The sequence below is a fragment of the Pseudoalteromonas sp. MBR-15 genome, assembly GCF_053628915.1.
In genome coordinates this window covers 1-57,502 of the sequence record NZ_JBRJHH010000019.1, presented here as the reverse complement: position 1 = coordinate 57,502, position 57,502 = coordinate 1, and the positions used below count along the sequence as shown (strand labels likewise).

Here is a 57,502-nt window from a genome sequence, read left to right as displayed (position 1 = left end):
GCAACTATCGTTGAGTAATCAACTATAGTGATGCATTAAGCATTCAAGAAAAACCCGAGCTTAGTCTCGGGTTTTTTTATGGATGAGAAAATAGAGATTAGAAGTTAGATATTAGAAGTTAGATATTAGAAGTTAGATATTAGAAGTCAGTTACCGAGCGGGGGTTACTTACTGGTGTGATTAAACATCAAAAAGTTTGCTTGAGGTTAACGTGGCTTTATTTTGTTCTCGCTACTCGCTACTCGCTACTCGCTACTCGCTACTCGCTTCTCGCTACTCGCTACTCGCTTCTCGCTTCTCGCTACTCGCTACTCGCTACTCGCTTCTCGCTACTCGCTACTCGCTTCTCGCTTCTCGCTTCTCGCTTCTCGCTTCTCGCTACTCGCTTCTCGCCTCTCGCTTCTCGCTTTTCGCTTTTCGCTTTTCGCTACTCGCTACTCGCTACTCGCCATTATTAACCACCTTAAAACAGTGCTTCTTTCTTTTGGCTATTAATCAGTTGTTTAATATTTTCGTCATTAAAAGTCACTTATTCAGTCATAAATACTTCCTACCATAAGCTCGCTAATTATCCATGTGCAGCTTAATTAGTCGCATACAATTCTTAAAATAACGTACTAACGGAACGTAACGATGAAAATTAATAAAATTGCCTCAGCAATTGGCTTTACGTTGGCATTGTCAGCGACGGCGAATGCCGGTGTGTTACCAGATAGTCAAAAACAAAATGAGTGGTACAGTGCCGCTGAAGCTAAATTAATCAAGAAAGAACAGGTAGCTCAGTCAGAACAGGCATTTAAAGCGAAGAATGTGATCTTATTTGTGGGTGATGGTATGGGGGTGTCGACACTTACTGCATCACGTATCATGGCAGGTCAAATGAGCGGTAAGTCTGGCGAAGAAGGTTTTTTAAGTTTTGAAGAGTTCCCTTACTCTGCGCAAATTAAGACTTACAACGTGGATGCACAAACTCCTGATTCAGCGGGGACGATGACGGCGATTATCTCAGGAGTTAAGACAGACGTTGGCGTGATTGGTGTTAATGAAAATATTGAGCGTGGCAAGTGTGCGACAGTTGCTGGCAATGAATTAATCACCGCGACTGAACTGGCTGAAATTAAAGGCCTAGCAACGGGGGTAATATCAACGGCACGAATCACACACGCGACACCTGCTGCAACTTATGCAAAATCGGCGGATCGTAACTGGGAAGACATTTCTGATATGCCGGCTGATGCCGTTGAAGCTGGTTGTGAAGATATTGCATCTCAACTTGTTAACTTTGAGAAGAATTTAGAAGCACGTTTTGTCGGTACTGACGTGGATGGTTTAGAGGTTGTGATGGGCGGTGGTCGTCGTCACTTTTTACCGAAAGATGCGGCATTCAATTCAGCTGATGCTATTAGTGAAGTCGAAGGGGACCGCACAGACAAGCGAGACCTAACTGCAGAATGGAAAACACTCTACCCAGAGGGTCAGTATGTCACGGATCAAGCTGGTTTCGATTCACTAAATGCAGATACAAAACGCGTGTTTGCACTATTTAATGAGTCACACATGCAGTATGAAGCAGACCGTAGTAACGATATTGCGGGCGAGCCTTCATTATCACAAATGACCTCTAAAGCTATCGACATTCTTAAAAATAATGATAAAGGATTTTTCTTAACGGTTGAGTCAGGACGTATTGACCATGCTCACCATGCGGGAAATGCTTACAACGCATTAAACGACACCGTTGAATTTGCAAAAGCAGTGCAAGCGGCTGTTGAAAACACTAACCCAGAAGAAACGCTTATTTTAGTCACCGCAGATCACAGTCATGTGTTTACCATTGCGGGTTACCCAAAACGCGGTAATCCAATACTGGGTCAAGTGGTTGCCGTTGGTAAAGAAGCGCCGACTCTAGCTGCAGACGGTATGCCGTATACAACAGTCGGGTATGCAAATGGTTTAGGCTTTCGTGATTTAGGCGATGAGACTGATGCTGATGCGTCATATAACGACGCTGCATTTGCTGGCCGTGTTGACTTAACGGGTGTTGATACAACGACCCCAGGTTACCACCAAGAAGCCACTGTGCCATTAAGTTCTGAGACGCATGCGGGCGAAGACATTTCATTGCATGCAAAAGGTCCAGGTGCGCAGTTAGCGCAAGGCGTTGTGGAGCAAAATGTAATTTTCCACATCATAAATCAAGCTCTAGAACTAATTGAAGAATAATGGCGATGACAATGAAAAAACTAAATTTAATTTCTCTTGCTGTAGTAGTGGCATTAGCGGGTTGTTCTGATGATGATGACAAAGGCCCAATTGAAACAATCACAGTTGAAAACACCTTAGCTGTCGGGTCTGAGCAGTGTGTAAATGGTGGTACAGAAACCGTATTGGGTGAAGATACAAACCGCAATGGTGAGCTAGACTCAGCAGAAATCACAGAGACAACGGTTGCGTGTAATGACCCAGCCACATCACTGACCGCACAGCAGCTTGCGCCACTGACGAGCAATGATTGGTTTAAGGCCGCAAAAGTTAAGATGGCGGCAAGCGAAGAGAGCATCGCTGCGGTTGCTAAAGAGTCAGGGAAAGCGAAAAACGTCATTCTATTTGTGGGTGATGGTATGGGGATTTCTACCGTGACAGCGGCACGCATTATGGCGGGTCAGCTTGAAGGCAAGCTGGGCGAAGAGCATCAACTGAGTTTTGAAGCGATGCCGTTTTCTGGTTTTGCAAAAACATACAACGTTGACGCACAAACGCCGGATTCTGCGGGTACGATGACAGCAATGGCATCTGGTGTTAAAACAGATGCAGGTGTTATCGGCGTTGATGAAGATATCGAACGTGGTAACTGTGCGACGGTTGCGGGTAATGAGCTGGTAACAGCAACAGAGCTTGCTGAAATGGCAGGCAAATCGACCGGGATTGTATCAACAGCGCGAATTACACACGCCACACCTGCCGCCACCTATGCAAAATCGGCTGACCGTAACTGGGAAGATGTATCTGATATGCCAGAAGTGGCTGTCGCTGCGGGATGTGAAGATATCGCCTCGCAACTCGTTAACTTCGAAGCAAACCTTGAAGCACGTTATGCGGGATTAGATGTTGATGGCTTAGAAGTCGTGTTGGGCGGTGGTCGTCGTCACTTCTTACCTAAAGATGCCGCGTTTAACTCTGCGGACGCTGTAAGCAGTGTTGAAGGTGACCGTACAGATGGTCGCGACCTAACTGCTGAGTGGAAAGCGAAATACCCAGCGGGTCAATATGTTATGGACCAAGCAAGTTTTAATGCTGTGAATGCAGACACAACTGAGCGTTTATTTGGTTTATTCAATGAATCACATATGCAGTATGAAGCCGATCGCGCTAACGATATTGCTGGTGAGCCTTCATTATCTGAAATGACCGCAAAAGCAATTGACGTGCTTGATAACAATGACAAAGGTTTCTTCTTAACCGTTGAAGCGGGTCGTATTGACCATGCTCACCATGCGGGCAATGCGTACAACGCATTAAGTGATACGGTTGAGCTTTCAAAGGCTGTTCAAGTTGCATTGGATAAAACCAGCATTGAAGATACTTTGATCATTGTTACGGCTGACCACAGCCATGTGTTCACGATTGCTGGTTATCCAAAACGTGGTAACCCAATTTTAGGTAAAGTCGTGCCTGTGGGGAGTGATGAGCCATCACTCGCAGCGGATAATATGCCATACACTACTGTAGGATACACTAATGGCGGTGGCTTTCGTGACTTAGGTGATGAAACCGATGCGGATGCGGGCTATAACTTTGCACCCGTGACTGGGCGTGTTGATCTCACCGATGTTGATACAACTACACCGGGTTTCCATCAAGAAGCGGTGGTACCGCTTAGCTCTGAAACACACGCAGCAGAAGATGTTGGTGTGTATGCAGTAGGCCCAGGAGCCCATTTAGTTACTGGTACGAATGAGCAAAGCCTTATTTTCCATGTGATGGATTATGCGGCTGACCTTGTGAAACAAGCTGATGCTAAATTAGCCCAATAAATGTTAGCAGAGAGCCCTTAGGGGCTCTCCTTACCTCGAATACAACACCTTTAAAAGAAAAGAGACTCCCGTGAAAGCTGCGATATTAATTGCTTCATTACTTAGCCCACTTGCTGTTGCAGGTCAGTGCGATACAAACACCGGTTATGCGAAAGCAAACTATACAGTCACAACCGATGCTGTTGCTAACAAACAGCACACAGACAACGCCTTTACGCTTTGGCGTACGCCTCATCAAGTGGCTAAGCAAAACCCACAATTTATCGAGTTGTGGCAACAGTTACGTAATCAGCAAATGCGACCAATCCGTTACTTTCAACACGCACAGCGTGGTATTGAATATCAGCCTTCTGAGGTTCAGGGCGAACAGGATTGGAGTGCCAAATATCAGTTGGTAAGTAATGCACTGCTCGAAAAAATGACTTTAAAAAACAGTGCAGGCGAAGGTTGTGAGCTGACTGAACATTATCAATACCAGCAAGCAGAGACAAAAATAGAGTTAACGTGGCTTGCTAATCAGCAGCTGGTTAAAGAAATGCGTATTTCATCGCCTTCTTATAGTCGCACAGTTGCTTTAACTATGGTTGAGCACAATAAAGACGCGGTAACAGCACAATTTGCCAAGTGGGATAACTTTCAAACGACAGATTATGCCGACATTGGTGACAATGAAAGCGACCCCTTTTTAGCCAAGATGATTAATTTAGGGTTTGTAGAGCATGGCGCGACTGGTTTTTATGATGCGCAAGGTAATCAATTGCAAAGTGAGCATCAGCACCATCATTAACATGCCTTGCTAAACGTTGCCGCTGAATGTATTAAAGCGGCACACCCTTACAGCACGTCTTTGGCTGTGCGATTTATCATTTAAAGTACACAGTTCAATAAGCACCAGCCCTTGGTTTTTTGTTATCAGTCCCAAGGTATAGGGTATACGCTAACGAAGGAGCAGACGAATGACAAAACATGTGGTTGTAACGGGTGCCAATAAAGGTATTGGTCTTAATTTCTGTAAGCACTATTTAGCACTAGGAAACCGTGTTACGGCGGTTGTTCGCACGCCAAGTGAAGAGCTCAAAGCGCTCGATGTGAAAATAATCAGTGATATTGATGTCGCAAATCCAGACGATGTAACAACACTTGCCAATCATCTTCATGGCGACAAAATAGATATTTTGATCAACAACGCGGGTATTTTTCATAACGAAACCCTCGATGAGATGGATTTTGCTGCAATTGAAAAGCAAATAAGTGTGAATGCCATCGCGCCTGTTCGTATTACTCACGCGTTATTACAAAACTTAGGGATTGATGCCAAAGTAGCGATGATTACATCACGAATGGGCTCAATCGCTGATAACGGCTCGGGAGGCTATATAGGCTATCGTATGTCAAAAGCCGCACTCAATGCTGCGGGAGTGAGTTTGGCTCATGAGCTTAAAGATAAGCAGATAGCCGTTGGGCTATTTCATCCCGGGTTTGTACAAACAGAGATGGTAAATTTTGCAGGTGATATCAGTCCAGAGACAGCCGCTGAACGTTTAATAAAGCGCATCGATGAGCTAAACCTTGATAATAGTGGTGGTTTTTGGCACTCAAATGGTGAAACTTTACCTTGGTAAAGAGTGAGAAAATAAGTCATTAACAGTAAAGCAGTTAGCAATAAAAAAGCGGTTAACTGCTGATAACTTTCGCTAATTTTTGCTCTTTTTGTTTGCTATACTTCTACAATGACAGCCATATTGATGTAGAGAACAGCACATGGAACTAGAGCAAAATAGCGATTTAACCCTTCCCCTTTTTTATTTCGATGAGCATCTCAATAGTCGTGACATTGAGTCGCCTGATTTACTTTTACACGTCACGTTAGATGAAAATCTCCTTACCCAGCTTTGCCAGAATCCTGCTGTTGATAGTAGTGTGGCTATTGCCTTAACGGATTATCGACTCGAAGCATTGGCTGAACAATATCAGTCACTGATAAAGGGTGAGCACCATGCTCAGCTAACCCTTGTTCGTGGGCCACTATTAAGTGCAATGCTCAGCGCTGAGGGCGACAGCAGTTTTGTATCGCCTCAAGTCGATATGATGCCAACCTTTGACTTAGGTGATGACCTAGAGGATAGCGAGGAAGAAGGATGAGAAAAACCTTCACGACACTATTTGGCTTAATCTTATTAAGTGGTTGCGCTTATTTAGGGGCAGCGCACTATGATGAGCTATTTGGTAAAGAGCAGCCTCAACAGCGTGTTGTTGCAGCATCAACCCCACAAGGTGCTGAGTTTTTGGCAGATGTAAAGCCAGTGCTTGATAGTCGCTGTGTGGTGTGTCATGGCTGTTATGATGCGCCGTGCCAATTGAAGTTATCCTCGGTTGAGGGCATCGACAGAGGCCTCAGTAAAGAACGTGTTTACGATGGAACGCGCTTACTGGCCCAAGAGCCTAGCCGATTGCTGTTTGACGCACTCGATACCACTGAGTGGCGAGAAAAAGGTTTTACACCGGTGCTTAATGAGCGTGTGCAAACTGAAGAGGCGAATCTGGCTGCCAGTGTCCTTTACAATGCGTTAGTGCTTAAACAAAGTAGCCCGCTTCCGACACAAGCGATCTTAGGTGATGAATTTGATTTTAGTCTCGATCGTGAGCAAACATGTACAACCATGAATGAGTTCGATGCGTTTGCAAAGGACAACCCGCACAGTGGGATGCCATATGGTTTGCCGGGTATTTCAAGTGAAGAATTTCAGCGTTTAGCAAAATGGTTAAAGCAAGGGGGCTATCTGGCACATATTGAGCCGCCAGAAAAAAACGTACTTAAACAAGTTGAGCGCTGGGAAGCGTTTTTAAACCAAGAGGGTTTAAAGCATCAACTTGCAGCTCGGTATATTTATGAGCACTGGTATTTAGCCCATATTTATTTCCCCGAACAGGGAGATAAACACAGCTACTTTAAACTCGTTCGCTCATCAACCCCACCGGGCCAAGACGTTAAAGTGATTAGTACGCGTCGTCCTTACGAAGATCCCAAGGTATCTCGGGTTTATTATCGTTTGATGCATGACCGTTCAACTATTTTGTCAAAAACACACCTGCCGCTTGCTCTTAATGATGAAAAACTTGCGCGTTTGCACGCTCAATTCATCGAAACAGAGTATCAGGTTGATAAGCTGCCAAGCTATAAACCGGATGTTGCTTCAAATCCATTTAAAGCATTTGCGGCCATCCCGGTAAATTCTCGTTATCAGTTTATGCTTGATGAAGCTGAACTGATCATTATGGGGTTTATTAAAGGCCCTGTATGTCGTGGTCAAATAGCCCTTAATGTTATTAACGATCAATTTTGGGTTGCCTTTGCAAAACCTGAAATGGCAGCAACCCCTAAGGTGGGTGAACTGTTATTACAGCATGAAGATGCACTGGCATTGCCCGCTGAAGAAGAAAGTAACGCACTGCCTATTTCAAGCTGGGTGAAATACTCAAAGAGTCAAAATAAGTATCTCTCTGCTAAAGTGGCTTTGGCCAACAAAATGTTCGCCAATGGCCAGCACTTAACCACCGATTTACTGTGGCGTGGCGATGGTCATAATCAAAATGCGGCACTCACCGTTTTTCGTCATTTTGATAGTGCAACCGTGGTTAAAGGCTGGATAGGCCAACAGCCTAAAACAGCATGGGTGCTTGATTATGCTTTGTTTGAGCGCATTCACTACTTGCTGGTGGCTGGCTTTGATGTGTATGGCAATATAGGCCATCAATTATTAACGCGTTTATACATGGACTTTTTACGCTTAGAGGGTGAGGGCAATTACTTAGCGTTACTACCAGAGAACAAACGAAAAGAAATCAAAGCCCAATGGTATCGTAAATCACCGCCAAGTCTCACGAGCTTTTTTGAAGATGAACTGTCCTTTAGTCAGCCATCGGGCATTGAATATAAAACCACAGACCCACAGGCGGAATTATTCAACATCCTTAAAGCAAAGTTAAAGCCTATATTGAGTACGCGTTATGATTACACGCAAGTACCAGAGCCTCTCTCGAAGATTAATGAGTTACCGGTAAAAGCGATTAACTTATTGCCACAAATTTCATTTGTGTTAGTGAAAGAGGGGGCGGATGCGCATAAGGCATACACCATTATTCACCATAATGCTCATTATAATATTTCGAGCTTATTGAACGAAGAAGGTCAGCGTGCCTATGATGAAGATACCGTGACGATTGTGCCTGGTTTTATTGGTGACTACCCCGAAGCGATTTGGTACTTACACAATACTGAGCAAGTTAATGCGTTCGCATCAGGCCTTGCTAAAGTCACTGATGAAGCAGCGTACAGAGACTTGAAAAGTGAGTTTTCCATTCGTCGAACGCACCCACAGTTTTGGCAATACAGTGATATTTTGCACCACGTTGCCAAGCAATATCGCGGTGTTGAGTTTGGGCTATTTGATTATAATCGGCTCGAAAATAGATAAAGTAATTGATAGTGTTAACCGATAGTTTAAAGCCCACCGAGAGTGGGCTTTATTGTGAAATGTGAACTACAATTATGCTTAAAAATAAATGAGTAATACATGTTGAAGCTAGTTAAGGATATCCGACAACGATATCGGTGGGGGTTATCAGCCATTGCTATTTTGATAACCATCTCTGCTGCCCTAATGCAGACTCTTTTTTATGTGCAAAAAGGGGATGCGAAGGTGATCAACATTGCCGGTAAGCAGCGGATGCTTTCACAAAAAATAGCGCTGCATGGAAATGCCTTGATCTATCAGGATTCAGAGCGTCTAAAAGAGCAACATCGTAGGTTGTTACAGCAGGCTGTAGAACAATTTGTGTCAGGACATCAGTTTTTACTTGAACAAGAAAATGGCGAATTTATTCATTTAAACTCTGCACTCGAAGCGCATTACTTTTCTCCTCCAAACCAACTTGATGCGCATGTTAAGCGCTACGTAAGTCAGGCTCAGCAGTTATTAAATAGTCGCACTAACTCCAGCAATATAGACAGTTCTATTTTTGTGAGCGAACAATTAGAGGCGCTGCTAACTAAGTTAGATCAAGCGGTAAAATTACTCGAGCAAGAATCGGTGTATAAAGTCACGATTATCTCGATACTTGAGGTGGTGTTTTGGCTTGCTGCTATTGTGCTGTTAATCATAGAGCTTATTTTTATTTTTAAACCAATGGAAAAGCTGATTGCAAATACTATTCAGAAATACCAACAACAAAAAGAGTATGCAGAGCGGGTTAATAAAAATAAAGAGCGGTTTATTGCGCGAACAAGTCATGAGTTCAGAACCCCCTTGCAAGGTCTTACCTCGTCGATAGAAGCGCTTGATATTAGCGATAATCAACAACTGACGAAGCAACAAGCCATATACTGCGTTAACCGTTTGGTTGCTATGCTCGATGAGCTACTCGATTTACAACAGCTATCATCAGGTGATTGGCAGCTAAAGCCACATTCAAGCAACTTACTAACCACCTTGAATCAAGCTATTGCGCCTTATAAGTACGCGTGTAACGATAAAAATATTACGCTCAGTGTGAATATGTCTGAGGCATTAGACAAAGACGTGGTGACCGATCACGCAAGGCTACAACAAGTGCTTTCTGAGCTTATCAATAATGCGGTTAAGTTCACCCCTAAACAAGGTCGAATTGCCGTGAATGCGATTTGCAAAGGTCACAAACAGGTAATTCTGGAAGTGCAAGATAATGGCACCGGTTTTGAGCATCCTCCTGCTGAGCTACTTGACTTTGAGCATGATAGCGAACAGCATTTTCAGGGCTTAAAAACAGGCCTTTTACGGGTTATGCATATTGTAAAAGCACTGAATGGCAAGATTGAGTTTCAAAACGTTCAGCCTCATGGGGTTAAAGTCGTTATTCATTTGGATCTCGAAAATGCCCCCAAATCTGAAATGCCAATGCAGTTACCAACAAACCTGCATTGCTTAATAGTTGAAGATAATCCTCTCAATGCCACAATTTTAGGGCGTATTATTAGTCAGTTTGACTTTAGTTATGACATTGCGAGTAATGGCTTAATTGCGACAAGTATGACAGCTGAAAAAAAATACGATGTGATATTTATGGATTTAAACATGCCAGTTATGGATGGTTTTAAGGCAACAGATATTATCCGCAATGAACAATCACTATTAACGCCGATACTTGCCGTAACAGCCAACACCTCGAATGAGGACTTGCAACGAATTTATGACTTAGGCGCCAATATGCATGTGTATAAGCCGATTTCAGTCGAGTCAGTGCAAAAAGCCCTCGGCGCATTATTCACAGAGGGCAAACAGGGATAAGTTGTTTAAAATGAAGAGTTAGTGTCTAACTTTTATGTCACCAACGCCGACTTCTACGTCAATGTTGTACTGACCGTTGCCTTGGTAACTTGACTGTGAGCTCACCACTTTACGGTGCGTGTTAGCCTCATTTTTTAAGCCACGAATTTTGGTATCACCAACACCTGACTCTAATTCAATGCGTTTGTAGTCATCAAGTGCACTATCGATCCGCACTGCACCGACACCCAGTTCAATCTCAACCGAATTGCTCAGTTCATTAATTTCAATGTCACCCACACCTAATTCAACATCAATCGCCATTGATTTTGGCATTTTAACTAACCAATTTTGTTGAATGTCATCGTTATCTAATTTCAAACTTAATAGATTAGCGCGTTGAGAGTGGTTCAGTTCGATGTCTGACAAGTCAATCTCTGAGCCAAACCAGCCTTTGTCATTTTTTGGCTCAATACGAATGGTGACGTGTACTTCGCTGCCGTCATAGCTTTGTACTTCTAAGCTGCCCACCGGAAAATCGATATCAAGCTGACTGGCATTATTAATCGCAAACGTGTGATTGAGTTCACGTGAATCTTTTGCCATTGCTTGTGAGGTTGTCAGTATTAAGCCCACTGCTGCTACACCCAGTAATTTTTTCATTGTATGTTCCTGTTAATGACCTTTTATACCTTAGTCGCAGCGGTGATTAAAAAAGGTTTAAACGGTTTTTAATTTTTTATTGAATGCGGTAACGTCGAACTAAACATAACGTGGAATGAGGGTTCAAAGTGCAACAAACGCAGTTGGTTAATGTTAAAGCCAGCCTAAAAGGGCAGGGCAATGATGTATATTGTGTAGACAATTTAAGCATGACAGTATCAGCATCGCAGCACTGGGTGTTACTAGGTGCAAATGGTGCTGGAAAGTCGGCAATAGCCGCTGTTATCGCTGGGTTTGCTACTATCGAACAAGGCCAGTACACAAATAGTTTTGAGCGCGTCGCGCTGGTATCGCCAGATAGACAAAAGCAATTACTTGCAGAAGAATTAAACAAAGATCAGGACGATATTATTGAAGGGGTGTCTTCATTCAGTCGTGTCAGCGATCTCATTTTAGCAGGTCGAAGTCCTCAACAAATCGACAATCAGCTGCTCAATCAGCTATTAGAGACCTTTGATTTTGAAAGTAAACTAAATAAAGCGTTTCGTGATTTATCGACCGGTGAAACACGTAAATTAATGCTGATCCAAGCGTTAATAGGTCAGCCTGAGCTATTGGTACTTGATGAGCCCTTTGATGGCTTAGATGTAGCAGCGATGACTGAATTGAACCATCAGTTAGCAAAGTTAAGTGAAACAACAACGATGGTTTTTGTGCTTAATCGCTTATCTGAGATTCCAGACTGTGTTGATCATTATGCGTTTATAAAAGGCGGTAAAGTTACTCATCAATTAGCGCAGCCAAGTGCTGAACAGCGAGATGATTTACTTAAACTATTGCATCTAACACACACCGATTTAGAGATACCAGAGGCTGATAGTGACCATCAAGCGCCACCGCTCATTGACCCTATCCTGGTTAAACTCACGAATGCGTCGGTCAGCTTTGGCGGAAAAGCTATTTTTGAAAAGCTTAATTGGCAAATTAATCAAGGCGAGCATTGGCAATTAACCGGCAAAAACGGTTCTGGTAAAACCTGCCTATTAAACCTCATTACTGGCGATAACCCACAGTGTTATAACAACGACATCAAGGTATTTGGTTATCAGCGGGGGAGTGGCGAAAGTATTTGGCAAATAAAGCAGCATATTGGTTATATTTCTAATGCGTTACACATGGACTACCGTGTGGGTACTTCGGCGTTGAATACGATTATTTCTGGTTTTTATGACAGTATTGGCCTTTATCAAAAAGCGAGTGATAAACAGCTGGCTATAGCTAAAAATTGGCTAGCACTACTTGGCTTAAGTGATAAACAAAACAGTTCATTTACTCAGTTGTCATTTGGTGATCAACGCTTGTTGTTGATTGCCCGCGCGATGGTTAAGCATCCTAACTTACTCATTCTCGATGAGCCATGTTTAGGGCTTGATGAGGCAAACAGACAGCGGGTTTTATTATTAATCGAAAAAATTTGCAGCGCAAAAACCAGTACCGTGATTTATGTTAATCACCATGCAAGCGATCACATTGCTGGAATAGCGCATTATTTAGAGATGGAAAATGACATAAAAAAAGCGCCTTAGGCGCTTTTTTGGACATGCAATTAATTTAAATGCGTGTCACCGTAAAGCCTTTATCGGCTAGCTGTTTAAGTAAACCGTGCTGCTCAGGCAAATGCAGTGCCCCGACTGCTATAAATAGCTTTTCTTTACCGATACGCTTAGATAATTGCTCAACCCAGTTGTTGTTGCGATCAATTAGCATCACTTGTTCACTGAGTTCACCATACTGTGAGTCATCAAAACTTTCGTTATAAAACTGAGTGAGTGTTTCCATATCACCCGACTTCCACGCGTTTATTAAACCAAAGAAATAGGTGTCGGCATCGGCGAGTTGCGCGAAAGTTTCTTCAATCATTTTATCATTCATGATTGCCAAGTGTTCAAACATTTCCATTTGTCGTTCTAGCGTTTCAAGCTCACCCACTGAAATTTCATGCTCTTTAGCGTAAGCAAGGACTTGCTTGTCAATTCCGTATTGGTCAGAAAACCCCACTTTTTGAAACTCCATTTGCATCATGGTTATCATGACGGCCCACGGTGCTAAGTTTTTAAACATAGCAATATCTATGGACTTATCTGCAAAGTATTTTTGCAGTTTGGCATAGTTAGCTTCAGAGAGTTCTGACTGTAATGTTTTGCCGTCTTTTAGCATCATAAAAGGCAATGAGCGACGTTGCATATCGACAGGAGATATCGCACTGATATCGACTTCAACGATGACTTTATCGGTCTTATCAAGTGCATTGGTTACTTTGCTTGGCAGTCCTTGCATACTTTTATCACCGACATGCACCGTGCCGAATAAATATGAGGCAATGCCGTTTTTCTCTACTTTCCAAAGTCCTGGTTCAGCAAATACTTGCTGACTAAAGCCCAGTAGTAGTAGAACAAAAAACAGGGCATTAATACGCTGTATGAATTTCATAACTTTCCTTTTCATGCTGTTGTTGTTTTCAATACTAAACTAATTTTCACAGAGAGGTTTAATAAAATGAGAACAACCCGAAAAAAATTACCTATGAAAGCTAAAAATTAATCAATCATTTAATTGGTTATAACGAGGTATGAAATTTCAATAGCTAGCTATATGTGAATTTTTAATCTTAAATATAGTTAATGTTAGATATTTATTTCTTTAATTTCGTTTTTTGTGATGTTTTTTGAATTGATTTTTATGTTGACTTGAAGGGCTGGGCGCGGTACTAATAGAAAAAGGCAGCGGGATGGCTAGATTTCCGCAACAAATGACACGAATTTGGTATCAGTAAATGCTTACAAATAAACTATCTCTAATCCTAATTAACGTCGTGGTGATTATTATTACCGCGGGGGCTACTTAGTGCTTAGAGAAAAGTGAAGCATTAAAAAAGCCCCCCGCACTTAACAGTCCGGGGGGCTTTTTGTTTTAACCGCAAAAAATACACAATGTCACTGAGGAATGAGGATTTAAGATGACAGGCGCAGAGTTAACAATCGATTTATTAGCCAAACATGGCGTAAAGGATGTCTTTGGTTACCCGGGTGGTGCCATCATGCCTATTTACGACGCTTTGTATGGCGCGCCAGTCAAACATTATTTGACCCGTCATGAACAAGGCGCTGGCTTTGCCGCTGTAGGTTTTGCACGTAGTACGGGTAAGTTGGGAGTGTGTTTTGCAACGTCAGGCCCGGGTGCGACCAACCTTATCACGGCATTGGCTGACGCGATGATGGATTCGGTGCCATTACTGGCGATAACGGGGCAAGTGCCTACCGCAGCGATTGGCTCAGATGCATTCCAAGAGATTGATGTACTCGGTATGTCGTTGTCTTGTACAAAGCACAGCTACATGGTTGAACACCCTGAAGATTTAGCTGAAATACTGCAAGAAGCCATCCACCTAGCGCAAACAGGGCGTCCGGGTCCTGTGTTAGTCGATATTCCTAAAGACATTCAAATGGCACAGGTGCCATTCCATCCTTGGTTAGCGGCAGAAGATACGTTGCCAAAACTTGACCCCAACCAAGTTGCCATTGCGAATCAAATATTAAGTGAAGCACAACGACCCGTTGCCTATGTGGGGGGCGGTGTACAAGCCGCAGATGCACAAAACGAGCTTATGCAGTTTTTAGAAAAAACCCACATGCCAGCGGTAACAACGTTAAAAGCGTTGGGGAGTGTGTTACCTGATTACGAGTACGACCTTGGCATGCTAGGTATGCACGGTGGCAAAGCGGCTAATTTAGCAGTACAAGAATGCGATGTTTTAGTGTGTATTGGTGCGCGCTTTGATGACCGAGTTACGGGCAACCTAAGTAAGTTTGCCGCAAAAGCTAAAGTTATTCATTTGGATATCGATGCAGCAGAAATCGGTAAACGAAAGCCTGTAAAAGCGTCTCTCGTCGCTGACTTAAAAACGTCTCTACCGCAACTCGATTGCTTTGTAACCCCAGATGAGTGGCTTTTACATATTGAAAGTATGATGAAAGAGCATGCGTGGCGTTATGACTACCCGGGTGAAAAAGTATTTGCGCCTTACCTGCTAAATCAACTGAGCCAAAAAATGCCGAAGACCGGTGTGGTGTGCTGTGATGTGGGCCAGCATCAAATGTGGGTTGCACAGCATATGAAGTTTTCGCACCCCAGCAATCATTTAAGCAGTGGCGGGGCGGGTACGATGGGCTTTGGTTTGCCTGCGGCAATAGGTGCACAAGTGGCACGCCCAAACGATTTTGTTATCACGGTCTCGGGTGATGGCTCAATCATGATGAACATTCAAGAGCTGGCGACAATTCGCCGTAATAATTTACCAGTAAAAATACTTATCTTAGATAACCAGCGTTTAGGCATGGTACGTCAATGGCAGCAGTTATTTTTCGAGGGGCGTTATTCTGAGACCAATCTTTCAGATAACCCTGATTTTGTTCAACTCGCTGCAGTGTTTGGTATCCCAGGTCAAACTGTGACAAGAGCGGATGAAGTTGACACGGCGATTGATGCACTTGTGAATAGTCAAGGTCCTTACATTTTACATGTCTGTATCGATGACAAAGAAAATGTATGGCCGCTTGTACCACCCGGTGCAGCCAATGATGAGATGATGACGGAGACAGTAAAATGAAACACACCCTAACGATTGCACTCAAAAATCAAAGTGTCGCTGTTGAGCGCTTTTTACGCGTTGCCCGTCATCGCGGTTTTGACCTAACAAAAATGAACTTAGAAATGGCAGAAGATGCATTCAGAGTGACTATGACTGTGGTTAGCGATAAACCCATTCATTTATTAACGTCGCAGTTAAATAAATTGGTCGATGTAAAGCATGTGACGCTTGAGAGTCAGCTGCAACAGCAAGCAATTTAATCACAGACAAATTCAACAGGTAACTAGAGCAGCACAGACTATGCTTTAGTAAGAAATAAATTAGGAATGAGGAAGTCAGTGGCACGCCACTGCAACAACAGAGGTAACTATGGCTAAATTACGAAGTGCAACAACAACAGAAGGTCGTAAACGCGCAGGCGCACGTGCATTGTGGCGTGCAACAGGAATGACAGATAAGGACTTCGGTAAGCCAATTATCGCTGTTGTGAATTCATACACGCAGTTTGTTCCAGGGCATGTTCATTTAAACCAACTCAGTGAGTTAATGGCCGAAACGATTACTGAAGCGGGTGGTGTGCCAAAAGAATTTAATACCATTGCGATTGATGATGGGATTGCGATGGGCCACGGCGGTATGCTGTATTCGCTACCTTCTCGCGATCTGATTGCTGACTCAGTAGAGTACATGGTTAACGCGCATTGTGCCGATGCGATGATCTGTATTTCTAACTGCGACAAAATCACCCCAGGTATGATGCTGGCTGCATTACGCTTAAATATTCCGGTTATCTTTGTGTCAGGTGGACCGATGGAAGCAGGTAAAACCCGCCTTGCTGATATCGACATTAAACTCGACTTAGTTGATGCCATGGTGAAAGGTGCCGATAGCTCAGTCAGCGACGAAGACTCAGACAAAGTAGAGCGCTCAGCGTGCCCAACGTGTGGTTCATGTTCGGGGATGTTTACGGCTAACTCAATGAACTGCTTATTAGAAGCAATTGGTCTGGCATTGCCTGGTAACGGCACAACACTTGCCACTCATAAAGACCGTAAACAGTTATATGTTGAAGCAGGCGCACGCATCGTTGATTTATGCCGTGAGTATTATCAAAAAGATAATGCCGACGTATTGCCACGTGCCATCGCCAATCGCACCGCTTTTATGAATGCAATGGTGGTGGATATTGCAATGGGTGGCTCATCAAACACGGTGTTACATTTATTAGCCGCAGCCCAAGAAGCGGGTGTCGATTTTGATATGTCGCATATTGATGAGCTTTCACGCAAAACGCCTTTTTTATGTAAAGTTGCACCTGCCACAAGCAAATATCACATTGAAGACGTGCACCGCGCTGGTGGCATGATGGCAATTATCCGTGAGCTAGGTAAAGCGGGTTTAGTTGATTTGTCTGTGGATCACGTTGCAGGGATGACGATGGCGGAGTTAGTTGAGAAGTGGAATGCCACAGATCCAAACAATGCCGTTGCACAAAAGTTCTATAAAGCAGGCCCAGCGGGTATCCGCACCACGAAGGCGATGAGCCAAGAATGTCGTTGGCCTGAACTGGATAACGATCGTGAAAATGGCTGTATTCGCAGTGTTGAAAATGCGTTTCGTCAAGATGGTGGCTTAGCGGTGCTGTCGGGAAATTTAGCGCTGGATGGTTGTATTGTTAAAAGTGCCGGTGTTGTTGAAGAAATGCTGCATTTTGAAGGCCCAGCAGTGGTTTACGAATCACAGGATGATTCAGTTGAAGGTATATTAAATGGTGAAGTAAAAGCGGGTGATGTTGTGGTGATCCGCTATGAAGGGCCAAAAGGGGGCCCAGGTATGCAAGAGATGTTGTACCCGACCAGCTACTTAAAATCGGTAGGTTTAGGTGAAAAATGTGCATTGATCACTGATGGCCGTTTTTCGGGTGGTACCTCTGGTTTATCGATTGGTCATGTCTCGCCTGAGGCTGCCAGCGGGGGAGCAATTGCGTATGTAGAGAACGGCGATAAAATTATTATTGATATCGCCACCCGCGAAATCACCTTAGCCCTGAGCGATGAAGAGCTTGAAGCACGTAAGCAAAAGCAATTAGCACGTGGTAAAGAGGCCTTTAAACCACGCGATCGTGAGCGTTATGTATCATCGGCACTAAAAGCGTATGCATTATTGGCAACCAGTGCAGACAAAGGGGCGGTCCGTGATTTAGCTAAGCTTGAGGAGTTAAGTTAATCATGGTTTCACAGGAGCTCGATTATTTTCGCGCTATCATCCAAGCAAATATGGAGCCGCTTGCAAAGGTTACTGAGGTCAGTGAAATGGCCGAACTTAGCGCAAGGCTCGGTAATCATGTGTGGTTGAAGCGTGAAGACCAACAACCCGTTTATTCGTTTAAATTGCGCGGTGCATTCCATAAGTTGAGTAAGTTGCCAAAGGGCTCTGATGTGGTCACTGCATCGGCTGGCAACCATGCTCAAGGCGTCGCGTTAAGTGCATCGTTTTTAGGGCACAAAGCGACAATTGTTATGCCGGTAACCACACCCGAAATTAAAGTGAGTGCAGTGCGCGCGCTAGGTGGTGAGGTTGTATTACATGGTCATCACTTTGATGCAGCAAAAGCCCACGCGTTAGCGCTAACAGAGCAGCGCAATGGCGTATTTGTGCCTCCTTTTGATGACCCCGATGTCATTATTGGTCAAGGCACAGTTGCGCGAGAACTGATGCAGCAGCTAAACGACCTTGATGCCGTTTTTATTCCTGTTGGCGGTGGTGGCTTGTTGGCGGGAATGGCTGTGTACATAAAATCATTGCGACCTGATATCAAAGTAATTGGTGTTGAAGCGGATGAAAGTGCGTGTTTAAAAGCAGCATTAGAGGCGGGGAAACCTGTGGAGCTTGACCGCGTTGGTAGTTTTGCTGATGGCGTAGCGGTAAAAATAATCGGCACCGAAACGTTCCGCTTAGCACAAAAGTTTTGTGATGAAGTTGTGACCGTGAGTGGCGATGAGATTTGTGCTGCTATGCAGGATATCTTTGTTTCTACCCGTGCAATTGCTGAGCCTTCAGGGGCCTTATCAACAGCGGGTTTGAAAAAATGGTGTCAGCAAAGCGGTGTAAAAGGCTTAAATGTTGCTGCTATTTTATCGGGCGCGAATTTAAATTTTGACCGTTTACGCTACGTTGCTGAGCGCACTGCGTTGGGTGAAAAGAACGAAGCATTACTCGCCGTCACCATCAAAGAAGAAAAAGGCAGCTTTAAGCAATTTTGTGCTTCGTTAGGTGGCCGAGCTATTACAGAGTTTAATTACCGTTATGCAGGACCGGGTGAAGCACAAATATTTGTGGGTATTGCACTTCGCCAAGGTCAGCAAGAGCTAGATGAATTAAAAGCGGTACTCACTGAAAATGGCTATATATTTTGTGACCTGTCAGATAACGAATTGGCTAAATTACACATTCGTTATATGGTGGGTGGAAAAGCCCCAGCGCAATTACATGAGCGATTATTACGTTTTGAATTTCCTGAATACCCAGGTGCATTAGCGCGATTTTTAGATACGTTAGGCAGTAACTGGAATATTACGTTATTCCATTATCGCAATCATGGTGGCTCTGTAGGTAATGTACTTGCTGCATTTGCTATCGAACCGAGTGATTACGACGTATTTAACGAGCATTTAAATCGTCTTGGTTATAATGTTCAGGATGAAACCAATAATCCATGTTTCACACAATTTTTAACGACTCAAGGTCAAAAGTTGAGTGAAGCTAAAGCTGCCAATCAATAAACTGGGCTCCATCGAGGAGCCTTGATTTTTTGCATATTTTTCCTATAGTTATTGCACGATTGTAAAGCAAGGATGATGCGTGCGAGGAATGCGTTATTACTTAGGGTTACTCTGTTTAATGCTAAGCATAAGTGCCAATGGCTCTGACAAGGTGACCTTGCAACTAAAATGGACTCATCAATTCCAGTTCGCTGGCTATTACATGGCAGCAAAAAAAGGCTTTTATAAAGACGCTGGACTTGATGTCACTATTTTACCCGCAGATCCTAACAACCCTAACACGTTTGATCAGGTGTTAAATGGTCAAGCCGACTTTGCTATTACGCATTCTGGTATTTTGCAACAACGTGTGCAAGGTGCCCCCGTTGTTGCCTTAGCGGCTATGCTGCAGTTCTCCCCCTATTGTTGGATGGTCAAAAATAACTCTGATATTTTCCAGCCGCGTGATTTTGCGGGTAAAAAACTCAGTAAAATTAGCTCACTTGAAAACGCAGAGTTGTTAGTCATGCTGCAAAGGGCGGGGCTTGATTATCAAAGTTTAATGGCTGCAAGCCAAAAAGGCGGAATAGAGCAGTGGTTAGCTGGCGAACTTGATGCCGTGCAAGTGTATGTAACTAATGAGCCGTATACTTTAACACTGCGTGGTGTTGGGCACCGATTAATTTGTCCACAAAAATTTGGCCTGAATGTGTATGGCGATATTTTATATACCTCGCAGGCTATGCTTAAAAATAAACCGGATATAGTTGAGCGTTTTTATCAAGCAAGTTTAAAGGGATGGCGTTATGCACTGCATAATATGAATGAGAGTATTAATGTCACTCAGCGTGATTATGCCCCGCACAAAAGTATGCAGGAACTTGCTTATGAAGCCGATGTACTCGCTAACTATATTCAGCCACCGGGCAGCAAGTTGGGGGGCATGTCGATGGCTAAATGGCGACTTATCGCTGACCTTTACAACATCGATCAAGACGAATTTGATCATGCATTTTCAGGGTTTATGTATGATCAACAGCAAAGCGAGGGCATAGAGTTATCTTGGATGCTTATTTTAGCGATAATATTGAGCATTGCATGTGTTCCTTTGTACATTGGTCTAATAAGCAATGGAAGGCGTTAAAGCTCTTAAAAACTGTTATACTCACTTTTATTTTTTGTCGTTTTTGTAGTTATGACACTTGCCCAGCACTTTGCTGCTTTAGATACACTGCTTTATTCAACTCGCCAATACTGGCAATGCACGGCATTTGACTTTGATGATATTCCATGGCCTGAATTAACGTCTTTATTATGGGCGATTGATGACAGCCAAGTGAGTGAACTTGATGCCGACCAGCATGCTTTATATCAATACTTTTGCGATGCTATAGACGGTGTTGATGAACTTAATGCCTTATGCGAACTGCCCACAACAAAGTTGCCAAGGAATGAGTTTCCATTTTGGATCAGTAATGGCATCAAAGGACGCAAGTTTGAGCAGTTACAAGATTTTGTTGCAGCGATCAGCCAAAATTCACAGCAACACCCTGTTTTAGAGTGGTGTGCAGGCAAAGGACACTTAGGGCGGATGCTGGCATTTAGTGGCGCACCCTCGGTACACAGTATTGAACTACAAGAGCACCTGTGTGAGCAGGGAGCTCATAGTGCTAAGCAGCAACAATTAGCCATGCAGTTTTCACAAGCGAATGTATTAACGGATAACACCGATGCATTTTTTAAAACAGAGCAACATGCCGTCGCTTTACATGCATGTGGTCGTTTACACCAAACATTTATGCAGCAGGCAAGTCGGGCCAAAACCCAGCAGATAAGCTTTTCACCCTGTTGTTATCACTTATTTACCGACGATGCCTACCAAGCAATGAGTGAGCACGCACAGCACAGTCAATTGACGCTAACCCATCGCGATTTAAAGCTGGCCTTGCAAGAAACCGTGACCGCACCAAGTCGGGTTGATAAAGTGAGAAAAACAGAAGTCGAGTGGCGACTTGGTTTTGATGCATTACGTAAATCAATTACCGGTGTTCAGCACTATGTGAGTGTGCCTTCCGTGAATAAAGCGGTATTTTCTGATTCTTTTAGGTCATTTTGTTTGTGGGCAGCTGATAAAAAGTCACTACATATACCAGATGATATTGATTACAATGCATTTTTAGAGATAGGTAAGCAGCGTAAAAGGGTCACAGAACGCATTGAACTCATCCGACATGTGTTCAGAAGAGCAATTGAAGTTTGGCTCGTGCTCGATCGTGCTTTATATTTGCAACAACAAGGCTATCAGGTATCAGTAAGTACGTTTTGTGAAAAACAGCTCACACCAAGGAATATCTTGATCCAAGCTAATTATTAAAAATCGTAAAGAGGCGCAATGAGAAAGTTAAAAAATTTATTCGAAAATAATAGACGTTGGGCTGCGCGTACGAGTGAAAGTGATCCTGAGTTTTTTAAAATTCTATCAATGCAACAAAATCCAGAGTACTTGTGGATTGGCTGTTCGGACTCACGTGTACCCGCTAATGAGATAGTTGATTTATTACCGGGTGAGTTATTTGTACACCGTAACGTTGCAAATGTGGTTGTGCATACTGACCATAACTGTTTATCAGTCATGCAGTACGCGGTTGAAGTACTTAAAGTTAAGCACATTATGGTCGTTGGACACTATGGCTGTGGGGGTGTTCAAGCGGTTTTAAATGAAGCACGCTTTGGCTTAATTGATAACTGGCTACGTCATGTTGGTGATGTAAAAGAAAAACACATCGAACAGTTAAACGCATTACCAGAAAAAGAACGTTTAAACAGCCTGATTGAACTCAATGTAATTGAGCAAGTACGTAACGTGTGTCGTACTAATATCGTGCAAGATGCGTGGGCGAAAGGCCAAGAACTTACGATTCATGGTTGGGTGTATGGTTTAGCAAATGGTCATTTAAATGATCTTGAATCCGTGGTGACCTGTGCTGAAGAAGCCACAGAGACATACGGTACTGCGGTAAAACGTGTTTTCGAACGTATTGCAGAGAAAAGTTAAGACTTAACTGGATAGAAAAAAGGTGAGCTAAGTAGCTCACCTTTTTTTATTGTTCGTCTTGTTTGCTAGCAAGTTGCTGTTCAAGTAAGGCAACCTTTTCTTCTAGCTCCGTGAGTTTTTCACGAGTTCGAATAAGTACTTGGCTTTGAATATCAAACTCATCACGGCTTACAAAGTCCATCTCAGCAAGTTTGTTTTGAATAGCTTGCTTCGTTTTACCTTCAATGGTGTCGGCAAGGTTTTTCACGCCTTGTGGCATGTTATCAGTGATTTGCTTTGCGATTTCTTCAAGTTTTGCTGGGTTGATCATCTTCGTCCCTTGAGTCACGTAAAAAAACAATCTTACCTTATTGGCTAGGCGTAGTGTAGTGATTACGGTAAAATTGCCGGTTCTGTCTTTGGATAATTTCTTAGGGGCTTATGAAACTCAACCCAAAACAAGATGAAGCGGTAAAGTATATCAGTGGACCGTGTTTGGTATTAGCCGGCGCAGGCTCAGGTAAAACGCGTGTAATTACCAACAAAATCGCTTACTTGGTGCAAAAGTGTGAGTATCAAGCACGTAACATAGCAGCCGTTACCTTTACTAATAAAGCGGCAAAAGAGATGCGCGAGCGTGTTGCACAAACGCTTGGTAAGCAAGAGTCTAAAGGGTTATGGGTTTCGACATTTCATACCTTAGGTCTTGAGATCATCAAAAAAGAATTAACCACATTAGGCTTTAAGCCAGGATTCTCATTGTTTGATGATCAAGATACCAACCAATTATTAACCGAGCTTACAGAAGACGAACTAAAAAAAGACAAAGACTTATTAAACCTGTTAAAAATGCAAATAGGCAGTTGGAAGAACGAGCTTATTTTACCCGAACGGGCGATTCGTGAAGCGCGTGAGCCACAAAAAGCACTGTTTGCCCAGTTGTATGCCCGCTATCAAAATCAATTACGTGCTTATAATGCCCTCGATTTTGATGATCTGATCATGATCCCCACCTTGCTACTGGGACAAAATGCGACGGCACGTGAGCGTTGGCAACAGCGTTTTCGTTATTTGCTGGTGGATGAGTATCAAGATACGAATACGAGCCAGTATCAATTGGTTAAGTTATTAGTGGGTGAACGTGCTCGCTTTACGGTGGTGGGAGATGATGACCAATCAATTTATTCGTGGCGTGGTGCTAAACCACAAAATCTGGTGTTATTGAGTAAAGACTTTCCGGGTTTGCGTTTAATTAAACTTGAACAAAACTACCGAAGTGCAGGGCGTATTCTTAAAGCAGCCAATATTCTTATTGCTAATAATCCGCATGAGTTTGATAAAAAACTGTTCAGTGAACTAGGTTATGGTGAACCGATTAAAGTCATTGGCTGTCGTGACGAAGAGCATGAATCTGAACGCGTTGTTGCAGAGATCATTTCGCATAAGTTCATGAAGCGGACCAGCTATAAAGATTACGCCATTTTATATCGGGGGAATCACCAAGCGCGCGTATTCGAAAAAGCGCTGATGAGTAACCGTATTCCATATAAAATTAGTGGCGGAATGTCGTTTTTCTCACGTTCAGAAATTAAAGATATCATGGCGTATTTACGCTTGTTGGTTAATCAAGACGACGACAATGCATTTTTACGTATCGTGAATACCCCACGACGAGAAATAGGTACCGTCACTCTCGAAAAATTAGGCACACTTGCCAACGAAAAGCACATTAGTTTATTTGCTGCCTGCTTTGAACCTGAACTTGCGCATCGTTTAAAAGGGCGGGGCTTTAATGCGTTAGCAGGGTTTGCTCGTTGGGTGGTTGAACTGTCTGATAATGCAGTGCGGGGTGACACGCTCGAAGCGGTAAAAGAGCTGGTCAGGCAAATTAATTACGAAGCGTATCTTTACGAGTCATCGCCTAGCGCAAAAGCCGCAGAAATGCGTATGAAGAATGTGTCGGAGTTATATCGTTGGATCACCGATATGCTGACCGGTGATGCCGATAACCCCCCGTTGAATTTAGCAGAAGTGGTGAGCAAGTTAACGCTGCGCGATATGCTTGAGCGCAATGAAGAAGAAGATGAATCTGATGCGGTACAGCTTTTGACTTTGCATGCCTCAAAAGGCTTGGAATACCCGTATGTATTTATGGTGGGAATGGAAGAAGGGTTATTACCTCATCAAGTGAGCATCGACGAAGATAACGTTGAAGAAGAACGTCGTCTTGCTTACGTAGGTATCACACGAGCCCAGCAAGAGTTGGTTATGACATACGCTAAGCTGCGCCGTCAGTTTGGTGAAACATCGGATACAGAGCTGAGTCGTTTTGTGCAGGAGTTACCACAGGATGATTTGGCCTTTGAAGCAAAGAAACCGCCTTCTTCTCAAGCAGAGCGAATGGAAAAAGGTCAAGCACGTGTTGCTAACTTGCGTGCCATGCTTAAAAAGTAACGCCGTTATGCTCAATGCACATGTTTAAATATTTAAATCAAGCGGTATTGTCGAGTGTGTGCTTGTCGTCTCTTTATTGAAGGGCGCAAGTGCATGCTGTTTGCCAATAAACAGCGATAAGCCGTGTTTATCTAACAGGGTACGGTAATTAAAAATCGATGGGCCTTTGGCTATGACTTGAATGTTTTGAATATGGGTAATAGCCAGTACACCTTGAAGCTGTAAATGATAGTTTTCTTGTTGTAGCACACGCTTACTGAAAGTTGAGCTTAATAATAAGTAATCGAACTTAAATTCGGTCAGTAAGTTCAATTCACAGCGATCTTTTGCAAACTCATTCAAACCTATCGAGAATCCTTGTGCCACAAGACTTTTTAGGTTTTCTATTTGTACAGCCGATGCATAACGAATTTCTTGTTCATTAAATAATAAACATATCTTTTTAGCATCATGCGCTTTGAGAAGGTGACATAGCGCTTTAAAGTTGATGCGTTCAAGCACTAATCCTGAGCATGGAAATAACACCTTTTGTAACTTTGTTTGGGCGGCTAATGAAAAAGCTTGTTTGAGTAAACTCAGCTCAACTTCGAAATGCTGAATACGATCAGTGGCAAACTTCTTGAGTACTTCAAAGCTGGTACTGCCAAGTACAGGGTGTTCTCCAAACGCCTCTAATAGCGACTCAGCATGTGCTGACTCGTCAAGCGTAATGATTTCTGAGCTTCTAAAATGCATTGGTAAATCATCAAGGTGATGCATATTTTCAGCTTCATGCTGTGAGGTCGTCGCATTGAGTAAAGGATGAAAACACTCAAAGCGGTTGCGCCCTGCGTTTTTAGCATAATACATGGCCGCATCAGCATCACGAATAATCTCATCGGTGTGCTTGTAACTCGTTTTTGAGTAGGTAATCCCTATACTTGCACCGCTTTGAATACATTGACCTTTCATGCAGAAAGGTTTCTTCATGATTTCAATAATGCGTTTTGCAACATCTTCTGCTTGCTGCGGCTCTGTTAAATGGGTGAGCAAAACAACAAACTCATCGCCGCCTAATCGTGCAAGTAAATCATGTTCTCGAATACAGTGAGAAAATGATTCTGCAACACTAATTAAAAACTGATCCCCAGCTTGGTGACCTAATTGATCGTTAATATCTTTAAATTTATCTAAGTCGATAAACAGCACTGCAAATTGTTGCTCTGGATAGCGTTGATAATGCTGCAGCGTTTTTTCAAGCTGTGTTAAAAACAAGCTTCGATTCGGTAAGCTGGTGAGCGAGTCATGATGTGCATCGTGATATAACTGTTGTTCAATTTTTTTACGCTCTTCCATTTGCATTTGTAAGTGCATATTGGCTTGGCGCAATTCTTTGGTCTTTTCAGCAACGCGATGTTCAAGCTTTTGGTGGCTTTGCTTAAGTTCTTGGTTAGCTAAATGGGCTTGGATTACATTGGCGATTTGGTGTGAAACGAAGGTGATGAGTTCACAATCATCTTGGCTAAATTCATGTTTATTGTTATATGCTTGGCAAACAATTAAGCCAATTACCCCTTGTGATGTCTTTAGTGGCGCTCCTAACCAGCTGGTGGCAGATTCTTCGGGCGGAATATCTCTAGGCCTCTCAATGACACCCAGTTTTATGAGACTTTTCGCGCGCTTTGCATCAATCACTTGGCATTTTTCGGTACTCAGTACCAACTCACTGTAGCCTTTAGCAAATGGCCGAGGTTCGGCATTATCGCTGTATTCATCAACGCAGTAAGGAAAGCTTAGCCAGTGAGATTGTTGGTCATACAGCGCAATATATAAGTTATCTGCGTACGTTATAGTTTTTATTATTTTGTGTACATGCTGATATACGTCTTCTAAGTTTTCACTCAGTGTTGCAAGCTCAGAGATCTTAAACAGTATTTGCTGTCGTTCTAATGCTTTTTTTCGGTGTAATATTTCTTCATTAAGTGCCTGGTTACTTTGCGTCAGTGCGCGGGTGCGAATTTTGACTTCGGACTCAAGAAGTTCGCGCTTTTTAACGCGTTCTATAGCAGTTGCAAGGTAAAGTGACATCACTTCTAACAGTTCAATTTGCTGCTCAGAATAGCTTTGCGCTTTATCGTAGCTCTGCGCCACCATCACGCCAATGATGGTTTTATCACGATAGACCGGTACGCCAACCCAGTGCTCTGCGGGGGTCCCTAAAGCTTTAAATTGACCCTTTTCAACAGCTTGTTGGGTTTGTTCTTTAGTAAAGTAGCTGGTTTTACCATGTTTGAATACATGACCAGTTAACCCCTCTTTGAAGTGTTGATCGTATTTTAAGGGCACAGAAAGCCCATCTTTTTCGTCTGCAAAATACGACAGTTCTAAAAGATCGTTCACAGGGTTGTGCAGCACAACGTAAAAGCTTTTACTTGGGATAAAGCTTTGCAATATATCGTGAATAGCGGGGTAAAGGAGGGTTAATTCGGCAACAGTGCTTGCTTGCTCTGATAACTGTAATAGAGCATGTTGCAAGTGATGAGATTGCTTATATTTTTGTATAAGCGATTTTAAGCGAGCATTTCTACGGACTAGCTTATCAATGTGTGTTGCTGAATCTTCCAATGATTTAGAACCAGTTTTTATTATTGTTTAAATATTGTTCTTTATAGTTCCACTTTTTTCGTAGATCGTCAAGTAGCAGATAGGCTAATTAAGGGGTTATACAGACAATGTTATTAGTACTAAATTATTATTTTTGTGCGTGTTTCAGGCATAAAAAAAGGGCCTAATAAATTAAGCCCTTCGTATTATGTGTTTATAACTGTTATTTGCTTGTCATAAAGTCGATAGCAGCACTGATTTCTTCATCAGAACAGTCCATACACGTACCTTTAGGAGGCATTGCATTGAAACCATTTAAGGCGTGATCAAGTAAAGTGTCTTTGCCTTTAGCGATACGAGGAGCCCAATCATCAGCTGATTTAGGTGCGCCTAATGCGCCAGTACCGTGACAAGCGAAACATGATGCTTGATACACCTGCTCGCCAGAACGAGGACCAGTAGGTTCAGCAGCCGCAGCAGCTTTATCACCTTCTAGATATACAGAACCAATTGGCGCTAGACGCTTCTTAATTGCGTCTTCAGTCAAAGAGTTGTCATACGCTTGTGCGTATGCCGTTGTTGCTAGCAGTAATAATGCAGCTGATAGTTTTTTCATTTTGCCTTGCTCACTTCGATTTGAACGTGATCAATCACGATATCTGACGGAAATTAGAACGATTATAACGCTAAGCCACAATTTATAAAATGATCTGAAAGGCTTTTTCTTGATAAAAAAAGCCATTTTTTGCTCCAGCGCAATAAAAATCAGCTTTATGTGCTGAATCGCTACAGTGTTATTATGCCAGTTCTAATACTTTACTGACTAATTTTTCAATCCCAGCATCAGCCTCTAAAATGCTTTGCGCAAGCATATATGCAGGGGTTGTAACCACTTTATGTTGTTCATCTACAACAATGTCGTCAACGGCACAGTATTGGTGATCGCCGCCTAGTTGTTGAATAGCCGCTGCGGTATCTTGGTCGGTACCAATGGTTGTTTTTACGCCTTGGCCATAAATAAGTGGCAGCATGGCAGGTGCAATACACATATATCCCGCTGCTTTATTAGCTTTAACAAACGCAGTACACGCATGGAGTACATCATCTTGTACTTGAGCATCTGCGCCTTTTACAGCAAAGTCAGATAAGTTTTTTGCCGCACCATAGCCGCCGGGTATGATGAGCGCGTCAAATTCATTCACGTTTAGTTCTGTGATAGCTTTTATTTCGCCACGCGCAATACGTGCTGCTTCCACTAAAACATTACGATTTGGTGTCATCTCTTCACCGGTTAAGTGGTTAATGGTATGCAGTTGCTCAATGTCAGGAGCAAAACATTGATAGCGTGCACCTGCTTTGGCTATGTGTAGCAAAGTTAATACTGCTTCATTGATTTCTGCGCCATCGTAAACACCGCAACCCGCTAAAATTACAGCCACTTTTTTCATTAGATATTCCTCCTTAATGCAACTTTGGTTAGTGTAGCAATTATGCGTGTCAGTCGACAAAATAAAAAAGTTTTCTGGGTCGACTGCTCGAGACGCTTGGTAAATTGCTGTTTATGCCTTTTTATAAAATACAAACGTACAAAAAAGTATAAAGGATCGCTATGATCTTTGATCCATTGTGCTAGAATACTCCTCCGGTTATGAAAAGGGATATTTATTCATCGTTAAGCAAGCAATGGACATGAGTAGCTAAAACCGTTTTCCACATCGGATAAAAATAATAAAAAAAGAACCTCGTATTATCTTTTTTAAACCAAAACATGTGCTTACAGAAAATTCCTAAATGTTTTTACATTTTGGGAGAATTGCTCGTGGGTTTTATCTACAAAGTTATCCACAGCTTGCTATTTATGAATGTGTTACTGCTCAATAATTCACAGTCGTTTTCTTCATAGCCTTATGGCATGCTTACAATCAATTTATTGTTATTCATTTAGGATCCAATTTCACCATGGCTCAGATCCCTGAAAATCCACTTATTCTTGTTGATGGTTCTTCCTATTTATTCCGCGCATATCATTCACCTCCTCACCTAACAAACTCGAAAGGAGAGGCTACAGGGGCTATTTATGGCGTTGTTAATATGCTTAAGAGTCTAATCAAACAATATGATCCGTCGCATATGGTGGTGGTGTTTGATGCCAAAGGTAAAACCTTTAGAAATGACATGTACAGTGAATATAAAGCGAATCGTCCACCTATGCCGGATGACTTACGCACACAAATAGCACCACTTCATAATATTATTAAGGCGATGGGTTTTCCGCTTATTAGTATTGAAGGGGTCGAGGCTGACGATGTTATTGGTACATTTGCACGCATTGCTTCTGAGCAAGAACGCCATGTGTTGATCTCTACAGGTGATAAAGATATGGCGCAGCTTGTGAATGAGCACGTCACACTTATTAACACCATGACCGATAGTATTTCAGATCCTGATACGGTGGTTGAAAAGTTTGGTGTAGGCCCTGAATTGATCATCGACTACTTAGCGCTGATGGGCGACAAGGTTGATAACATTCCTGGCGTTGATGGTTGCGGCCCTAAAACTGCGGTGAAATGGTTACAAAAGTATGGCTCGTTACAAGGCGTAATCGATCATGCCGGTGAGATCAAAGGCAAAATAGGCGAAAAGCTGGCAGCTGCGCTTGATCATTTACCACTGAGTTACGAACTGGCAACGATAAAATGTGATGTCGAGGTTGAATCTGACCTAGAAAGCTTCAAGTTACAAGAGCCTAATCGAGATGAGTTAATTGCTTTATACGGTGAGTGCGAGTTCCGTCGCTGGTTAGCTGAATTACTCGATAACCCGAAAGACGCAGATACACATTTAGATGTACCAACCGAAGAAAATGAATTGCCACAAGTGAGTGATGCTCATTACGAAACCATTCTTACTGAGCAACAACTTGATACGCTAGTTAAGCAGTTAAATGAGGCTGAGTTATTTGCCTTTGATACCGAAACAACCAGCCTTGATTACATGCAGGCACAATTAGTTGGTATGAGCTTTGCGGTTAAGGCCGGCGAAGCGGCGTATATTCCGGTTGCTCACGATTATCCCGATGCGCCAGAACAATTAACACTCGACACGGTAATGGCAAAAATTGGCCCAATTTTAGCCGACGAGCGTAAAGCGAAAGTGGGGCAAAACCTAAAATACGATAAAAGTGTACTGGCTAATGCTGGGTTTGAATTAAACGGTATAAAATACGACACGATGTTGGAGTCGTATGTATTTAATAGTGTGGGCAGTCGTCATGATATGGACTCGTTAGCACTTAAATACCTAGGGCATAAAAATATCAGTTTTGAAGAGATTGCCGGAAAAGGCAAAAAGCAGCTGACTTTTAATCAAATTGAACTTGAAAAAGCAGCGCCATATGCCGCTGAAGACGCTGATATTACATTACGCTTACACGAGGTGTTGTGGCCGAAGATTGAAGCTGATAGCCAACTTAAATCAGTATTTGAAGAGATTGAGTTACCGCTTGTCTCTGTACTTTCAGATATTGAGCGTACTGGTGTCGCGATTGACAGTACCATGTTAGCTGCGCATAGCCAGCGATTGGGTGAACGTTTACTCGAGCTTGAACAAGAAGCATATGACATGGCGGGTGAAAAGTTTAACTTAGGCTCACCTAAACAACTACAAGCAATTTTATTTGAGAAGCTTGAACTGCCAGTAATTAAAAAAACGCCAAAAGGTGCGCCATCTACAGCAGAAGAAGTATTGCAAGAGCTGGCGCATGATTATCCTTTACCTAAAGTAATCATTGAGCATCGTGGTTTATCAAAGTTGAAATCAACTTACACAGATAAGCTGCCATTAATGGTGAATGAGCGTACCAAACGCGTACATACCTCGTATCATCAAGCGGTAACGGCAACAGGGCGTTTAAGTTCAACAGATCCTAATTTACAAAATATTCCGATCCGCTCGGAAGAAGGGCGTCGTATCCGTGAAGCATTTATTGCGGCAGCGGGCCATAAAATTGTGGCTGCCGATTACAGCCAAATTGAATTACGTATTATGGCGCATTTATCGCAAGATAAAGGCTTACTGACCGCCTTTGCCAATGGCTTAGACGTACACAGTGCAACAGCGGCAGAGGTCTTTGGTGTTAGTCTTGAGGACGTCACCAGCGATATGCGTCGTAAAGCGAAAGCTGTCAATTTTGGCTTAATTTACGGTATGTCGGCATTTGGTTTATCTCGTCAATTAGATGTGCCTCGCCACGAAGCACAGCACTATATTGATAAGTACTTTGAGCGTTTCCCAGGTGTACTTGAATACATGGAAACGACGCGTCAAAAAGCGGCGGATAAAGGGTATGTAGAAACCATTTTTGGTCGACGCTTACATTTACCAGAGATCAATGCGCGTAATGGCGCACGACGTAAAGCGGCAGAACGTGCTGCTATTAACGCGCCAATGCAAGGCACTGCCGCCGATATTATTAAAAAAGCAATGCTTAAAGTGCATCAGTGGGTAAATGCCCAAGCCGAAGGCGCAGTGAAGCTACTTATGCAAGTACACGATGAATTAGTGTTTGAAATTAAAGAAGAGTGTGTTGATGAGTTCAAAGCTGAAATCTGTAAGCTGATGTCAGAAGCTGCGACCCTTGATGTCCCCCTTATTGTTGAAGCAGACAGTGGGGATAACTGGCAGCAAGCTCACTAGTTTTGCTGATTTTATGCCGAATATCTTGCTTAATGCTGGGTATTCGGCAATGAGGATAACCTGCACATTAATACCGCCCATGTTTTAACCCGCCCAAACGTAAAACGAGCACTTTGAATCTTCACCACACAGTTATTTTGATCATACAAAGTGAGCGTGTGATCCGTTGAGAATGACCTCTTATGCCAGTTGAACGAGCACTTGTTTTGTAAACTTATGGTTAACAAGAAAAGACGGTTTTAGAGTTTCGTTATATGTTTATCAATTAATGGTCTTTTGCTGCATATTTAATTTATTTTTAGGTGGGTATTTGCTAAAGTCCGCGCCGTCCTCATCCTGTAGGACATCCTGTTGATGATGCATCTGAAAAGATGCAACGTATTGATAGCTTCTCCCCAGTTTGCTATACCGGCTCACTCTTTATTGAGTGAGCCGTTTTTTCTTGTTCTTATCATACAATTCATTGCACAAATTAGCGCAGGTGATACCATCAAAGTGATTCTTAATTACTTTCGAAGGAATGCGTTATGTTTAAATCTTTGGCTATTACAGCCTTATCATTATCAAGTTTATTTGTTGCCCCATTGGCGAGTGCTAATTGGCAAGTTAATAATGAACAAAGCAATGTAAGCTTTGTTTCAATAAAGAAAAACGCAATCGCTGAAGCTCATCATTTTAAAAACGTATCAGGAACCTTAAACGAGCAAGGTCAATTTAAGTTAGTGATCGACCTGACGTCTGTTGAAACGCTGATCCCCATCCGTAACGAGCGCATGACTAAGCTCCTGTTTGAAACAGCCCAGTTTCCTAATGCCGTATTAACAGCTGATTTAAGCCAAGCTTTATCAAAGCTCGTGCCTGGGCAGCATGTATTAAAAGGTCTTAAAGCTGAACTTGATTTTCATGGTAATAAGAAAGAACTAACACTTGATGTACTTGCTAATATGTCGCCAACGGGTGATGTAACTGTGTCATCGTTTACGCCCGTGATTATTAATGCTGCTGATTTTAAAGTGACTGAAGGTATTGCTGAATTACAAAAACTGGCTGGTTTACCGTCAATTGCTACTGCCGTTCCGGTTACATTTTCACTGACTCTTGATAAAGAAAAGTAATGCAGTCACTTGCTGAGCTAGAAACCGCACTTGCACAGCCAGACAAACCATTTGATAAGTGGCAACCGACCCATTGTGGTCAGTTGCCAATTAGCATTGATGTGCATGGCGTGTGGTTCTACGCGGGCAGTGAAATAAAACGAGAAGCGATGGTTAAGCTGTTTGCCTCTGTTCTTTGCAAAGAAGCAGACAGCTATTATCTAAAAACGCCTGTCGAGAAAATGGCTATCACCGTGGCCGATGTGCCTTTTATTATCGTAGATTGGCGCTTTGAAGAAACAGAGCAAGGAAACGCGTTGTGTTGTATTGATAATTTACAGCGCACTTGGTTAGTCACTGCGTGTCAGCCACTGCAACTGCGTGAATTTGAAAACGTGACGGTACCATACCTTAAATTGCCGCATGGACTGGCTGCCAGAGTATCGAGGAATGTGTATTATCAGTGGGCTGAAATAGCCAGCTCTGATGAGGATGGCTATTTCATTGAGTCATTATCCAAGCACTACTACTTGGCTTAATAACTTAAGCGTCTGGTTGTTGATCTGATTCTGATTCCGATTCCGACTCTGCTTCTTGCATTTCAATAGGCCCTAAGAACCATTCGTCTAGCTTTTTAGCAACTTCAGGTAAGCCTGTCCCTTTCAATGATGAAAAGGCATGAACTGTAATATCGCCCTCTAAGCTGCTTAGTTCACGACGAACTTGTAAAACTTGTGCTTTGCGTGCACCTTGCTTTAGTTTGTCGGCTTTAGTGAGTAACGCAAGAACCGGAATTTCACTCCCGACCGCCCAGTCGATTAAGTCGCGGTCTAAATCTTTAAGTGGGTGACGAATATCCATTAACACAACAATGCCTTTAAGGCTTTGGCGTTTTTGTAAATATTCACCTAATGATTTTTGCCATTTCTTTTTCATTTCAATGGGGACTTTCGCAAAACCGTACCCCGGTAAATCGATTAGGCGCTTGTCGGCATCGAGCTCAAAGGTGTTTATAAGTTGCGTACGACCAGGTGTTTTTGAGGTACGTGCTAACTTTTGGTCTGTTAAGGTGTTAAGAGCACTTGATTTACCGGCGTTTGAACGACCGGCGAACGCGACTTCAATCCCCGTATCAGCAGGTAAACGAGAGATATCAGGTGCGCTGGTAACAAAGGACGCAGTATTGTATTTGATACGAGATTTGAGCACAGGCTCTCCTAATCTTTTATAAATAATAACAGTCAGTGGTCGAAAACCACTCAAGGCACGTATTTTATACTATTAAAGCAGCATTCAAAAGCGTATTTAAGCGTGCTAACTTGGCTTTGAACAAGGAAAATTGCTAGGTAGAAACTTAATCTAAGTCAAATCCCTATAAATTATAAGCTTAATGTGGGCAGAAAACGTGCCAGAGAATTTATTATCGTGTAGAATATAGAAATCACAACATCCATATTGTAGATGATACAGGGTCGGAAACAGAGAATTCACCATGAAAAAAATAGCACTATCTTTAACTATATTGCTTGGTGCGTTGTCAGCAAGCAACGCAACAGCATTTGATGGCGATGTAAACGCAGGTAAAGAAAAATCGGCAACGTGTGCGGCCTGTCACGGCCCAGACGGTAATGCGCCGGTTAATATCTACCCTAAGATTGCAGGTCAACACGCAGATTATATCTATAAACAACTACAAGAGTTTAAACTAGGTATGACATCGGGTGGCAAAGAGGGCCGTATGGACCCTGTAATGAGTGGTATGGCTATGCCGCTTAGCGATCAAGATATGAAAGACCTAGCAGCTTACTTCTCTTCATTAAACATGTCTGAGGGTGTAACACCTAAAGATGTTGTTGAAGTTGGTCAACAGCTTTATAAAGCCGGTGATGCAGAGCGTGGAATCCCAGCTTGTGCAGCGTGTCACGGTCCGCGTGGTAACGGCACATCGCTTGCTAAATTCCCTAAAGTTTCGTTTCAGCATCCTGAATACATTAAGTCGCAACTTGAAAAGTTCCGTGATGGTACGCGCAATAACGACTTAAATGGCATGATGCAAGACATTGCTAAAAAACTAACAGACAAAGACATCGAAGTACTTTCAAAATACTTAGGTGGCTTACACTAAAGTCTGATTGCTAGCTTAAATTACTAGCATTATAATTTAGACAGTTTACAAAAAAGCAGCGCAAGCTGCTTTTTTTACATTTGCAGCATGCCGTAATTTCCTACTTTCTTGTGAGACATTGACCATATCCAACTGTAAGCTAAGTCTTATTTTTATTTCTTCATTTTATGTAAGTCTTTGTTATTATTTAAGATGATATTGTTACAAACTCTTCGTTGTAAGAAAAATTATATAAATTAGTTGTAACAAAATTATTAATGGGTAAATTAACCACTGTCGCTGAGACAGCAAAACAACATGGACAATGTAATAAGGAAAGTGACTGCGGCAAATCTTTAGGGGAAGACACTGATTAGTGTCCTAAAGGAAATAACAAAAAAGTGTCAGGATTGACCGAGAATAATAAAAGCTCATGGAAGTTTAATAATAAAAACAAAATGGAATGCTACATGGAAGGTAAAAATAACAACAAAATGGAAAAACAATAATAATAAAAATAATAAAGACTAAAAAGTCGAAGGGAGAAGTGTCCAGTTAATTGGCGCTCAGATTAGTAGGCGGTAGAGATGTTTTCTCTACCGCCTTTTTATTTGTCCTGTTACAATAGCCACCGTTTGTACTATAAGTATGAAAAGTGCGCAGTTCGTCAAGTTGACCAACCTCATCCGCACACCGAATTCTTCTGGTTATGCCAGCATTACAATGCCATTAAGGTGTTGTGCACAACCTCTTAAGTGAGATGATCAATATATGAGTAGAAAGAAAAAGTCGCGTAAAATTCCATCAAATGGTCCAGTACGTCTAAGTAAGGAAAAGCTTAGAGAGATGCGCGCACTAAAAGAGCAGCGAGTTAAGAAAACCAAAGGGGCTAAGCCTGGTTCACGCAATGCGCCAGATGCTCAAAAGGGTGATAAAGCTGCTACAAACAATCAATCGCAAGATAAGCGTGTTGGTAGTAAAAAACCGGTTTCATTAGTGGCGGTCAAGGCTGATCCTAAAGTCGAAATGAAACGTAATTTACAACCAATGGTTGAATTGAAAAAAGTGTCAGAGCCAGAGCTAACACCAGAGCAAGAGCTTGAAGCGTTAGAAAATGATGAGCGTTTATTAAAGTTGGTTGAACGCCATGAGCGTGGCGAGTTATTGACTGGCAAAGATGCGAAGTACTTCAATAGCCGTATCGCTCGTCACCAAGCATTGTGTGAGCTGCTAGGAATCGAAGACGAAGATGATGACTACGAAGACGACTTTGAAGATGACTTTGATGTTGAAGGCGGCTCTGATTTCGATAAGTACCTATCTGATGACTTAGCAAATGAATGGTACGATGACGAAGATGAGGATGATAGATGAGCACAACCTTGATTATTGCCATTGTTATTGGGGCGGCAATTATCGCAGGACTGGCTTTTTATGCAGGGCAATTACTATACAAGGTAAATGCTCAAAATAAGCTTATCGCAAAAAAACAAGCTGAGCATGAGCAAAAGCTTGCCGCGTCAAAAGCGACTCGAAATGCTAAGTTAGCGGACAGTATTCATTTAATTGCGCGTGCAATGAATGAAGAGCAGTGTGAATTTTCAGAAGGTTGCTTACGTATTTGGGTTCTTATTTCTCAATACAGTTTCGCAGAAGAGTTTGATTTACGCGAACGCTACCCTGGCATTTATAAAATGTACAATGTCGTAAAAGACATGCCAACGCATGATGCACGTAAGAAGTACTCAAAAAAAGAGGTCTTCAAGATGGATTCCACGCGTTGGCGTGCTGAAGAGCAACACAGCGATGAAATTAAAGCTGACTGTGTTAAGTTAATAGACGAGTTTAAAGCCGCGCCAGGCAGTGAAAACGTCGTATTTAACTAGCTTTCAACATAAAAAAGCAGAGCCTTGAAGCTCTGCTTTTTTGTATGAGCATGATTGATATATCAAATAACCCGCGAAAAACGTGTTTGTTTGATTTGTTGTTGTAAGTGCGCATCAAAGCACATACAAATAATACGAATAAACAAATTGCCTCTCGCTGTAACCGTAATTTTATTGTCGCTTACTTTTACTAAGCCATCAGCAAGTAGGGGGGCAAGTGCACGTAATGCATCACTAAAATACTCGTTAAAGTCGATATTAAATTGCTGTTCAACAGCCGGCATATCAAGTTCAAACTGACAAATTAACTGCTTAATAACCGCTGCACGTAAAATGTCATCATCGGTGAGCATAATGCCTTTACACAACGCACTACCAGCGTTTTCTTGAACTGCTTTGTAATAATGCTTCAGTTCTTTTTCATTCTGTAAAATAGCATTACCAATCTGCGAAATAGACGACACGCCTAAACCAAGTAAATCACATTGACCATGCGTGGTATAGCCTTGAAAATTGCGATGTAATTTGCCCTCATTTTGCGCAATAGCGAGTTCATTATCCTTACGAGCAAAGTGGTCCATACCAATAAATTGATAGCCAGCCGCTAACATTTGTTCTAGCGTATTTTTAAACATCGTGAGCTTATCGCCCGCAGAAGGTAAATCCGCATCCTTAATTTTCCGCTGAGCCGCAAATCGTTCTGGTAAGTGTGCATAATTAAATACCGATACGCGGTCAGGATTCAATGCTATAAGTTGATCAATCGTTTCTTTAAAGCTCTCAGGCGTTTGTAGCGGTAAGCCATAAATCATGTCGGCGTTTATTGATTTAAAGCCAAGCTCACGTGCTTCACTAATTAAACCTTTTACAGAGTCCACACTCTGCGGGCGATTAACCGCAAGCTGCACTTCGTCGTTAAAATCTTGGATACCAAACGATACGCGATTAAAACCAAGTTGGCGCAAGTGCGGAAGCATGCCATCCGCCAGCGAACGTGGATCAATTTCGATACCGCGCTCAGCGTCATCGGCAAAATTAAAATGTTGTTCAACTAAAGCCATTAAACGGCTCATTTGCTGCGCAGATAAAAAGGTAGGGGTTCCGCCGCCTAAATGAAGTTGTTCAACATGGTAATCAGCAAATAAGGTGGCTTGTTCAGCAATTTCAATTGCCAAGTTATCTAAATAGATATCCGCTTTTGATTGGTGACGTGTAATAACCTTATTACAGCCACAGTAATAACAAAGCTGGCTGCAAAAAGGGATATGGATATACAGCGACAAAGAGCGGCTTTTAGATGCCGTAATCGCGTCAATCATACTTTGTTGGTTGTAACCATCAACAAGAGACAATGCCGTCGGGTAAGAGGTATATCGTGGTCCAGAAATATTGTACTTGTTGATCAGAGATTGATCCCAGCTAGGTAAATTTATCACAGTCAGCACTCCGCAATTGATTAAGAGGCCATTTTAGCGAGTTTAGGCATTTTGCTATTTGATCTAGAACAATGTCGGAGGCTACAAACTAAGTGGCATGCTTTAAGGTAACTGAAAAACCGAAAAGTTTACTATTTGAGCAGTTAGTTTACTGATTGTTAAAATAAAGAGTTTTGCTAGTGACAAGGTTAAAAAAAGTTTTTATACTGCAACCCGCTTTAGAGACTTAACATCCTAAACGCATCACAAAAAATTAGCTTCGGCTAATACAATGGCCCCTTAGCTCAGTTGGTTAGAGCACACGACTCATAATCGTTAGGTCCCCAGTTCAAGTCTGGGAGGGGCCACCATTTTCTTTTTCAAGTTATTTAAAATCAATGCGTGATAGCTATTCTATACGAAGCTGTTCCACTCTTATTTTGATACATCAAATTTTTCTTCAATTAAAAAATAATAATTTACATACTCTCTTAGGAAAGTGTCGTCATTGTTTTTATAATATAAACTAATAGATACAATGACTTATTGAGCTAACACCTACTCGCAATAATACCTAGTTAATTTTAAGGACTAACCCCGACCTTGAGGGTGTTAGAAGTTTCTCATTTACGAGTGTATGGATTCGGAACGTGGGTGATAAAGGAAAAATGACCTAACTCAACTAAATAAAATACAGCCTTGTTATTGATGTATCTTCCTTGTCTCAAAATAGATTATTTAATTAAGCGTGTGGATACAAAAAGCCGATGTGTAACATCGGCTTTTTGAACATGTATGATTAAGTCACTTTACTTATTTGTAACCATTAGGGTTGTTGCTTTGCCAGCGCCACGTATCTTGCATCATTTCATCAATGCCACGTTCGGCTCGCCAACCTAATTCGTTAAGCGCTTTCTCTGGCGCTGCGTAACACGCTGCAATGTCACCTGCTCGACGAGGTGAGATTTGATAGGGCACAGCCTGACCACTGGCTTTTTCAAAGGCTGTGACCATTTGCAGCACTGAATAACCATTCCCTGTGCCAAGGTTGAATACATGAGCACCAGTATCGTTTTTAATGCGGTTGAGTGCTTTTAAATGGCCAAGTGCTAAATCGACAACGTGGATGTAATCGCGCACACCTGTGCCGTCAACAGTGTCGTAGTCATCACCAAAAACCCCCAGCTTTTCTAACTTACCAACGGCTACTTGTGAAATATAAGGCAGTAAGTTATTTGGAATACCATTCGGGTCTTCGCCAATTAAGCCTGATTCGTGAGCCCCTACAGGGTTAAAGTAACGTAAAATAACAAATGCAAAGCGCTCGTCTGATTTGGCGATATCTTGCAGCATCATCTCTACCATTAATTTAGAGGTGCCATAAGGGTTTGTTGTGCCACCAACGGGGAAGTCTTCGCGAATAGGCAAGCTGGCTGGGTCACCATACACTGTAGCAGACGAGCTAAATACTAACTTGAAAACACCTGCATCGCGCATTGCATCAACGAGTGTTAACGTGCCTTGTACGTTGTTTTGGTAGTACTCAATAGGTTTAATAACCGATTCACCAACCGCTTTTAAGCCTGCAAAGTGAATGACGCTATCGATCGTATGTTCACGGAAAATGTTATCTAGGCAATCTCTATCAAGAATATCGCCTTCATAAAAAGTAACGTCTTTACCTGTGATTTGCTTAACGCGAGTCAACGACTCATTTGATGAATTGCTTAAGTTATCAAGCACAACAACCTCTGTGCCTTGCTGTAATAACTCTAAAACGGTGTGAGAACCGATGTATCCGGCTCCGCCGGTGACTAAAATGGTCATAAAATTTCCATGAACTAATACCAGGTTGAATTAGTCTTATTTCATCATATTCCGTGCAAAATTTCATAAATAAATTGTTATTTTTGAAAATTAAGCAAAAGCGGGGAAGCTTGTTTTTGGTTACATTTTGTACCATATTAGTAACACGAAAGTGAGGGAGTATTAAGCTATAGTTAATTCTCTACTGCTAGTTTTTTAACTATTGGCTCAACCTGTAACGTGGAGAGAAAGATGAATACAGTAAAAAAAATTGCCTTGGCTATGGTTGTTGTTCTACCTGCTTTTGCTCATGCAGGTGAAGCAAAAGTAAAGTGGCATGATTTTAATGACTACAGAGATGTGCGCCCAGGAAATAACTCACCGAAAGGGGCGTTTCATAAAAATGTAGCGAAAAACTTTGAGAAACATTTTAATAAACTAGCTGAGAAGCTACCTGAAGGATACACTTTTAATGTTGAGGTAACTGACCTTGATTTAGCGGGAGATGTCCAGTTTGGTGGTATCAATGAACTTCGAATCATTAAACCTATTTATTTTCCGCGTATTGATTTTAATTACTCAGTCACAGATAAAGACGGCAAGGTGGTTAGCGAAGCGAGTGATGTAAAACTCAAAGATATGGGCTTTATGGATCGCATTAAAATGGGTCGCGATGAAGCGTATTATTACGATAAACGTTTAATTACTGATTGGTTTGAAGATGAGTTATTACCTTCATTAAATAGTGCACAGTCGTGATGTTTGTAGATGTGGAACTTGGTTAGCACGTTGTACGCGTTTTTGAACCACTGAGGCACAGAGAAATAGTGTAATCTGTTTTGTCACGTGAAGTGACTTGGTGTCCTCGGTGGTTCAAGTATGTATTTATAACGCGTGTTAATCTACTTAAACGTCGCTAACAGTTGTAATAACTGTTGAAGTTTAATAACGGTTTTTTTAAGCTTTTCTTCATCTAAGCCATCATTACTTAGGCTCTCAACATCGGCTGCAACGTCGAGTACATATGGCTTAAAGCGTTTTGCTTCAAAATCAAAGCCGGCATCTTTTGCAAATAAGGCTTTGAACTTGCCATGCCCTTGCTGCTGTAAGTCATCTAATTTTTTATCAGCATCAAGTGCCTGACGGTAAACGATTTTTAAGTTAGCATTGAGCTGTTCAATGATTGAATCCATTTTTTTCCTAAAGCTTTAGACTGCAATGCCGATATAGTACGTGGATTGTAATAAAAAGTCAGGTAGTGAACTATGAATATATCAGGATCAAGCTTACCGGCGATGAGTGGCGGCGGCGAAAGCGCTGAAGTTTACAGCGCATCACTTGCTAAAAAACAGCAAAAAGCTGATGGTGCTGCGGCACTTGCACTTATCGAAGGCGCAGCGATGAATACAAGCGCTGCACAGACACCCGCTAAATCGGTGACTGCGACACTCGGTAATAACGTAAACGTTTACGTTTAAGCATTAAACTAGGTTGAGATCGATAGGCGTTTTACTTTTCTCGCCGCCGATCTCACGAACTAGTTTGGGTACTAAAAACCCTGGCAATGCTTCGAGCATGTGTGCCACTATTTCGCGTGCGCGCTGCTCAGTAATATCAAAATGACTCGCACCTTCTACTTTATCAAGTAAATGTAGGTAGTAGGGTAAGATATCAGCCTCAAACAATGCTTCACTCAAGGCTATTTGAGCATGGCTCGAGTCGTTAACATCCTTTAATAATACAGCTTGGTTTAATAACGTGACGTTAGCGGCTTTTAATTTTTGCATCGCAGCTTTAAAGTCAGCATCAATTTCGTTCGCGTGATTAATGTGATTCACTAACACCACTTTTAAAGGCGAACTTGCAAATCGCGCACACAGCTCATCGGTAATTCTTGCTGGGATAACCACTGGCAAACGACTATGAATACGCAAACGTTTTATTTGTGGTAATTGTTCAAGTTCATCCATAAACCAGTTAACAGCATCATCTTTGGCCATTAATGGGTCGCCACCACTTAAAATGACCTCATTGATATTTTTATCGGCTTTTATGTAGGCTAAAGCGTCAATTAAGCTGCGTTTATTTAATTGGTTTTCTTGATACGGAAAATGGCGTCTAAAACAATAGCGGCAATTCACGGCACAGCCGGTTTTAAACATGACCAAAACACGAGAGCGGTACTTATGTAATAACCCCGGTTGGTTATTATCTTGCTCTTTTAACGGGTCTTTATCGTAGCCTGTTTGCGCTAAAAATTCTTGGTGACGTGGCATCACTTGTAGCAAAAGTGGATCGTTTATATCACCAAAACGCATTTTTTTGATAAAAGGCAGAGGCACACGTACAGGAAAAAGACTACGAGCTTGGAGGTCTTTTTCGTCTACTACACTTGATAAACCTAGCATTTCTAGCAAACGTTCAGGGCAGGTGACAACATTTGCTAATTCTTTTTGCCAGTTTTTATGCAAATTTACTTCATTTCTTTGTATCATTGACACGTAGATTACTCGAAATTATTTAGACAGAGGAAACGATGGCGAATTATAGCACCAATGAGTTCAAGGGCGGCCTAAAAATTATGTTAGACGGCGAGCCTTGTAGCATCCTAGAAAATGAAATGGTAAAGCCAGGTAAAGGTCAGGCGTTTAACCGTGTTCGTATTCGTAAACTTATCACAGGTAAAGTACTAGAAAAAACATTTAAGTCGGGTGAAACGGTAGAAGGTGCTGACGTAATGGATACCGATCTAGCGTATCTATACACTGACGGTGAATTCTGGCATTTCATGAACAACGAAACATTTGAGCAAATCGCTGCTGACGAAAAAGCACTAGGCGACAATGCTAAATGGTTAGTTGAAAACGATGTATGTACTATCACGCTTTGGAACGGTAACCCAATTGCTGTTACTCCACCGAACTTTGTTGAACTAGAAATCACAGAAACGGATCCAGGTCTTAAAGGTGACACAGCCGGTACGGGCGGTAAACCAGCAACATTAAGCACGGGTGCGGTTGTACGCGTTCCTCTATTTGTACAAATTGGCGAAGTGATCAAAGTTGATACTCGCAGCGGTGAGTACGTAAGCCGCGTTAAGTAATAGGCTTTAAAAAGTTTAATTGATAAAATCCCAGCTTCTGCTGGGATTTTTTTTTGGAGACTGTATGTCCACTGCTGTTTGGCAACCAAGCGCTGATATTGCTACTTTACGCGAGCGAGCTGCGATCATTCGCCGTATTCGCGAATTTTTCTATGAGCGTGAGGTGATGGAAGTTGAAACACCGACTCTTAGTGCGGCCAGTGTTACCGATGTACACCTAGCCAGTTTTAGTACCGAGTTTGTGGGCCCAGGTCATGCAGGTGGTTTGCCGTTATATTTACAAACCTCGCCTGAGTTTGCGATGAAACGATTATTGGCGGCAGGATCGGGTGCTATCTTTCAATTGTGTAAAGCGTATCGCAACGAAGAAGCGGGTAGTCATCATAACCCTGAATTTACCATGCTTGAATGGTATCGCCCAGGTTTCGACGAATTTGCGCTTATGGATGAAATGGACGAGCTTATGCAGCTTGTACTGGGTGTTGACGCGGCTGAGCGTTTAACTTACCAACACGCGTTTATAAATGCATTAGGTATAGATCCATTAACTGCTGACATGAGTACGTTACAGCACGTAGCAAGCGAACAAGGGTTTGCTGATATTGCCGCGCATGAAACGCATCGCGATACGTTGTTGCAGCTGTTATTTTGCATGAAGGTTGAGCCAACTATCGGCCAAGAAAAGCCATGTTTTGTTTACCATTTTCCAGCTTCGCAAGCGGCACTTGCGCAAATTTGTCAGCATGACAATCGCGTTGCTGGGCGTTTTGAGCTGTATTTCAAAAATATGGAGTTGGCTAACGGTTTCAATGAACTTACCGATGGTAAAGAGCAAGCCGCGCGTTTTACTGAAGATAATCAATATCGCCAAGCAAATGGTTTAAAACAGGTACCGATGGATACGCGCTTGATTGCAGCGCTTGAGCATGGCTTACCACAATGTGCAGGTGTGGCGCTGGGGATTGACCGTTTAATTATGCTTGCAACGAACAAGCAAAAGATTAAAGACGTGATCACCTTTGATGTGGAACGAGCTTAAATGCAGGAACCTTTAACTCAAACCGAATAATTCATTGAGTCGTGATATTCGCAGTTGAATCCCTTGTTACATGGTTATGTAGAAGCAGATTCATCCGCGAAAATCAGGTGATAATAAGCGCTGGTTAAAACCAGCGCCTTCACGACTTACAGTTCGTAAATAAATGTCACACCGGCCACCATCGGTTCGCCCAATTGTGTGTATGTGTGAGTGGCGTAACCATCCAGTGGGTCGTTACCAAACTCAAAACCACGGGTTGGTACATCTTCATCAAATAAGTTTCGTGCCCACGCATTGATGCTCCAGTTTTCACTTTCATAACCTAACGATGCGTTTACTAAGTTAGAGCTCGGTGCTTTTGAGTTATGGCTATCTGAGAAGTAATAATCATCTTTGCCTTCAACACCAATCGATGCATAAAGTGCAGGGGTAAAGTTATAGCGTGCCGTAAATGCATATTGATACTTCGGTGCTTGTGCTTGGTCGCGGCCATCTTGATCAAGGCCTGATTGGGCTACAAAGTCATTAATTTCAGTATTTAAATAGCCCGCACTCCCAGTAAGTAATAAATTCTCGGTTGCTTGGTAGCTGCCTTCTATTTCTAACCCGTAGTTTTCACCAGAGCTTGCGTTATCAATATAGCCCGTGAACTTTTGCCCTTCGACTTGCCATGATTTCAACTGCATATCTTCACGGTACATGTAAAATGCAGCCAAGCGCAGGACGAATTTATCGTCAAGTGAGCTGCCTTTCACACCAAACTCACCACTCCAAAGGTATTCAGGGGCAAATGAGGTGTGGTTAGCAAAAAAGTCAGCGTCAAGATTTAAGCCTTCATCTTTCGCTTTTGCTAACGCCTCAGAGTTAATACCGCCAGCTTTGTAGCCACGAGTTATACTGGTGTAAATCATAGTGCGGTCAATGACTTGATATTCAAGAGCAAGTTTACCACCGATCATCACATCATCGGTTTCTTCAATAAAACCATTGTTGTCAATGTAATCACCTTTATATTGTTCTACACGCAATCCTGTGATTAAGGTTGTTTTAGGGCCAATAGGCGTTGTTAGCTGGCCATATGCTGCAAGGTTAGTTGTTTCATAATTTGATGCAAAAGGTTGTGCCAACCATGTATATTGGCGTTCTAAGTCAACTTCGCGTCCTTGGTAATAAATACCCGCCACCCAGTCGCCAGATTTACCGTTAAATTGGAGTTCTGCTGCATGGTCTTTACGGTCTCGTAAATAGGCGTCTGTTGAGCTGTAGCCCCATTCATGTAAGCCAGCTGCACACAATTGTGGCTGTGTTTCATCGTTACAAACCCAGTCTTCGTCATAGCTGTATAACAGTTCGCTGTCGATGCCAGATACGTTCAGACTGACATCAAACCAATCAAAACCGGTATAAATATTTGCAAGACCCACCGCAATGCTTTCTTGATTATCTTCACCAGGCTCATCAGCTACACTGTAGCGGCTGTTATCAAGGGTGAAAGCATCATAGCCATTATTAATATCGATATAATGCACACTTAGCTCTGTGCGTAAGTTATTTGTAAGTTGGCTATGCAGTTTAAAGCGAGAAACAAGTTCATCTTGCTGTTGCGTATCTTTATTTAAATATATATTTTCAACATAGCCATCAGACTCGCGTTGATAAAGACTTGCGCGTACGCTTGTATCGTCAGTAATACCTGTACCTGCTGCAATGCCTGCTTCGTAGCTATTATAATTACCTGCACCGAGTTGCACTTTTACACTCGGATTGAGCGTTGGCGCTGTTGATTCCATTTGAATCATGCCTGCTAATGCATCTGCACCAAAACGTGTCCCCTGTGGGCCACGGTATATTTCTACTTGGTCTATATCAAATAACAGTGAGCTTCCCCCTAGGCCAGAGTAGTTTATGCCGTCAATCACTAAGCCAACAGATGGATTAATGGGATCAACAAATTGTGAGCGTAAACCCACACCACGAATTTGCACAAAACGACCGCGTGATGCACCCGAAGTAAAGTTTACATTGGCTGCACTGGCTAGCATTTCATCTAAAAATTTCGCTCCACGCTGATTAATTTCATGGTCTGAAAAAAGGCTTGCGCTGGCACTTAACGTTTGAATACTTTCTTTTTTGAAATCGCCCGTAACTAAAATAGTTTCAAGCTCTGTGTCTTCAGCGTAAGCAATCGATGAAGCTGCAAATAATGGCAAAATAGCAGCTGATAATAATGATAAACGTCGTTTCATGCGGTTCTTAACTCCATTTTAGGGACTGCTATTCTAGCAAGCCTACTGGCCAAATGAGTATTTATACCTAAAAAAAGTGAATCTTTAGCTTGTTTAGGTATTTATGATATAAACGCAGGCAATTATACGTAAATTGATTAGGAATACGACTATGACCTTTAAAGTTGACTTTAAAGTGCGAGACTATGAATGCGATCTGCAAGGAATTGTTAATAACAGTGTTTACTTTAATTACTTAGAGCATGCCCGCCATGAGTTCCTACATGCTAAAGGGGTCGACTTTGCAAAGCTTGCGCGAGAAAAAATTAACCTAGTGGTGCTTCGCAGTGAAATGGATTACAAAGCATCTTTAGTGCCGGGCGATGAGTTTTATGTGGCCGTTGAGCCGCAGAGAGTGAGTCGTTTAAAGTTTGCTTTTAAGCAGACCGTTTACCGTAAACATGATGATAAAGTGATGCTAAGCGCCTTAGTAATCGGCACCTCTGTCAATGAAAAAGGGCGTCCTTTTTTACCAGAAGAAGTCGATAACTTATTTAAATAACGCCCGTTGTTCTATTAAGAGCTAGCTTAGAACATTTTTTTACAGATAAAACATGTTTTTTTAACGATCAAAGTCGTTAAATGTTGTTATTATTATCGCATTGAAATTTTGGTCGTAAAAAAATATGAAGTTAGTAGCCTTGCCTATTCTTTTTGTACTATTTTGCATGGGCTGCTCATCGACAGGGAAGGTCACCAGTGAGCAATTAAAATATACACAGTGGCAATTATCAAAAGTTAACGGGTTAGCCATTAGCGTATCGCAAAAAGCGTCAATGCGTTTTATTGAAGCGATGCAAGTTAATGGGTTTGCTGGTTGTAACAAGTTTTTTGGTGAAGGTCAGCTTGTTGAAGATACCTTAACAGTGAAAAAGCTAGGTATGACACGTAAATCGTGCGGTGATCAACTTGATGAACTTGAAAAGAAACTGCTGTCGACGCTAAAACAAGGCGCGGTCATTTCGCTAAATGGCGAGCAGCTTACTTTGCAAGGGGCGCACCATTTTACTTTCATTAATACGGCTCCCTAATAAGGCGAATTAGTATTAAAACTAAAGCGCTTGCAGCGGATTTTTAACTAACGTACACTGATTACGTTTTTATAAAACAACGAATTTATACTTGTCGGAGTGCCTTCAATAAGGCTGAGATCGCGAAAGCGGGATCCGTGAACCTGATCAGGCTAACACCTGCGTAGGGAACAAGCTGCCTCATAGGGCGCTTGTGCGCCAAAAAATGGGGCATAAGTTGCTAAGCTTAGGCTGCAATTGTAAGTGAAATAACTTACTAACGATCCAATGGCGTTTGCCACTCTCTATTGCACCTGCAATATCTGACAAGACAATCCTTAAAGCAATGAGGTAAGTCATGTCAAACACTACAACTAAACCGTCTCGCCGCGAAATTCGTGCGGCTGCATCTGATTATATTTATAACTTAACAGGGCAACCTTTCCCTAATTCGCACAAAGTATATGTTGAAGGCACGCAAGAAAACGTGCGTGTCGGAATGCGCGAAATAACCCTCAGTGATACCTTCATAGGTGGAACCGAAGAGAACCCCGTGTTCGAGCCGAATGCGCCAATTCGTGTGTATGATACATCGGGTCCATATACCGATCCTGATTTTAAACTCGACGTACGCAAAGGGCTAGAAAAGTACCGCGAACAGTGGATAGAAAAACGTGGTGACACGGAAATTCTTGATTCAGTTACCTCGCAGTTTTCGCAGCAACGAATGGCTGACGAAGGTTTAGACCATATTCGCTTTGAGCACCTCCCAAAAATACGCCGTGCGAAAGCAGGTAAAAATGTGACGCAAATGCATTATGCACGCCAAGGCATTGTAACGCCTGAAATGGAATACGTGGCTATTCGTGAAAATATGGGCCGTGCAAAAATTCGTGAAGAGCTCCTTGCTGCACAGCATAAGGGAGAGTCATTCGGAGCCAGTATCCCCGATTTTATAACCCCTGAATTTGTGCGCGATGAAATTGCCCGTGGCAGAGCCGTGTTACCTAACAATATTAACCACCCTGAAACCGAACCAATGATCATTGGCCGTAATTTCCTTGTAAAAGTGAACGCGAATATTGGTAATTCATCGGTCACTTCGTCTATTGAAGAAGAGGTCGAAAAAATGGTGTGGTCGACTCGTTGGGGCGCAGATACGGTGATGGACTTATCAACGGGTCGTTATATTCATGAAACCCGTGAATGGGTCGTACGTAATTCACCCGTGCCAATTGGTACCGTACCAATCTATCAAGCACTTGAAAAAGTAAATGGGGTTGCCGAAGACCTCACTTGGGAGATTTTCCGCGATACTTTGATTGAACAAGCGGAGCAAGGTGTCGACTATTTTACTATCCATGCTGGTGTGTTACTTCGTTATGTGCCAATGACTGCAAAGCGTGTCACGGGTATTGTATCGCGCGGCGGCTCAATCATGGCAAAGTGGTGTTTAGCACATCACAAAGAAAACTTCTTATACACGCACTTTGAAGAAATTTGTGAAATTTTAAAACAATATGATGTGTGTTTTTCATTGGGCGATGGTTTGCGTCCAGGTTCAATTGCCGATGCCAACGACGAAGCACAGTTTAGCGAATTACGTACACTAGGTGAGCTGACTAAGCTTGCATGGAAGCATGATGTACAAGTGTTTATTGAAGGCCCAGGTCATGTGCCAATGCATATGATTAAAGAAAACATGGAAGAGCAACTAAAGCATTGTGAAGAAGCACCTTTTTATACGCTTGGCCCATTAACGACTGATATTGCACCGGGTTACGACCATTTCACCTCGGGTATTGGGGCTGCACAAATTGCGTGGTATGGCTGTGCCATGTTGTGTTATGTCACCCCTAAAGAGCACTTAGGCTTACCGAATAAAGAAGATGTAAAAGAAGGTCTTATCACCTACAAAATTGCCGCACACGCAGCCGATTTAGCCAAAGGCCATCCAGGGGCACAAGAGCGTGATAACGCGTTATCGAAGGCACGCTTCGAGTTCCGTTGGCACGACCAATTTAACCTAGGTTTAGACCCTGAACGCGCCCGTGAGTATCATGATGAAACTCTGCCACAAGAGTCTGGCAAAATAGCCCATTTTTGCTCTATGTGCGGTCCTAAATTCTGCTCGATGAAAATAACTCAAGAAGTACGTGATTACGCGAAAGATCTAGAAGCGCGAGGTATCGACCCTAACAATGTAGGCGATGCTATCGAAATTAAGATGGTCGATGTTGAAGCAGAGATGAAAGCGAAATCCGACGAGTTCAAAAAAACGGGTTCTGAAATTTATCATAAAGCAATTTAACCAAGGAGCTAGGTGCTAGAAAACGAGGCGCTAGAATGATTATCTCGCGCGAATTATCTAGCACCTAGAACGTTTATGTCTTTTAAAATAGCAATTTTGGGATTTGGTTTAACAGGACGACTTACTGCTTTAGCACTCTCTAAAGTGCATCAAGTCAGCGTGTATGAGCAAGATGATCAACACGCAGCAAACAGTGCCGGAAATGTTGCTGCGGCTATGCTCGCACCGCTGGCTGAGTCGGTATTATGTGAGCAAGATATAGCGCTGCAGGGGCTGGCGAGCATTCAACGCTGGCAGCAGATTATTAGTGAACTGGATGAGCCTGTGTATTTTCAGCAAGCGGGCAGTTTGGTGGTTGCTCATCAGCAAGATAAAGGCGATTTACACAGTTTTATTAGCCGCTTAAAACCATTAGCCGAGCATACAGCTGACACAGTGAGCAGCGCGCAAATAGCAGATCTTGAGCCTGAGCTTGCTGGACGCTTTCACCAAGGGGTGTATTTACCCTGCGAAGGCCAGCTCGATAACCAGGCCTTCTATGCTGCGAGCTATAAGCAATTAGTTGCTCGTCAAGTCAGCTTTAATTGGCACTCACACATTACTTTAACAGGTCATAAGGTGAATGGACAAAGTTATGACTTTGTTTTTGATTGTCGGGGATTAGGGGCAAAAACAGCTTTACCTAGCCTTCGTGGTGTGAGAGGAGAAGTGGCACGCTTATATGCACCAGAAGTAAATCTGTCTCGGCCAGTACGCCTTATGCATCCGCGCTACCCCATTTATATTGCACCTAAACCGAATCATCAGTTTGTGATTGGAGCGACTGAAATTGAATCGCACGACACAGGCAAAGTCACCGTGCGCTCAGCACTTGAGTTATTGTCGGCGGCTTATACGGTTCACAGTGGTTTTGCTGAAGCGCGTATTGAAAGTTTGCAATCAGGGCTTCGTCCTGCATTTGCAGATAACCGTCCACAGGTGACCCGAGAAGGGAGAGTTATAAGCCTTAATGGCTTATATCGTCATGGTTATTTATTAGCGCCTTATGTTGTCGATGAAGCAATTAGCTTAATGGCTTAGGGGGTCATAATGAAAATAGTAATAAATGGTCAATCAGCTGTTGTGGCTGAGCAAATATCGCTTAGCGAGGCGTTGGCAAACTATGGGGCTAGGCCGCCATTTGCTGTGGCTGTAAACGGCGACTTTGTACCACGCAGCCAATGCGAAACAAAAACTCTTAACGAGGGTGACAGCATTGAGCTTTTGTCACCCATTCAAGGAGGTTAGCATGGATAGTTTTACTATTTATGGTGAACAAATACGCAGCCGCTTACTCATTGGTTCTGCATTGTATCCTTCGCCCAGTATAATGACAGAATCAATTGTGGCCTCTGGGGCTGATATTGTTACCGTGTCATTAAGGCGCCAACAAAGTGCGCAAGCCGGCGATGATTTTTGGCAGTTAATAAAAAACACCGGGCTTAAAGTGCTCCCAAATACAGCAGGGTGTCACAGTGTGAAAGAAGCGGTTACTCTTGCTCAAATGTGCCGTGAGGTTTTTGCCACTGATTGGATCAAGCTTGAGCTGATTGGTGATGAATATAATTTGCAGCCCGATCCTTTTGCGTTACTCGAAGCAACAAAAATACTATTAGATGAGGGCTTTAAAGTACTGCCTTACTGCACCGATGACTTAGTGTTATGCCAGCGTCTTGCTGATTTAGGCTGTGAAGTGCTGATGCCTTGGGGTGCGCCTATTGGAACAGGTAAAGGGTTACTGAACCCCTATAACCTAAGAATGATCCGAGAGCGTTTGCCTAGTCATACCTTAATCGTTGATGCTGGATTAGGGTTACCTTCGCATGCCTGCCAAGCCCTTGAATTAGGGTATGATGCGGTATTATTAAATTCGGCAATCGCTGGAGCTGGGTGCCCAGTTACAATGAGCCATGCATTTCGCAGTGCCGTTGAGGCAGGCAGATACAGCTATTTAGCCAAAGCGATGCCCGAAAAAGACGTAGCCAGCCCATCAACACCTACTATGGGCATGCCATTTTGGCATCAAAATTAAAGAAGAGGAAAACATGAATCAGGTTGTATGGAGCATAGCGGGATCTGATTCCGGCGGCGGGGCTGGAATTCAAGCCGATATTAAAGCGATGCAAAGCTTTTCAGTGCATTGCTGCACCGTGATCACGGCTTTAACAGCACAAAATAGTTTAGGTGTTGAGGCCTTAAATCCCATTTCAACTGAGGTGATTGAATCTCAATTACAAGCTTTAGTAACCGATATGCCCGCCACGGTGATAAAAATCGGCATGTTGGCGAATGTGCAGCAAATTCAGTTAATAAGTGAACATTTAAAACATTATAAAAACACCTGGGAAGTGCCGCCTTTGGTTGTCTATGACCCTGTGGCGATAGCTTCCAGTGGCGATTTACTCACAGAAGAAGATACCGTGAGTGCAATTAAAGAGTGTTTATTACCGTGGGTAGATGTTGTTACACCCAATACCCACGAAACGCAGTTACTGACCGGAGTGTATTTAATTGGCCCAAGTGCAGTAAAAGAAGCTGCGCAAAAGCTGCAAAGTTATGGCGCAAAATCGGTCATCATCAAAGGTGGTCATTGGGACTACCCAAGTGGTTATTGCATCGATTACTGCCTGCAAGATACACACGAGTACTGGCTTGGAAATGAAAAAATTCAAACACCGCATAGCCATGGCACCGGGTGTAGTATGGCCTCAGTGATTGCTGCTTGCCTAGCAAAGCGTTATCCACTGAAAGACGCATTTATTCTCGCAAAAGCGTATATAAACCAAGGTTTAAAAGCGGCAGTGCGTTACGGTGAAGGAATTGGCCCTGTTGCACACACTCATTTTCCGGTTAATTTAGCAGATTACCCACAAGTGATTGAAGCGGGGAGTTGGCTTGGTGATGAACTCGACTTTGATCACCCTAGCAATTTTACTATGGCGGCTGGTTTTGCTGAGTGTCAGTCTAAAAAGCTCGGCTTATATGCAGTAGTCGACAGTGTTGATTGGTTAGAAAAGTGTTTAGCTGAAGGCGTTAAAACCGTACAGCTACGAATCAAAAATACAGATGATGCAACGCTAGATGAGGCCATTGCCAGTGCTGTTATGCTTGGTCAAAAATACGATGCGCAGGTGTATATTAATGACTATTGGCAACTGGCGATTAAGCACGGTGCATATGGAGTTCATTTAGGCCAAGAAGACCTACAAACGGCTAATTTAATTGCTATAAAAGAGGCTGGCTTGCGTTTAGGCGTCTCGACCCATGGTTTTTATGAAATGCTGCGCGCCCATAATTATCGCCCGAGCTACATGGCATTTGGTGCAATTTACCCAACCACCACAAAAGATATGACAGGGCAAATTCAAGGCCTAGAAAAGCTTGAAAAATTTGTCCCGTTAATGGCCGACTACCCAACAGTTGCCATTGGTGGCATTGATGTGTCACGTGCAGAGCAAGTGGCAAATACCGGGGTAGGCAGTGTGGCTGTGGTGCGAGCAATTACCGAAGCCGAAGATTACCCCGCTGCGATTGCTAAACTCAAACAATGTGTTGAAGGCGACTCAGAAGCATGAGTGCGTTAAGCGATAAAGAGCGCATACGTTACAGCCGCCACTTAATGCTTAAAGAAGTGGGATTGGAGGGGCAGCAAATATTAAAGGCCGCACATATTGCGGTAGTAGGTGCTGGTGGGCTTGGCTCACCTGCGCTACTTTATTTAGCTGCGGCTGGGGTGGGTAAGCTCACGTTGATTGATAATGACAATGTCGAGCTTTCAAATTTACAGCGACAAATTTTGTATAAAGTTAATCACTTAGGGCAAGCAAAAACACAGGCAGCCTCGAAAGTGTTAGCAAGCTTAAATAACCAAATTAGTATTGAGCCCATTTGCCAAAGACTTGATGAAAAAAACCTTGCAGACGTTTTACAAGGGGCCGACATCGTACTCGATTGCAGTGATAACTTTGCCACTCGTTACTTAATTAATCGCTATTGTTTAGCGCACACAATCCCGCTCATTTCAGCCGCTGCGATTGCCACACAAGGGCAACTAATGTGCTTTGACTTTCGCAATTCCGACAGCCCCTGTTATGGCTGTGTATTCCCGCAAACAGATGATCAACCAGTATTAAATTGTGATAACGCGGGTGTAATAAGCCCATTACTGGGAGTCATGGGCAGTATGCAAAGCTTACTGGCGGTTAATATACTGTTAGGCCATAAAACGGGCAGCGAGTTTATTCAATTTGATGGGCTGACTTTACAGCAGCTACGTTTTACACCTCACAAAGATAGCGAATGCGCAGAATGCAAAAAGCAGGCTTGAAGCCTGCTTTTTAATTTTTGTATAACTAAGATGGTTAGTCTTTGATTGTCGCAAATGGTGTGCCCATGCGAGTGATTGTTTCTGGGTGTTGGTCAGATAAAAACTCAGCTTGGTTTGCACCCCAGGCTAAAATCACGGTAGACCCTAACTTAAAGCGACCCATTTCTTCGCCTTTTTTCAAAGTGATTGCGTTATCACCTTTGGTAGGGTAGTTCCAGCTGAATACATCTTTACCGGCAGGTGGTGTAACGGTACCTGCCCATATGGTTTCGATGCTGGCTACAATCGTTGCACCTACCAGTACCATCGCAAGTGGGCCTATGTCAGTTTCGAAAATTGCAACCACACGTTCATTACGCGCAAATAAGTTAGGGACGTTTTGCGCCGTAAGCGGATTCACTGAGAATAAATCACCTGGTACATAAATCATTTTACTCAGCGTACCATCAATCGGCATGTGAATACGGTGATAGTCTTTCGGTGCTAAATAGATTGTTGCGAACTTACCACCCAAAAATGGCACAGTATCGTCTTCGTTACCACCTAGTAATGCCTGTAAGCTGTAGTCGTGCCCTTTAGCTTGAATTATTTGACCATCTACTACGTCACCTAATTGGCTAATCGCACCATCAACTGGGTGAGCAATAATGTCTTTTTCTTCTGCAAGTGGGCGAATACCTTCCTTTAAAGGGCGAGTAAAAAATTCATTAAAGGTTTTGTAATGAGCTGGATCGGGGTATTTAGCCTCACTCATATCAATTTTATATTGTTTGATGAATAGCTTGATTAACGCCGTGGTTACGCCACCCGCTTTCGCTGCTGCTAACTTGCCGACCATGCGCGAAATGAAATGTTTTGGCATGGCATACTGCATGGCAATTTTGAATTTATCTAAACTCACTTGTTATTTCCTAAATAGTTATACGCGAGGAGCGCGTGCACCCGCACGGCCATCGGCCATAGTTTCTAAAATTCGGTGGTAACTGTCAAAACGAAGTTCTGAAATATCTCCATCATCAACCGCTTGGCGAATGATACAGCCCGGATCATTTAGATGTTTACAGTCACGAAAACGACAGCCGCCAATAAAGTCACGGAACTCTTTAAAGCACCAAGTTACGCGTTCAACATCTAAATGCCATAGGCCAAACTCACGGATCCCTGGTGAATCAATAAGGTTACCGCCAGAGGGTAAGTGATGTAAACGTGAAACGGTTGTTGTGTGTTGCCCAAGACCACTATTTTCAGAGACTTCCTGAGTTAAAATAGCAGCGTCGGGTAAAACAGTATTAACTAACGTTGATTTACCCACACCACTTTGACCCACAAAGATGCTGTTTTTATCTATTAACGTTTGTTTAAGCTCATCAATACCTTGGCCCGTTTTATTACTGACGAGTAATACTTGATAGCCCAGTTCACGATAAATATCGAGAATTTCATTAATATAGGCGAGTCCTTCATCGTCAATTAAATCGATTTTGTTGAGCACTAAAATCGGCTCTATGCCCATGTCTTCACAGGCAACTAAATAACGGTCGATAATGTTAGGAGTAAACTCAGGTAATACCGCTGACACCATTAAAATTTGGTCGATATTAGCTGCAACGACTTTCACTCCGTCATAAAAATCTGGACGTGTAAGCTGCGAGCGACGTTCGTGAGTTGCTTCGATGACACCGGCTAAGTCACCCTCACTCACTTTGGCGCGACGAAATATCACTTCATCCCCGCAAACAAGGCTTGATACAGTGCGACGAATGTTACAGCGCAGCACATCACCAGAGTCCGTTTCGATATCTGCATGTTGTCCAAAACGGCTTAATACAACGGCATTTTCAGCAGGGCCTAAATTGTCGTTTTGCCATTGCACGGCTGCGCCCTTGTCTTGCTTTTTATCAGCATTAGACAAACGTTTTTGATGATTGGCCTTAATCCGACGAGACTGGCCTTTACTTAATTTCTTTTGTTTTGCCACTTTTGGCCTATAACTTGATTAAATGTCGGGCTTTTTGAAAAAAAAGCTTTAGGTCGACTGATGATACTAATATGATATATCTAAATGCGTTGGATCTAAAGGAAAGCACCGCTAAGGTAACTATGTCTTTTCATAAATCAAATCTTATCTGGCTCGACCTGGAAATGACTGGCCTCGAACCAGCAACAGATAAAATACTCGAAATTGCCACTGTTGTCACCGACAGTGAGTTAAACATCTTGGCTGAAGGCCCTGTTATTGCTATTCATCAAAGCGATGAATTACTTGATGACATGGACGAGTGGTGTACGACCCAACATGGTCAATCAGGTTTAACAGCCCGCTGCAAAGCAAGTTCTTTCACTGAGCAAGATGCCATTGAGCAAACATTGGCGTTTTTGAAACAGTGGGTACCTGCTGGCGCATCGCCTATGTGCGGAAATTCAATCGGCCAAGACCGTCGATTCATGAATAAGTACATGCCGGAATTGGAAGACTATTTTCATTATCGCAACCTTGATGTAAGCACTATTAAAGAGCTTGCGCGCCGCTGGAAGCCTGAGGTTCTTGCTCAAGTGAACAAAAAAGGTTCACACCTTGCCCTTGATGATATAAAAGATTCAATTATGGAATTAAAGGTTTACCAAGAAAAATTCTTTAATTTGTAAAAAACATTTGCAAACACATCGGATTATTGTAGAATCCTGCCCCGCTTAAGACGTTAACCCTCGCGGGGTTAGTGTGTCTTTAGCTAAACTTTATAGTTGAAATTTGTGGCACTAGCTCAGTTGCCAGAACGTTTTACCGCAACCTTTAGGTTGTGCATCAACGTACAAATCACTGACTATTTGAATGCGGCACTAGCTCAGTTGGTAGAGCGCAACCTTGCCAAGGTTGAGGTCACGAGTTCGAGCCTCGTGTGCCGCTCCAA

Annotated in this window: 49 protein-coding genes, 2 tRNA genes and 1 riboswitch; of the genes, 37 read left to right on the top strand and 14 right to left on the bottom strand. The window is 42.6% G+C overall.

Translation table 11 applies throughout. From position 1 onward, the window contains the following. Nucleotides 1-633 precede the first annotated feature (633 nt). From ACSSVW_RS19195 to ACSSVW_RS19165, 7 genes are all read left to right on the top strand, one after another. Entirely contained in the window at nt 634-2,223 is a 1,590-nt protein-coding gene (locus ACSSVW_RS19195) for an alkaline phosphatase (RefSeq protein WP_454179944.1), read from the top strand. Between the two features lie 11 nt (nt 2,224-2,234). After that, nucleotides 2,235-4,034 carry an alkaline phosphatase gene (locus ACSSVW_RS19190; protein ID WP_454179943.1) on the top strand — a complete coding sequence of 600 codons (1,800 nt, stop codon included), beginning with the start codon at nt 2,235-2,237 and terminating at the stop codon, nt 4,032-4,034. Nucleotides 4,035-4,104: 70 nt separating this feature from the next. Continuing rightward, a complete protein-coding gene (locus tag ACSSVW_RS19185; RefSeq protein ID WP_454179941.1) occupies nt 4,105-4,821 on the top strand; it encodes a hypothetical protein in 717 nt (238 codons plus the stop codon). 169 nt (nt 4,822-4,990) lie between these two features. Next, nucleotides 4,991-5,656 carry an SDR family oxidoreductase gene (locus tag ACSSVW_RS19180; RefSeq protein ID WP_074989869.1) on the top strand — a complete coding sequence of 222 codons (666 nt, stop codon included), beginning with the start codon at nt 4,991-4,993 and terminating at the stop codon, nt 5,654-5,656. A gap of 139 nt (nt 5,657-5,795) precedes the next feature. Then, nucleotides 5,796-6,176, top strand: coding sequence for a hypothetical protein (locus ACSSVW_RS19175; RefSeq protein WP_036971539.1), 381 nt, complete (start codon nt 5,796-5,798; stop codon nt 6,174-6,176). Beyond that, the gene (locus tag ACSSVW_RS19170) at nt 6,173-8,509 is read left to right on the top strand and encodes a fatty acid cis/trans isomerase (protein WP_454179939.1); all 2,337 of its coding nucleotides are present in this window, start codon (nt 6,173-6,175) and stop codon (nt 8,507-8,509) included. The genes ACSSVW_RS19175 and ACSSVW_RS19170 overlap by 4 nt, the downstream gene beginning before the upstream one ends. Before the next feature lie 99 nt (nt 8,510-8,608). After that, nucleotides 8,609-10,357 carry a response regulator gene (locus ACSSVW_RS19165; RefSeq protein ID WP_454179937.1) on the top strand — a complete coding sequence of 583 codons (1,749 nt, stop codon included), beginning with the start codon at nt 8,609-8,611 and terminating at the stop codon, nt 10,355-10,357. Nucleotides 10,358-10,375: 18 nt separating this feature from the next. On the opposite strand, the gene ACSSVW_RS19160 is transcribed toward ACSSVW_RS19165, so the two are convergent. Beyond that, nucleotides 10,376-10,999, bottom strand: coding sequence for a DUF4097 family beta strand repeat-containing protein (locus ACSSVW_RS19160; RefSeq protein ID WP_065978250.1), 624 nt, complete (start codon nt 10,997-10,999; stop codon nt 10,376-10,378). Nucleotides 11,000-11,127: 128 nt separating this feature from the next. Between ACSSVW_RS19160 and modF the strand changes: the two genes are divergently transcribed. Then, entirely contained in the window at nt 11,128-12,585 is a 1,458-nt protein-coding gene (gene modF, locus ACSSVW_RS19155) for a molybdate ABC transporter ATP-binding protein ModF (protein WP_454179936.1), read from the top strand. A 25-nt stretch (nt 12,586-12,610) separates the two neighbouring features. On the opposite strand, the gene ACSSVW_RS19150 is transcribed toward modF, so the two are convergent. Then, complete coding sequence (locus ACSSVW_RS19150) at nt 12,611-13,489, bottom strand: TraB/GumN family protein (protein ID WP_454179934.1); 879 nt, start codon at nt 13,487-13,489, stop codon at nt 12,611-12,613. Nucleotides 13,490-14,015: 526 nt separating this feature from the next. Between ACSSVW_RS19150 and ilvG the strand changes: the two genes are divergently transcribed. From ilvG to can, 7 genes are all read left to right on the top strand, one after another. Next, a complete protein-coding gene (gene ilvG, locus ACSSVW_RS19145) occupies nt 14,016-15,665 on the top strand; it encodes an acetolactate synthase 2 catalytic subunit (protein ID WP_454179933.1) in 1,650 nt (549 codons plus the stop codon). Further along, nucleotides 15,662-15,907 carry an acetolactate synthase 2 small subunit gene (ilvM, locus tag ACSSVW_RS19140; protein WP_036971521.1) on the top strand — a complete coding sequence of 82 codons (246 nt, stop codon included), beginning with the start codon at nt 15,662-15,664 and terminating at the stop codon, nt 15,905-15,907. Before ilvG ends, ilvM begins: the two co-directional genes overlap by 4 nt. A gap of 109 nt (nt 15,908-16,016) precedes the next feature. Beyond that, complete coding sequence (gene ilvD / locus ACSSVW_RS19135; protein WP_036971518.1) at nt 16,017-17,873, top strand: dihydroxy-acid dehydratase; 1,857 nt, start codon at nt 16,017-16,019, stop codon at nt 17,871-17,873. 2 nt (nt 17,874-17,875) lie between these two features. Continuing rightward, nucleotides 17,876-19,429, top strand: a complete 1,554-nt coding sequence (gene ilvA, locus ACSSVW_RS19130; RefSeq protein ID WP_454179931.1) for a threonine ammonia-lyase, biosynthetic — start codon at nt 17,876-17,878, stop codon at nt 19,427-19,429. Nucleotides 19,430-19,517: 88 nt separating this feature from the next. After that, a complete protein-coding gene (locus ACSSVW_RS19125; protein ID WP_230236836.1) occupies nt 19,518-20,552 on the top strand; it encodes an ABC transporter substrate-binding protein in 1,035 nt (344 codons plus the stop codon). A 51-nt stretch (nt 20,553-20,603) separates the two neighbouring features. Continuing rightward, nucleotides 20,604-21,782, top strand: coding sequence for a methyltransferase (locus tag ACSSVW_RS19120; RefSeq protein ID WP_036971512.1), 1,179 nt, complete (start codon nt 20,604-20,606; stop codon nt 21,780-21,782). Nucleotides 21,783-21,800: 18 nt separating this feature from the next. Beyond that, nucleotides 21,801-22,463: a carbonate dehydratase gene (can, locus tag ACSSVW_RS19115; RefSeq protein ID WP_036971509.1), complete on the top strand. Its 663-nt coding sequence runs from the start codon at nt 21,801-21,803 to the stop codon at nt 22,461-22,463. A gap of 46 nt (nt 22,464-22,509) precedes the next feature. Here the strand turns inward: can and ubiK are convergent, their stop codons facing one another. Then, the gene (gene ubiK, locus ACSSVW_RS19110; protein WP_036971505.1) at nt 22,510-22,773 is read right to left on the bottom strand and encodes a ubiquinone biosynthesis accessory factor UbiK; all 264 of its coding nucleotides are present in this window, start codon (nt 22,771-22,773) and stop codon (nt 22,510-22,512) included. Between the two features lie 110 nt (nt 22,774-22,883). On the opposite strand from ubiK, the gene rep reads away from it, so the two are divergent. Beyond that, nucleotides 22,884-24,896: a DNA helicase Rep gene (rep, locus tag ACSSVW_RS19105; protein WP_036971502.1), complete on the top strand. Its 2,013-nt coding sequence runs from the start codon at nt 22,884-22,886 to the stop codon at nt 24,894-24,896. Between the two features lie 24 nt (nt 24,897-24,920). Here rep and ACSSVW_RS19100 read toward each other — a convergent pair whose 3' ends face one another. From ACSSVW_RS19100 to elbB, 3 genes are all read right to left on the bottom strand, one after another. Further along, on the bottom strand, nt 24,921-27,500 hold the full coding sequence (locus tag ACSSVW_RS19100) for a diguanylate cyclase domain-containing protein (RefSeq protein ID WP_036971496.1): 2,580 nt from the start codon (nt 27,498-27,500) through the stop codon (nt 24,921-24,923). 202 nt (nt 27,501-27,702) lie between these two features. After that, complete coding sequence (locus tag ACSSVW_RS19095; RefSeq protein ID WP_036971493.1) at nt 27,703-28,095, bottom strand: c-type cytochrome; 393 nt, start codon at nt 28,093-28,095, stop codon at nt 27,703-27,705. A gap of 181 nt (nt 28,096-28,276) precedes the next feature. Next, nucleotides 28,277-28,927: an isoprenoid biosynthesis glyoxalase ElbB gene (gene elbB, locus ACSSVW_RS19090; protein ID WP_454179926.1), complete on the bottom strand. Its 651-nt coding sequence runs from the start codon at nt 28,925-28,927 to the stop codon at nt 28,277-28,279. A 511-nt stretch (nt 28,928-29,438) separates the two neighbouring features. Between elbB and polA the strand changes: the two genes are divergently transcribed. From polA to ACSSVW_RS19075, 3 genes are all read left to right on the top strand, one after another. Continuing rightward, nucleotides 29,439-32,174, top strand: a complete 2,736-nt coding sequence (gene polA / locus ACSSVW_RS19085) for a DNA polymerase I (RefSeq protein WP_454179925.1) — start codon at nt 29,439-29,441, stop codon at nt 32,172-32,174. A gap of 527 nt (nt 32,175-32,701) precedes the next feature. Beyond that, nucleotides 32,702-33,289, top strand: coding sequence for a YceI family protein (locus tag ACSSVW_RS19080; RefSeq protein WP_036971482.1), 588 nt, complete (start codon nt 32,702-32,704; stop codon nt 33,287-33,289). Continuing rightward, nucleotides 33,289-33,807: a DUF1285 domain-containing protein gene (locus tag ACSSVW_RS19075; RefSeq protein WP_036971479.1), complete on the top strand. Its 519-nt coding sequence runs from the start codon at nt 33,289-33,291 to the stop codon at nt 33,805-33,807. Before ACSSVW_RS19080 ends, ACSSVW_RS19075 begins: the two co-directional genes overlap by 1 nt. Nucleotides 33,808-33,811: 4 nt before the next feature. On the opposite strand, the gene yihA is transcribed toward ACSSVW_RS19075, so the two are convergent. Next, nucleotides 33,812-34,477: a ribosome biogenesis GTP-binding protein YihA/YsxC gene (yihA, locus tag ACSSVW_RS19070; protein ID WP_036971477.1), complete on the bottom strand. Its 666-nt coding sequence runs from the start codon at nt 34,475-34,477 to the stop codon at nt 33,812-33,814. A 283-nt stretch (nt 34,478-34,760) separates the two neighbouring features. On the opposite strand from yihA, the gene ACSSVW_RS19065 reads away from it, so the two are divergent. From ACSSVW_RS19065 to ACSSVW_RS19055, 3 genes are all read left to right on the top strand, one after another. Beyond that, entirely contained in the window at nt 34,761-35,393 is a 633-nt protein-coding gene (locus ACSSVW_RS19065) for a c-type cytochrome (protein ID WP_036971475.1), read from the top strand. Between the two features lie 750 nt (nt 35,394-36,143). Next, nucleotides 36,144-36,746, top strand: coding sequence for a Der GTPase-activating protein YihI (yihI, locus tag ACSSVW_RS19060; RefSeq protein WP_036971473.1), 603 nt, complete (start codon nt 36,144-36,146; stop codon nt 36,744-36,746). Then, on the top strand, nt 36,743-37,258 hold the full coding sequence (locus ACSSVW_RS19055; protein WP_036971469.1) for a DUF2489 domain-containing protein: 516 nt from the start codon (nt 36,743-36,745) through the stop codon (nt 37,256-37,258). The genes yihI and ACSSVW_RS19055 overlap by 4 nt, the downstream gene beginning before the upstream one ends. Nucleotides 37,259-37,320: 62 nt before the next feature. Here ACSSVW_RS19055 and hemN read toward each other — a convergent pair whose 3' ends face one another. Then, complete coding sequence (gene hemN / locus ACSSVW_RS19050) at nt 37,321-38,694, bottom strand: oxygen-independent coproporphyrinogen III oxidase (RefSeq protein WP_454179922.1); 1,374 nt, start codon at nt 38,692-38,694, stop codon at nt 37,321-37,323. 273 nt (nt 38,695-38,967) lie between these two features. On the opposite strand from hemN, the gene ACSSVW_RS19045 reads away from it, so the two are divergent. Then, nucleotides 38,968-39,044: transfer RNA gene (locus tag ACSSVW_RS19045), tRNA-Ile, on the top strand. Between the two features lie 442 nt (nt 39,045-39,486). On the opposite strand, the gene galE is transcribed toward ACSSVW_RS19045, so the two are convergent. Beyond that, nucleotides 39,487-40,500, bottom strand: coding sequence for a UDP-glucose 4-epimerase GalE (gene galE, locus ACSSVW_RS19040; protein WP_036971461.1), 1,014 nt, complete (start codon nt 40,498-40,500; stop codon nt 39,487-39,489). A gap of 231 nt (nt 40,501-40,731) precedes the next feature. Here galE and ACSSVW_RS19035 point away from each other — a divergent pair, with 231 nt between their 5' ends. Continuing rightward, complete coding sequence (locus ACSSVW_RS19035) at nt 40,732-41,238, top strand: DUF3016 domain-containing protein (protein ID WP_454179921.1); 507 nt, start codon at nt 40,732-40,734, stop codon at nt 41,236-41,238. A 143-nt stretch (nt 41,239-41,381) separates the two neighbouring features. Here the strand turns inward: ACSSVW_RS19035 and ACSSVW_RS19030 are convergent, their stop codons facing one another. Next, a complete protein-coding gene (locus ACSSVW_RS19030; RefSeq protein ID WP_065978238.1) occupies nt 41,382-41,672 on the bottom strand; it encodes a prephenate dehydrogenase in 291 nt (96 codons plus the stop codon). Between the two features lie 72 nt (nt 41,673-41,744). Between ACSSVW_RS19030 and ACSSVW_RS19025 the strand changes: the two genes are divergently transcribed. After that, nucleotides 41,745-41,957 (top strand): hypothetical protein, encoded by a 213-nt coding sequence (locus ACSSVW_RS19025; protein WP_054554124.1) that lies wholly within the window; start codon nt 41,745-41,747, stop codon nt 41,955-41,957. Nucleotides 41,958-41,960: 3 nt separating this feature from the next. On the opposite strand, the gene epmB is transcribed toward ACSSVW_RS19025, so the two are convergent. Beyond that, on the bottom strand, nt 41,961-42,974 hold the full coding sequence (epmB, locus tag ACSSVW_RS19020; RefSeq protein WP_036971447.1) for an EF-P beta-lysylation protein EpmB: 1,014 nt from the start codon (nt 42,972-42,974) through the stop codon (nt 41,961-41,963). Nucleotides 42,975-43,015: 41 nt separating this feature from the next. On the opposite strand from epmB, the gene efp reads away from it, so the two are divergent. Next, nucleotides 43,016-43,582 carry an elongation factor P gene (efp, locus tag ACSSVW_RS19015; RefSeq protein ID WP_036971443.1) on the top strand — a complete coding sequence of 189 codons (567 nt, stop codon included), beginning with the start codon at nt 43,016-43,018 and terminating at the stop codon, nt 43,580-43,582. Nucleotides 43,583-43,646: 64 nt separating this feature from the next. After that, the gene (gene epmA / locus ACSSVW_RS19010) at nt 43,647-44,621 is read left to right on the top strand and encodes an elongation factor P--(R)-beta-lysine ligase (RefSeq protein WP_118843955.1); all 975 of its coding nucleotides are present in this window, start codon (nt 43,647-43,649) and stop codon (nt 44,619-44,621) included. Nucleotides 44,622-44,767: 146 nt separating this feature from the next. Here the strand turns inward: epmA and ACSSVW_RS19005 are convergent, their stop codons facing one another. Further along, entirely contained in the window at nt 44,768-46,867 is a 2,100-nt protein-coding gene (locus ACSSVW_RS19005) for a TonB-dependent receptor (RefSeq protein ID WP_454179920.1), read from the bottom strand. A gap of 151 nt (nt 46,868-47,018) precedes the next feature. On the opposite strand from ACSSVW_RS19005, the gene ACSSVW_RS19000 reads away from it, so the two are divergent. From ACSSVW_RS19000 to ACSSVW_RS18965, 8 genes are all read left to right on the top strand, one after another. Beyond that, entirely contained in the window at nt 47,019-47,408 is a 390-nt protein-coding gene (locus tag ACSSVW_RS19000) for an acyl-CoA thioesterase (RefSeq protein ID WP_036971432.1), read from the top strand. Nucleotides 47,409-47,532: 124 nt separating this feature from the next. Next, entirely contained in the window at nt 47,533-47,937 is a 405-nt protein-coding gene (locus ACSSVW_RS18995; RefSeq protein ID WP_075594334.1) for an META domain-containing protein, read from the top strand. A gap of 85 nt (nt 47,938-48,022) precedes the next feature. Then, nucleotides 48,023-48,124, top strand: a riboswitch (TPP riboswitch). A gap of 150 nt (nt 48,125-48,274) precedes the next feature. Continuing rightward, on the top strand, nt 48,275-50,227 hold the full coding sequence (gene thiC / locus ACSSVW_RS18990) for a phosphomethylpyrimidine synthase ThiC (RefSeq protein ID WP_036971427.1): 1,953 nt from the start codon (nt 48,275-48,277) through the stop codon (nt 50,225-50,227). A gap of 75 nt (nt 50,228-50,302) precedes the next feature. Continuing rightward, nucleotides 50,303-51,307, top strand: coding sequence for an FAD-dependent oxidoreductase (locus ACSSVW_RS18985; RefSeq protein ID WP_454179919.1), 1,005 nt, complete (start codon nt 50,303-50,305; stop codon nt 51,305-51,307). 9 nt (nt 51,308-51,316) lie between these two features. Further along, nucleotides 51,317-51,514 (top strand): sulfur carrier protein ThiS, encoded by a 198-nt coding sequence (thiS, locus tag ACSSVW_RS18980; protein WP_065978234.1) that lies wholly within the window; start codon nt 51,317-51,319, stop codon nt 51,512-51,514. 1 nt (nt 51,515) lies between these two features. After that, nucleotides 51,516-52,298 carry a thiazole synthase gene (locus tag ACSSVW_RS18975; RefSeq protein WP_075594336.1) on the top strand — a complete coding sequence of 261 codons (783 nt, stop codon included), beginning with the start codon at nt 51,516-51,518 and terminating at the stop codon, nt 52,296-52,298. Between the two features lie 13 nt (nt 52,299-52,311). Further along, on the top strand, nt 52,312-53,841 hold the full coding sequence (thiE, locus tag ACSSVW_RS18970) for a thiamine phosphate synthase (protein ID WP_075594337.1): 1,530 nt from the start codon (nt 52,312-52,314) through the stop codon (nt 53,839-53,841). Next, complete coding sequence (locus tag ACSSVW_RS18965; RefSeq protein ID WP_182396093.1) at nt 53,838-54,593, top strand: HesA/MoeB/ThiF family protein; 756 nt, start codon at nt 53,838-53,840, stop codon at nt 54,591-54,593. The genes thiE and ACSSVW_RS18965 overlap by 4 nt, the downstream gene beginning before the upstream one ends. Nucleotides 54,594-54,627: 34 nt before the next feature. Here the strand turns inward: ACSSVW_RS18965 and asd are convergent, their stop codons facing one another. Both asd and rsgA read right to left on the bottom strand, forming a co-directional pair. Further along, entirely contained in the window at nt 54,628-55,494 is an 867-nt protein-coding gene (asd, locus tag ACSSVW_RS18960) for an archaetidylserine decarboxylase (protein ID WP_454179917.1), read from the bottom strand. A gap of 18 nt (nt 55,495-55,512) precedes the next feature. After that, the gene (gene rsgA / locus ACSSVW_RS18955) at nt 55,513-56,571 is read right to left on the bottom strand and encodes a small ribosomal subunit biogenesis GTPase RsgA (protein ID WP_036971407.1); all 1,059 of its coding nucleotides are present in this window, start codon (nt 56,569-56,571) and stop codon (nt 55,513-55,515) included. Nucleotides 56,572-56,693: 122 nt separating this feature from the next. Here rsgA and orn point away from each other — a divergent pair, with 122 nt between their 5' ends. Together orn and ACSSVW_RS18945 are read left to right on the top strand one after the other, a co-directional pair. Continuing rightward, nucleotides 56,694-57,239: an oligoribonuclease gene (gene orn / locus ACSSVW_RS18950; RefSeq protein WP_454179916.1), complete on the top strand. Its 546-nt coding sequence runs from the start codon at nt 56,694-56,696 to the stop codon at nt 57,237-57,239. A gap of 186 nt (nt 57,240-57,425) precedes the next feature. Continuing rightward, nucleotides 57,426-57,501 (top strand) — tRNA-Gly (locus tag ACSSVW_RS18945). The last annotated feature ends 1 nt before the right edge of the window (nt 57,502 follow it).

Excerpts from the sequence above, each read along its gene's own strand:
- thiC (WP_036971427.1), top strand. The coding sequence starts at position 48,275 with ATGTCAAACACTACAACTAAACCGTCTCGCCGCGAAATTCGTGCGGCT.
- ACSSVW_RS19025 (WP_054554124.1), top strand. The coding sequence starts at position 41,745 with ATGAATATATCAGGATCAAGCTTACCGGCGATGAGTGGCGGCGGCGAA.
- ACSSVW_RS19080 (WP_036971482.1), top strand. The coding sequence starts at position 32,702 with ATGTTTAAATCTTTGGCTATTACAGCCTTATCATTATCAAGTTTATTT.
- ACSSVW_RS19000 (WP_036971432.1), top strand. The coding sequence starts at position 47,019 with ATGACCTTTAAAGTTGACTTTAAAGTGCGAGACTATGAATGCGATCTG.
- ACSSVW_RS18965 (WP_182396093.1), top strand. The coding sequence starts at position 53,838 with ATGAGTGCGTTAAGCGATAAAGAGCGCATACGTTACAGCCGCCACTTA.
- ACSSVW_RS18975 (WP_075594336.1), top strand. The coding sequence starts at position 51,516 with ATGGATAGTTTTACTATTTATGGTGAACAAATACGCAGCCGCTTACTC.
- yihI (WP_036971473.1), top strand. The coding sequence starts at position 36,144 with ATGAGTAGAAAGAAAAAGTCGCGTAAAATTCCATCAAATGGTCCAGTA.
- ilvM (WP_036971521.1), top strand. The coding sequence starts at position 15,662 with ATGAAACACACCCTAACGATTGCACTCAAAAATCAAAGTGTCGCTGTT.
- epmB (WP_036971447.1), bottom strand. The coding sequence starts at position 42,974 with ATGATACAAAGAAATGAAGTAAATTTGCATAAAAACTGGCAAAAAGAA.
- epmA (WP_118843955.1), top strand. The coding sequence starts at position 43,647 with ATGTCCACTGCTGTTTGGCAACCAAGCGCTGATATTGCTACTTTACGC.
- ACSSVW_RS19095 (WP_036971493.1), bottom strand. The coding sequence starts at position 28,095 with ATGAAAAAACTATCAGCTGCATTATTACTGCTAGCAACAACGGCATAC.
- thiS (WP_065978234.1), top strand. The coding sequence starts at position 51,317 with ATGAAAATAGTAATAAATGGTCAATCAGCTGTTGTGGCTGAGCAAATA.
- ACSSVW_RS19150 (WP_454179934.1), bottom strand. The coding sequence starts at position 13,489 with ATGAAATTCATACAGCGTATTAATGCCCTGTTTTTTGTTCTACTACTA.
- efp (WP_036971443.1), top strand. The coding sequence starts at position 43,016 with ATGGCGAATTATAGCACCAATGAGTTCAAGGGCGGCCTAAAAATTATG.
- orn (WP_454179916.1), top strand. The coding sequence starts at position 56,694 with ATGTCTTTTCATAAATCAAATCTTATCTGGCTCGACCTGGAAATGACT.
- ACSSVW_RS19170 (WP_454179939.1), top strand. The coding sequence starts at position 6,173 with ATGAGAAAAACCTTCACGACACTATTTGGCTTAATCTTATTAAGTGGT.
- elbB (WP_454179926.1), bottom strand. The coding sequence starts at position 28,927 with ATGAAAAAAGTGGCTGTAATTTTAGCGGGTTGCGGTGTTTACGATGGC.
- ilvG (WP_454179933.1), top strand. The coding sequence starts at position 14,016 with ATGACAGGCGCAGAGTTAACAATCGATTTATTAGCCAAACATGGCGTA.
- ACSSVW_RS19165 (WP_454179937.1), top strand. The coding sequence starts at position 8,609 with ATGTTGAAGCTAGTTAAGGATATCCGACAACGATATCGGTGGGGGTTA.
- ilvD (WP_036971518.1), top strand. The coding sequence starts at position 16,017 with ATGGCTAAATTACGAAGTGCAACAACAACAGAAGGTCGTAAACGCGCA.
- ACSSVW_RS19160 (WP_065978250.1), bottom strand. The coding sequence starts at position 10,999 with ATGAAAAAATTACTGGGTGTAGCAGCAGTGGGCTTAATACTGACAACC.
- ACSSVW_RS19065 (WP_036971475.1), top strand. The coding sequence starts at position 34,761 with ATGAAAAAAATAGCACTATCTTTAACTATATTGCTTGGTGCGTTGTCA.
- ACSSVW_RS19030 (WP_065978238.1), bottom strand. The coding sequence starts at position 41,672 with ATGGATTCAATCATTGAACAGCTCAATGCTAACTTAAAAATCGTTTAC.
- ACSSVW_RS18985 (WP_454179919.1), top strand. The coding sequence starts at position 50,303 with ATGTCTTTTAAAATAGCAATTTTGGGATTTGGTTTAACAGGACGACTT.
- rep (WP_036971502.1), top strand. The coding sequence starts at position 22,884 with ATGAAACTCAACCCAAAACAAGATGAAGCGGTAAAGTATATCAGTGGA.
- ACSSVW_RS19190 (WP_454179943.1), top strand. The coding sequence starts at position 2,235 with ATGAAAAAACTAAATTTAATTTCTCTTGCTGTAGTAGTGGCATTAGCG.
- ACSSVW_RS19175 (WP_036971539.1), top strand. The coding sequence starts at position 5,796 with ATGGAACTAGAGCAAAATAGCGATTTAACCCTTCCCCTTTTTTATTTC.
- ACSSVW_RS19180 (WP_074989869.1), top strand. The coding sequence starts at position 4,991 with ATGACAAAACATGTGGTTGTAACGGGTGCCAATAAAGGTATTGGTCTT.
- ACSSVW_RS18995 (WP_075594334.1), top strand. The coding sequence starts at position 47,533 with ATGAAGTTAGTAGCCTTGCCTATTCTTTTTGTACTATTTTGCATGGGC.
- ACSSVW_RS19055 (WP_036971469.1), top strand. The coding sequence starts at position 36,743 with ATGAGCACAACCTTGATTATTGCCATTGTTATTGGGGCGGCAATTATC.
- can (WP_036971509.1), top strand. The coding sequence starts at position 21,801 with ATGAGAAAGTTAAAAAATTTATTCGAAAATAATAGACGTTGGGCTGCG.
- polA (WP_454179925.1), top strand. The coding sequence starts at position 29,439 with ATGGCTCAGATCCCTGAAAATCCACTTATTCTTGTTGATGGTTCTTCC.
- ACSSVW_RS19120 (WP_036971512.1), top strand. The coding sequence starts at position 20,604 with ATGACACTTGCCCAGCACTTTGCTGCTTTAGATACACTGCTTTATTCA.
- ACSSVW_RS19075 (WP_036971479.1), top strand. The coding sequence starts at position 33,289 with ATGCAGTCACTTGCTGAGCTAGAAACCGCACTTGCACAGCCAGACAAA.
- ACSSVW_RS19005 (WP_454179920.1), bottom strand. The coding sequence starts at position 46,867 with ATGAAACGACGTTTATCATTATTATCAGCTGCTATTTTGCCATTATTT.
- ACSSVW_RS19035 (WP_454179921.1), top strand. The coding sequence starts at position 40,732 with ATGAATACAGTAAAAAAAATTGCCTTGGCTATGGTTGTTGTTCTACCT.
- ilvA (WP_454179931.1), top strand. The coding sequence starts at position 17,876 with ATGGTTTCACAGGAGCTCGATTATTTTCGCGCTATCATCCAAGCAAAT.
- ACSSVW_RS19195 (WP_454179944.1), top strand. The coding sequence starts at position 634 with ATGAAAATTAATAAAATTGCCTCAGCAATTGGCTTTACGTTGGCATTG.
- ubiK (WP_036971505.1), bottom strand. The coding sequence starts at position 22,773 with ATGATCAACCCAGCAAAACTTGAAGAAATCGCAAAGCAAATCACTGAT.
- ACSSVW_RS19125 (WP_230236836.1), top strand. The coding sequence starts at position 19,518 with ATGCGTTATTACTTAGGGTTACTCTGTTTAATGCTAAGCATAAGTGCC.
- thiE (WP_075594337.1), top strand. The coding sequence starts at position 52,312 with ATGAATCAGGTTGTATGGAGCATAGCGGGATCTGATTCCGGCGGCGGG.
- galE (WP_036971461.1), bottom strand. The coding sequence starts at position 40,500 with ATGACCATTTTAGTCACCGGCGGAGCCGGATACATCGGTTCTCACACC.